A 49,864-nucleotide genomic window follows, 5' to 3' on the forward strand; every position below is an offset into this window, starting at 1 on the left:
CTTGCCGGGGCGGGCGTCCGGCGAGGCCTCGGCCGGGGTGCCCGAGGGCGTCGCGGAGGAGGACGGGGAGGCCGTGTTCCTGGCCGACGGGCTGCCGCTCGCGCCTCGCACGGAGCGCGCGTCGGCCTGCCCGGGGCGCCCGCCCGGCATCCGCACCCCGCCGTCCGGCTCCGGTCCCGCGTCGCGCTGCTTGCCCGCGCCCGGCGACGGAGCGGGCCGCTCCGGGTCGCTCACGCTCATGCACCCCCCGAGGGCCAGGGCCACGGCGGCGACGGCCGCGATCCGGGTGACGGCTGCGCGGGGTGAGATGGGAGGCATCGGGGACCGCCTTCGGGACGTGCCGGGACTGGCGCATGGGACAGGCCCCCTGCCCAACTGAGACCGCCCCGCCCAGGACACGCGCGGCACGCGGTCACCTGACCGGCTCTTTACCCCCGCTCACCCCCGCCCCGTCGCCCCGGCGAGCCCTCGCCCCGCCGCGCCGGCGCGCCCCGGACGCCCGCCGGTCAGCCGTAGCCGAGGGCGTGCAGGCGCTCGTCGTCGATGCCGAAGTGGTGTGCCACCTCGTGAACGACCGTCACTTCGGTCTCCTCCACCACCTCTTCCCGCGAGGTGCACAGGCGCAGCGTGGGGCCGCGGTAGATCGTGATCCGGTCGGGCAGGACGCCCGCGTACCACTCGCCGCGCTCGGTCAGCGGCGTTCCCTCGTAGAGGCCGAGCAGCTCCGGGTCCTCCGCCGGGGGCTCGTCCTCGACGAACACCGCGACGTTGTCCATCAGCCGCGTCAGCTCCGGCGGGATCCGGTCCAGGGCCTCGGCGACCAGTTCCTCGAACTCCTCGCGCGTCATCTCCAGCACGCTCGCCATTGTCCGGCACGCACCCCCGCGGGGCCCCTGCACGGCCCTCGTACGCCTCCCGCGCCGCGCCCGGGCCGGCCACTGAGGACCGTCCGCGGCGGCCTCCGGGAAACCGTTTTGGCGTTCCCTCCCTCCATCCCATATGCTTCTCACGTCCCCGAGGCGCTGCGAAGCGCCCAGGTGGGCCATCAGCCCTCATCGTCTAGTGGCCCAGGACGCCGCCCTTTCAAGGCGGTAGCACGGGTTCGAATCCCGTTGGGGGCACGCTGTACCGTGTGCGAGACTAGTGCTCGCACATAGCAAGGTCCTGTGGAGCAGTTTGGAGTGCTCGCCACCCTGTCAAGGTGGAGGCCGCGGGTTCAAATCCCGTCAGGACCGCTGCAGATATCTCTGATGTCTGCGTGGCTGGGTAGCTCAGTTGGTACGAGCGTCCGCCTGAAAAGCGGAAGGTCGCCGGTTCGACCCCGGCCCCAGCCACAGTGAGCCCCTCATCTCCGGATGGGGGGCTCAGTGCATTTCCGGGGAAATGCGTTCGCCGCTTCGCCGCGGCTGGTGCGATCCTGGACTCCGTATGTCTACGCAGCCTGCCGCCCCCGCCGCCTTCGCCGACCTCGCCGCCCGCCTCCCCGAGCTGACGCTGCGCGACGCGCAGCGCCTGGGGCGGCGGCTCGAGGGCGCGCGCCGCATCCGCAAGCCCGAGGCCCGTACGGCCGTCCTGGCCGAGATCACGGCAGAGGTCGACGCGGCCGAGCTGCGCGTCGCGAGCCGCCGGGCGGCCGCGCCGGCCGTCACCTATCCCGAGCAGCTCCCGGTCAGCCAGAAGAAGGACGAGATCCTGGCGGCGATCCGCGACCACCAAGTCGTGATCGTCGCGGGCGAGACCGGCTCCGGCAAGACCACGCAGATCCCCAAGATCTGCATGGAGCTCGGCCGCGGCGTCCGGGGTCTGATCGGGCACACCCAGCCGCGCCGGATCGCCGCCCGCACGGTCGCCGAGCGCGTTGCGGAGGAGCTGCGCACGCCGCTGGGCGAGACCGTCGGCTGGAAGGTCCGCTTCACCGATCAGGTCGGCGAGAACACGCAGGTCAAGCTGATGACGGACGGCATCCTGCTGGCCGAGATCCAGACGGACCGCGAGCTGCGCCAGTACGACACGATCATCATCGACGAGGCGCACGAGCGCAGCCTCAACATCGACTTCATCCTCGGCTATCTGGCCCAGCTGCTGCCGCGCCGCCCCGACCTGAAGGTCGTCATCACTTCGGCGACGATCGACCCGGAGCGCTTCTCGCGCCACTTCGGGGACGCGCCGATCATCGAGGTGAGCGGGCGGACGTATCCGGTGGAGGTGCGGTACCGGCCGCTGCTGGAGGAGGGCTCCGACGACGCGGACCGCGACCAGATCACGGCGATCTGTGACGCGGTGGAGGAGCTGCAGCGCGAGGGCGACGGCGACATATTGGTCTTCCTCTCCGGCGAGCGGGAGATCCGCGACACCGCGGACGCCCTGGAGAAGAAGAAACTCCGGTTCACCGAGATCCTGCCGCTGTACGCCCGTCTGTCGCACGCCGAGCAGCACCGCGTGTTCCAGCGCCACACGGGCCGCCGGATCGTCCTCGCGACGAACGTCGCGGAGACGTCCCTGACGGTCCCGGGCATCCGCTACGTGATCGACCCCGGTTTCGCGCGGATCTCGCGGTACAGCCACCGCACCAAGGTCCAGCGGCTGCCGATCGAGGCGATCTCGCAGGCGAGCGCGAACCAGCGCAAGGGCCGCTGCGGCCGTACGTCGGACGGCATCTGCATCCGCCTGTACTCGGAGGACGACTTCCTGGGCCGTCCGGAGTTCACGGACGCCGAGATCCTCCGTACGAACCTGGCCTCGGTCATCCTGCAGATGACGGCGGCCGGCCTCGGCGACATCGAGAAGTTCCCGTTCATCGACCCGCCGGACCGGCGCAACATCAAGGACGGCATCGACCTGCTGGTCGAGCTGGGCGCGCTCGACCCCGCGCAGAAGGATCCGAAGAAGCGGCTCACGCAGTCGGGGCGGAAGCTGGCGCAGCTGCCGGTGGACCCGCGGCTGGCCCGCATGGTCCTGGAGGCCGACCGCAACGGCTGCGTCCGCGAGGTCATGGTGATCGCGGCCGCGCTGTCGATCCAGGATCCGCGGGAGCGGCCCTCGGAGAAGCAGGCGCAGGCCGATCAGCAGCACGCCCGCTTCAAGGACGAGACGAGCGATTTCCTCGCGTTCCTGAACCTGTGGCGCTATGTGCGCGAGCAGCAGAAGGCGCTGTCGTCGTCGGCGTTCCGGCGCATGTGCAAGTCGGAGTTCCTGAACTACCTGCGGATACGCGAGTGGCAGGACATCTACTCGCAGCTGCGGACGGTCGCCAAGCAGATGGGCGTCCACATGGCGGAGGAGGACGCGGCCCCGGACCGCATCCACCAGTCGCTGCTGGCGGGTCTGCTGTCGCACATCGGCCTCAAGGACACCGAGAAGAACGAGTACCTGGGTGCCCGGAGCGCGAAGTTCGCGGTGTTCCCGGGCTCGGCGCTGTTCCGCAAGCAGCCGCGCTGGGTGATGTCGGCCGAGCTGGTGGAGACGTCGCGGCTGTGGGCGCGGGTCAACGCCAAGGTCGAGCCGGAGTGGATCGAGCCGCTCGCCGAGCATCTGGTGAAGCGCAATTACAGCGAGCCGCACTGGGAGCAGAAGCAGGCGGCCGTCATGGCGTACGAGCGGGTGACGCTGTACGGCGTGCCGATCGTCGCCCAGCGGAAGGTCAACTTCGGCCGGATCGATCCGGAGACCAGCCGTGAGCTGTTCATCCGCCACGCCCTGGTCGAGGGCGACTGGCGGACCCACCACCAGTTCTTCCACGACAACCGCAAGCTGCTGGGCGAGGTCGAGGAGCTGGAGCACCGCGCCCGCCGCCGGGACATCCTGGTGGACGACGAGACGCTCTTCGACTTCTACGACCAGCGGCTGCCCGAACACGTGGTGTCGGGCGCGCACTTCGACTCGTGGTGGAAGCACAAGCGGCGCGACGAGCCGGAGTTGCTGAACTTCGAGCAGTCGATGCTCATCAACGAGAACGCCGAGGCCGTCACCAAGGACGACTACCCGGACTCCTGGCGGCAGGGCCGGCTGAAGTTCAAGGTGACGTACCAGTTCGAGCCGGGGGCGGATGCGGACGGCGTGACCGTCCACATTCCGCTGCAGGTGCTGAACCAGGTCTCGGCCGAGGGCTTCGACTGGCAGATCCCGGGGCTGCGCGAGGACCTGGTGACGGAGCTCATCCGGTCGCTGCCCAAGCCGATCCGCAGGAACTACGTGCCGGCGCCGAACTTCGCCAAGGCGTTCCTGGACCGTGCGGTGCCCCTGCAGGAGTCCCTGACGGTCACGCTGACGCGCGAGCTGCACCGGATGACGGCCGTACGGCTGGAGCCGGGCGACTTCGACCCCGGCAAGGTCCCCGATCACCTGAAGATCACTTTCCGGGTCGTCGACGAGCGCCGCCGCAAGATCGCCGAGGACAAGGACCTGGAGGCGCTGCGGCTGCGGCTCAAGCCGAAGACGCAGGCGGCGATCTCCAAGGCCTTCGAGCAGGCCGCGGGGGCCGCCAAGGCCGGCGGCACCGGCGGCGGCGCCCCGGAGCAGCGCTCGGGGCTCACCTCCTGGACGGTGGGCACCCTGCCGCGCACCTTCGAGACGCGCCGGGCCGGCCAGCCGGTCAAGGCGTATCCGGCGCTGGTGGACGAGGGCTCGTCGGTCGCGGTGCGGCTCTTCGACACCGAGCCGGAGCAGCGCGAGGCGATGTGGCGGGGCACCCGCCGGCTGATCCTGCTGAACCTGCCCTCCAACCCGGCGAAGTTCGCCCAGGACAAGCTGGGCAACCAGCAGAAGCTCGCCCTGTCGCGCAATCCGCACGGCTCCGTCCAGGCGCTCTTCGAGGACTGCGTCGCGGGCGCGGCCGACAAGCTGATCGCGGCGCACGGCGGCCCCGTCTGGGACGAAGAATCCTTCCGCAAGCTGTTCGACGCGGTACGGGCGGACATCGTGGACGCCACGATGGACGCGATCCGGAAGGTGCAGGAGGTGCTGGCCGCCTGGCAGGCGTGCGAGCGCCGGCTGAAGGCCACCACGAGCCTGTCGCTGATGTCCTCCCTCTCGGACGTCAAGGAGCAGCTGGCGGGGCTGATCAAGCCGGGCTTCGTCACCGAGCACGGCGTGCGGCGCCTGCCGGACCTGCTGCGCTATCTGGTGGCGGTCGACCGGCGGCTCACCCAGCTGCCCGCCAACGCCGACCGGGACCGGGCCCGGATGGCGAAGGTGAAGGAAATGCAGGACGAGCACGCGTGGCTGCTGGAGCAGTTCCCGAAGGGGCGCCCGGTGCCGCGGGAGGCGCTCGACATCCGCTGGATGATCGAGGAGCTGAGGGTGAGCTACTTCGCCCACGCTCTGGGGACGGCGCACCCGGTCTCGGACAAGCGGATCGTGAAGGCCATCGATCAGCTGGTGCCCTAGGGGCGGGTGGTGCGGCCGGGCCGCGGCACGGTGCGGGGACCCGATCGGGGGCCCTTCCGTGATCGGGTTCGACCGCACCCCCTGACCTGCTGTAGAGTCTCTTTCGCAAGCCCGCGGGAGCGGGAAGCAAGCAAGGTCCTGTGGAGCAGTTTGGAGTGCTCGCCACCCTGTCAAGGTGGAGGCCGCGGGTTCAAATCCCGTCAGGACCGCAGTGATTGAAGGCCCGGATCCCCTTTCAGGGATCCGGGCCTTCTCGCGTTCGACCTTGACGGGGACACGTGCCAGGGGTACCCAGGCAGTGGAGGTGCTGCGCTCCATGACGACGACCACCACCCCGGCAGAGGCGAAGCGGCCCGGGACGCCCGGGCCCGGCAAGCTCAGGGCCGAGAGCATCCGGCACGAGACGCGGGCGCTGCTGCGCGCCCACCTGTCCGCCGCGTCGGGCGCTTCCGGTTACCGCCACCTGACCCGGCACTGCGCCGTGTGCCACCGGCTGCTTCGGCTCGCCCAGGAGGCGGCGGGCGCGGGCCCCGCAAGGCCGGCGGCCGGGCCGGAGGGCGCCGGGGAGGCGCGGACCGGCTCCGGGTGACCAACGGCGCCTGTACGGGCGGCAGTCGGCCGTGGTTCCGCTCGCCTCCGGCGCGCACCGGGCTCTTTACCGCAGCGGCACAATGAGTGACAAGCCCGTCGCGCTGTGATGGGAGTCACCGAAAGAGTTTCCCGGATGAGGGAACTTACCCCTGGCCTACAACGGGTCAATTTAATATGTGCAATTGCACTCGACCCGAAAGGGTGGGACCGGGGCTCCGTACGGAGGCCCCGCCGGCTCCCGCTGCCCAGGGCCGGGCAGGGCCGCCGGGGCCGCCCAGGGGTGTCCGGAGACGTCCGGGCATAAAAAAGATCGCGCTGGACCCGGCGGAGTCCAGCGCGATCGACGACTCGCCCAAGTCGGTGGGCTGCGGCGGTCCTGTTGGGGCAGGAGCCGGTCGTGTGGAGCCAGATGGTGCTTCAGGGTGCTTCAGCTGGAGCCGAAGCGGGGCGCGAGCCGGGTTGGGGGCCCCGGAAAACGCCCGGTCATGCGGTTGTTCAGGCCTCGCTGCGCTGCTGCGGGATGCCCGCCAGCAGGGCGCGGACCTCCGCTTCGCGGTAACGGCGGTGTCCTCCGAGCGTGCGGATGGACGTGAGCTTGCCAGCCTTGGCCCAACGGGTGACCGTCTTCGGGTCCACGCGGAACATCGTGGCAACCTCAGCCGGGGTCAGCAGCGGCTCGGCATCAGGGGTGCGAGCGGTCATGAGCGGCCTCCTCGGGAGAACCTGACGTGGAGTCGGTTCTTTCCTCTAAATTCTGCACCTTGACCCGCGTTGCCCGAAATGGCGGACGCGGGCCGAGTCGGTTATAGGACGAACGGCTTGTCCTCGGCACTACAACTACACCATCTGTCCAGCCACGTCGGCCAAACCGATGGAATTGCCCTCTCAGGTGTTCAACCTCGACGGAAGCCGATGGACCATGCCATAGCGGACAGTCACGCCACCGTGACGATCAGTCACAGCGGGATCAGGGGTCACCAGACCCGCCAAGGAGTGCAATACCGATCAATCCGCCCTTAGTTGGACGGAAGGAGCCCTTCCCGGACTCCTTGTCCTATTTTGCCACGCGGATGGGCGATGGGCGCAAGACCTGACGAAAGTGCGTTAGGTCACGGTTGCCGCAATGGCCCGGATCGGGACCTAGGTCCCGGGGCTTCTCCGACCAGGACATCAATTGGCGTACTGACGGTTGCGTACGGCACTCCAGCGCTCCGTCAACCGCTCGTACGCCCGCCCCGCGCGCACCCCGTCCCCCGCGCGCAACGCCGCGAGCCCCTCCGCCGTGTCCCCGGCGGAATGGTCCTCGGCGAGCTGCGCCTCGGGCACCATATGCACCAGACCGCCGTAGTCCAGCTCCACCAGGGAGCGCGGGTGGAACTCCTCCAGCCACCGCCCCACGTCCACCAGCCCGTCGATCAGCGGGCCCTCGTCGATCGCGTCCTTGAGCGTGCGCAGCCCCCGGGCCACCCGCCGCCTCGCCTGCACCATCGGCGTGCGGTAGCGGAGCACGAGCCCGTCCCGGCCCGGCTCCCCCTCGCCGGCGCACTCCCCCGGCTTGCCGTACTCGCGCTCCTCGTCGGAGAAGAGGACGAACCAGCGCAGGGGCACCTGCCAGGTCGCGGTGCGGATCCACGGCCGGGCGTCGGGGTTGCGCTCCTGCCAGCGCTCGTAGTCGGCCTCCGCCTGCCGGCGCACGACCGGCGGCAGGGCCGCGTCCAGGACCGGGGCGGGCAGGCTCTCGGACAGCTCCTCCAGCGCCAGCCAGCCGCGCAGCCGCGTCCGCCACGGGCAGACGCACAGGACGCCGTCCTGGAAGGTCACGAAGGCGTCGCCGCTCTCGTGCACCGGGACCGGCACCGGCGGGGTGGGCAGCAGGTCGGCGAGCGAGCGCCGGAGCTCGTCCTGGGCGCAGGGCAGGGCGGTGCGCCGGGCGTAGCGCTCCCAATGCGTGCGCTCCGGCTCCGGGAAGGCGCCCAGCGGCTCGTAGACCCGCAGGTACGCCGCGTACGGGACAGTCACCGATGACGCCGAGCCCACACGTGCTCCCCTCAAGACGCCGGACACCCCGGGGAGTTGCCGAACCCTCCCCGTACCGCGCAAATCGTCCCATGGCACCGCTCCCCGGAGGGGTGATCCTCCGCACGGGACCGGCCCGCCGGGCCGACAGGTCTTACCCTCTTGCCAACCGGCCCTCCACCACCCCCGGAGGGCGACCTCCGCGACATATGGAGTCACCACAGTGACTGACGTACGTCCCACCGATGAAGCTGACGGCGTGCTGCACACATTGTTCCGGTCGGACCAGGGCGGCCACGAACAGGTTGTGCTGTGCCAGGACCGCGAGAGCGGCCTCAAGGCAGTGATCGCCATCCACTCCACCGCCCTGGGCGACGCCCTCGGCGGCACCCGCTTCTACCCGTACGCCTCGGAGGAGGCGGCGGTGCGGGACGCCCTCAACCTCTCCCGCGGCATGTCCTACAAGAACGCGCTGGCGGGTCTGGATCACGGCGGCGGAAAGGCCGTGATCATCGGCGATCCCTCTCTGATCAAGACCGAACAACTTCTCCTGGCATACGGTCGCTTCGTGGCCTCCCTCGGCGGCCGGTACGTCACCGCCTGCGACGTCGGCACCTACGTCCAGGACATGGACGTCGTCGCCCGCGAGTGCCGCTGGACCACCGGCCGCTCCCCCGAGAACGGCGGCGCCGGCGACTCCTCCGTCCTCACCGCCTTCGGCGTCTTCCAGGGCATGCGCGCCGCCGCGCAGACCCAGTGGGGCGAGCCCACGCTGCGCGGCCGCAGAGTCGGCGTCGCGGGCGTCGGCAAGGTCGGCCACCACCTCGTCGAGCACCTGGTCGAGGACGGCGCGGAGGTCGTGATCACCGACGTCCGGGCGGAGGCCGTGGAGCGGATCCTGGCCCGCCACCCGCAGGTCACCGCCGTGACGGACGCCGAGGTCCTGGTCCGCACGCCGCTCGACGTCTACGCCCCCTGCGCCCTCGGCGGCGCGCTGGACGACGCCACGGTGGCCGCCCTGACCGCGAGCGTGGTCTGCGGCGCGGCCAACAACCAGCTCGCCCACCCGGGCGTCGAGAAGGACCTCGCGGACCGCGGCATCCTCTACGCCCCGGACTACGTGGTGAACGCCGGCGGAGTGATCCAGGTCGCCGACGAACTGCACGGTTTCGATTTCGATCGGGCGAAGGCCAAGGCGAACCAGATTTTCGATACGACTTTGGCCATATTTGATCGAGCCAAGGCCGACGGCATTCCGCCCGCCGCTGCCGCCGACCGGCTGGCCGAGCAGCGCATGGCCGAGGCGCGGGCGCGCGCCACGGGCGCGGCCGCCGCAAGCGTGGTTACCGCGCGGTAGAACCGTCCGGTAAGCCTGGTAAGGGCGCATTGCGCACCGTCCGTGTCCCGGCGGCGTGCGCAGCGTGGCCGCACCGGCCCTCGTGAGGCCGCCCGGAGCCGCCCCCTACCGGTCCCTACAGGCCCGTCCGATGAGGTGGTGAGCGAGACATCTCTCACCACCCATCGGCGGGTCGGGGCACGAGACACGTTAAAATCGCAGCTGACCAGCGGGGACGGGGCTCCCCTAGGGTTGTGCTGCGTGGCACGTCATGCGGGCGACGTACCGTATGGCCGCGGAAGCAGGTACCGTTGAAGCCCTACAGGCCGGATCCCTCCATGGGGGTCCGCTCTGACTCATGAACGTGAACGCGTGTCAAGACTCTGGGGCCGTCGAGCCCCGTCATTGAGGGGGTCGAGCCATGGGGCGCGGCCGGGCCAAGGCCAAGCAGACAAAGGTCGCCCGCCAGCTGAAGTACAACAGCGGCGGGACCGACCTCTCACGTCTGGCCAATGAGCTGGGCGCATCGCCGACGAAGCAGCCGCCGAACAGCGAGCCGCTCGACAAGGACGATGAGCTGGATGACGACCCGTACGCTCAGTACGCGAGTCGTTACAACGACGATGAGGACGAGGACGAGCAGGCTCCGTCCGACTCTCCTTACCGTCGCCGCGCTTGACGCTGTAACTCCCACTGACCCGGTTCGAGGCCCGACCTCGGACCGGGTTCTGTGCTGCCCGGGGTGCCGCGTGCGTGGAGCGGGCCGCCGTGCGTGCCGCACGGGGCCGGGCCCGGGACCTTCCGGTCCGGGCGGCGGCCCCCGTGCAGCATCGGCTCACGTCGGCTCCCGGCGGGCTCTCAGCCGGCGTAGTCGCCGGTCAGAGCCACGGCCTCGGTGTGGTCACCGCGGTCGGTGATGCCGCCGGCGACCCATGCGTCCACGCCACGGTCGGCAAGGGCCGTGAGGGCCACGTCCACGGACTCCTGCGGGACGACCGCGACCATGCCGACGCCCATGTTCAGCGTCTTCTCCAGCTCCAGCCGCTCGACGCCGCCGAGCCGGCCCACGGTGTCGAAGACCGCGCCCGGCGTCCACGTCGACCTGTCGACCGTCGCCCGGAGGTGGTCCGGGATCACCCGGGCCAGGTTGTTCGCCAGGCCGCCGCCCGTGATGTGCGAGAAGGCGTGCACCTCGGCCGTACGGGTGAGGGCCAGGCAGTCCAGCGAGTAGATCCGGGTGGGCTCCAGCAGCTCCTCGCCGAGGGTGCGGCCGAACTCCGGAACCTCCCGGTCCAGCTCCCAGCCGGCCCGGTCGAAGAGCACATGGCGGACCAGCGAGTACCCGTTCGAGTGAAGTCCGGACGAGGCCATCGCAATGACGGCGTCACCCGTACGGATGCGATCGGCGCCCAGCACGTGGTCGGCCTCGACCACGCCGGTGCCCGCACCGGCCACGTCGAACTCGTCCGCGCCGAGCAGGCCCGGGTGCTCGGCGGTCTCGCCGCCGACCAGCGCGCAGCCCGCGAGCACACAGCCCTCGGCGATGCCCTTGACGATCGCGGCGACCCGCTCGGGGTGGACCTTGCCGACGCAGATGTAGTCGGTCATGAACAGCGGCTCGGCGCCGCAGACGACCAGGTCGTCCACGACCATGCCGACGAGGTCGTGGCCGATGGTGTCGTAGACGCCCATGCGGCGGGCGATGTCGACCTTCGTGCCGACGCCGTCCGTGGCGGAGGCGAGCAGAGGCCGCTCGTACCGCTTGAGCGCACTGGCGTCGAAGAGCCCGGCGAAGCCGCCGAGGCCGCCGACGACCTCCGGACGGGTGGCCTTCTTCACCCACTTCTTCATGAGCTCGACGGCGTGGTCACCCGCCTCGATGTCGACGCCCGCGCTCGCGTAGCTGGCGCCGGTGCCCGCGTGCGGAGCACGCTCAGAAGACTCTGCAGACATGTGTTTGAGAGCTTTCGTGTCGTTCGGTACTGCGGAGGCGTGTCACGGACGACGGAGCGCGTCGGCGGCGTCCGCGCCACCGGCCAGCTCGGTCTCCAGGAGCTGCTTGCCGAGCAGCTCGGGGTCGGGGAGCGCCATCGGGTACTCGCCGTCGAAGCAGGCGCGGCACAGGTTCGGCTTGGCGATGGTGGTCGCCTCGATCATGCCGTCGAGCGAGATGTACGCGAGCGAGTCCGCGCCCAGCGAGCGGCCGATCTCCTCGACGCTCATGCCATTGGCGATGAGCTCGGCCCGGGTGGCGAAATCGATGCCGAAGAAACACGGCCATTTCACCGGCGGGGAGGAAATCCGCACGTGCACCTCGGCGGCGCCGGCCTCGCGGAGCATCCGGACGAGCGCGCGCTGGGTGTTGCCGCGGACGATGGAATCGTCGACGACGACCAGGCGCTTGCCCTTGATGACTTCCTTGAGCGGATTCAGCTTGAGCCGGATGCCGAGCTGGCGGATGGTCTGGCTCGGCTGGATGAACGTCCGGCCGACATAGGAATTCTTGACCAGGCCGGTGCCGTACGGAATGCCGCTGGCCTCCGCATAACCCACGGCGGCCGGAGTTCCGGATTCCGGGGTCGGTATCACCAGATCGGCTTCGACCGGGGCCTCGGCGGCGAGACGGCGGCCCATTTCCACGCGGGAAAGATAGACGTTCCGGCCCGCGATGTCGGTGTCGGGGCGGGCCAGGTACACGTACTCGAAGACGCAGCCCTTGGGGCGGGCCTCGGCGAAGCGGCTGGTGCGCACGCCGTGCTCGTCGATGGCGATGAGCTCGCCCGGCTCGATCTCGCGGACGAACGTGGCGCCGCAGATGTCCAGGGCGGCCGTCTCGGAGGCCACCACCCAGCCGCGCTCCAGGCGGCCGAGGACCAGCGGGCGGATGCCCTGCGGGTCACGGGCGGCGTAGAGCGTGTGCTCGTTCATGAAGACGAGACAGAAGGCGCCCTTGACGTCGGGAAGGACCTTGGCGGCCGCCTCCTCGATGGTCAGCGGCTTGCCGTCGGCGTCGGTCTGGCCCGCGAGGAGGGCCGTGACCAGGTCGGTGTCGTTGGTCGCCGCGACCTGGTTGGCCCGGCCGTTCTCCCGGGGGAGGGCGGCGACCATCTCGGCCAGCTCGGCCGTGTTGACCAGGTTGCCGTTGTGACCCAGCGCGATGGAGCCGTGCGCGGTCGCCCGGAACGTCGGCTGGGCGTTCTCCCACACCGAGGCTCCGGTGGTGGAGTAGCGGGCGTGACCGACCGCGATGTGGCCCTGGAGAGAGCCCAGGGAGGTTTCGTCGAAGACCTGGGAAACCAGTCCCATGTCCTTGAAGACGAGGATCTGGGAGCCGTTGCTCACTGCGATGCCCGCGGACTCCTGTCCACGGTGCTGCAGCGCATACAGCCCGAAATAGGTGAGTTTGGCGACCTCTTCACCCGGAGCCCAGACACCGAAGACGCCACAAGCGTCCTGGGGGCCCTTCTCACCGGGGAGCAGGTCGTGGCTGAGTCGTCCGTCACCACGAGGCACACCTTGAGTCTATGGCAGGGAGGAGGTTCATCCGAACCGGGGACGACCGGGGATGTCTCACACCACGCACAGCCACTCGGCGCGCACGGTGAATCACCTTTGAGGGATGGCGAATCGCCTTTCGGGGATCCTTTGTTCCTTCATACAAAGAGGGGTGTGCGGAGAGCGGTCGGAACAGGGTCATCCGAACATCGGAACAGAGTTCATCCGGACAGCGGGAGGTGCGCGGAGAGGTCCGCGCGCTCGCCGCTCGCACTGACCGCGGCGGCGTCCAGCGCGGTGGCCCAGTCCGTACGGCCGGTGGCCAGACGGAGCCAGGTGAGCGGGTCGGTCTCGACCACGTTGGGCGGCGTGCCGCGGGTGTGGCGGGGGCCCGCCACGCACTGGACGACCGCGAAGGGCGGGACGCGGACCTCCACGGAACCGCCCGGGGCCTTGGCGGCGAGCGCGTCGGCGAGCAGGCGGGTGGCATGGGCCAGGAGCTGCCGGTCGTAACGGATCTCGGTGCCGAGCGCCGCCGCGAGGTCGTCGGTGCGGACGGCCAGCTCCACGCATCGCGTGACCAGGAAGTCGTCCAGCCGCATGGCGCCCGCGGGGGTGGCGAGCAGGCGATCGGGCGGGGTGGCGGCGGCGAGGGCGGCGAAACGGTCCGCCGCGGTGTCCAGGAGGGCGGCGGGGGCGGAGTCCGCGTCGCCGCCGGTGGCCTCGGCGATCTCGCCGGGCGCGGCCGTGACCGGCCACTCCACGGCGGTGATCTCCCGCGCGGGCGGGGCCGGTTCCCCGATCAGGCGGGCCACGAGGCCGGCGTCCAGGGCGATGTGCGCGAGCAGATCGCGGACGGTACGGCCCCCGCACCGGGTGGGCAGCGCGAGCTGTGCCTCGTCCAGGCTCGCGGCGATGTCCCGTACGTGAGCGAGCTGCGCGGTGACGGCCGCGCGCAGCTTGGCGGGGTCGTAGCTGCGGGGACGGGGCTTGCGGTGGGCGGGAGGCATGGCTCCGACCCTATGCGGCGCCGCCCTCCGCGGGGCGGGCCGCACCGGCTCCAGCTCCGGCTCCGGCTCCGGCTCCGGCCGGGAGCGTCCCGTAGTCCCCGAGCCCGTGCTCGACCAGGGCGAAGGCGCGTTCGGCGAGGGCGACGGCGTCGGGAAGGACGTCATCCGCCGACTCGCCCGCGAACAACCGCCGGTGGTTGTGCTCGTGCACGGCGTAGCGGACGCTCATCAGCTGCGCGGCGACCACGGGGGCGAGCTCGGCTTCGGGGCCTTCCGTGGACGCGGCCAGCTCCTCGGCCAGGAGCATCTGGGACTGGCGGACGTATTCGTGGGCGCGGACGAGAAGGGCCGGCGTCTCCTGGACCAGCTGGCGCACCTGGAGCACGTAGGGGTGGTCGCTCATGCCGACGGAGGCGTCGTGGGCGTTGAGCGCGGCCATGAAGTGCCTGCGGAAGGCGGCGACGACGGACTCGCCGGGGCGCCTGTCGCGCACGGAGCGGGCGGCGTCGCCGATGTGCTCCTTCATGGGGCCGAGGACCAGGTCCTCCTTGGAGGACATGTAGTTGAAGACCGTCATCTTCGAGACCTCGGCGGCCAGGGCGACCTCGGCGACCGACACCTGGTCGTAGCCGCGCTCCAGGAACAGCTCCGCGGCGGTCCGCCAGAGGGTGCGGCGGGTCTGGATCTTCTTGCGCTCGCGCAGGCTCAGCTCTTCGGCCATGACCCGACTGTACCAGGATGAAGTTTTGACCGGAGCCACAAACTGACCTGATAGAAGAATTGACTCGGTACACGATCTCGGGGCATGGTGAAGGCGCGCCGCTTCCGTCGGCGTTGACGCGCGGCTTCCGTCGGCGTTCACGAACCGGCTCCGGAGGGGGAAGAAGGGTGCATTCACCCACAGCGGCGAGGCAGTTGGCTCCTGAACGGGGGCCCGCGGGAGGGACTGCCCAGGCACCCGCTCCGGCACATGCCGATCAGCCGGCCGGGCCTCGCATGACCGGCGGGCAGCGCAAGATCGCCCTCGTGGTCTGCTTGACCACGATGCTCCTGGCCGTCCTCGACCAGAACATCGTCTCGGCCGTCACCGTCCCGATCGTCCGGGACCTCGACCCCGCGCACGGCATCGACCGCGTGCCGTGGCTGATCAGCGCCTTCGCCCTCGCCTCGACCGCGGCCCTGCCGCTCTACGGCAAGCTGTGCGACACGCTCGGCGCCCGCAGGGTGTTCCTGAGCGCCGTCGCGGCCTTCCTCGTGGGATCGGCGCTGTGCGGAGCCGCGCAGTCCATGGAGCAGCTCATCGCGTTCCGCGCGCTCCAGGGCATCGGCGGCGGCGGGCTGATGAGCGTCACCATGGTCGTGATCGCCCAGCTCAAGGCGGCGGCGCCCGCGGAAGAGGGCGGCAAAAAGGGCGGCAAGGGCGGCAGCGGCATAGGCGGCCTCGTGGCGGGCGCGGGCATGGCCCTCGGGCCCGTGCTGGGCGGCGTCCTCGCCGATCACGCCGACTGGCGCTGGGTGTTCTACGTGAACCTGCCCGTCGGCCTCGCCGTGCTCGTCGCCGCGGCCGCCGTCCTCAAGCTCCCCCGGCACCACGGCACGCGCCACCGGATCGACTTCCTCGGCGCAGGCCTCGCCGCGGCCTTCTCCACGGCCGTGCTGCTCGTCACCGAGTGGGGCGGCAAGGAGTACGCGTGGGGCTCCCCCGTCGTCCTCGGGCTGATCGCGGCGAGCGTGCTGCTGCTCGGCCTGTTCCTGTGGCGGCAGGCGACGGCGGCCGAGCCCGTCCTGCCCCTGTCGCTGTTCAGGATCCCCGTGCTGCGCATCTCGTTCGCGCTGCAGGCCCTGATCGGGACGGCCCTGATGGGCTCGATGATCTACGTGATCATCTATCTGCAGCTCGTGCGCGGCATCGCCGCCACGAACGCCGGCCTGTTCCTGCTCCCGATGGCCGCGGGCATCTCCGTCATCGGCATCGTCACCGGCCGGCTGACGGCGCGCGGCTGGCCGCAGAAGACCTTCGTCGTCACCGGCACGGCCGTCAGCGCGGCGGCCATGGGAATCCTCGCGACCCTCAGCGCGGACACGGGACTGTGGGTCGTCAGCGCGGCGCTGCTGCTGCTCGGCCTGGGGTTCGGCCAGCTGCTGGGCCAGCTGATCCAGCTCACGCAGGAGTCGGCTCCGCCCCGCCAGCTGGGCGTGGCCACCACGGGAATCCGCTTCTTCCAGTCCCTGGGCGGCGCGCTGGGCGCCTCCCTCTTCGGCACGGTGCTGGCCCGGGTGTACGAGGCGAAGGGCCCCGGCGGTTCGGCGAGCCGCATAGCCGCGCTCAGCGGCGAGGCGCACGCCCAGGCGATACGGGCGTTCGTCTCCTCCGTCGACACGGTGTTCGCGTGTGCTGCCGGAGCGATGCTGTTGGCGCTGCTGCTGGCGCTGCGCCTGCGGGTGCCCCGCCCCTGACCAGGGGGCCGCGGGCAGGCGCTGTCCCGGTGGCGGGGCGGGCCCGGGAAAGAGCCCGCCCCGCCACCGTGGACGTCAGGCGGGAGCTATGCGATCAGCGCCGGAATCGTGGCCTCGTGCGCCTCGCGCAGCTCGGCCAGCGGGATGCTGAACTGCCCCTGGACGTCGATCGCTTCGCCGTCGACGACACCGATCCGGGCCGCGGGCAGGCCCCGCGCTCCGCACATGTCGGTGAACCGCAGCTCCTCGCTCCGCGGGACCGCCACGACCGCACGGCCGGCGGACTCGGAGAAGAGGAGGACGAAGGGGTCGATGCCGTCGGGCACGACGATCCGCGCGCCCTTGCCGCCGCGCAGGCACGACTCCGTGAGGGCCTGGATCAGACCGCCGTCGGAGAGGTCGTGCGCGGCGTCGACCATGCCGTCGCGCGAGGCGGAGATCAGGATCTCGCCCAGCAGCTTCTCGCGGTCCAGGTCCACGGCCGGCGGCAGGCCGCCGAGGTGGTCGTGGACGACCTGGGACCAGGCCGAGCCGCCCAGCTCTTCCTTGGTGTCACCCAGCAGGTAGAGCAGGTGGCCCTCGTCGGAGAAGGCGATCGGCGTACGGCGGTCGACGTCGTCGATGACGCCGAGCACCGCGACCACGGGGGTCGGGTGGATGGCGGTCTCGCCGGTCTGGTTGTACAGCGAGACGTTGCCGCCGGTGACCGGGGTGCCCAGGGCCAGGCAGCCGTCGGCCAGGCCGCGCGTGGCCTCAGCGAACTGCCACATGACCGCGGGGTCCTCGGGGGAGCCGAAGTTCAGGCAGTTCGAGATGGCCAGCGGACGGGCGCCCGACGCGGCCACGTTGCGGTAGGACTCGGCGAGCGCGAGCTGCGCGCCCGTGTACGGGTCGAGCTTGGCGTAGCGCCCGTTGCCGTCCGTGGCGACGGCGACACCGAGGTTGGTGTCCTCGTCGATGCGGACCATGCCGGAGTCCTCCGGCTGCGCGAGGACGGTGTTGCCCTGCACGAACCGGTCGTACTGGTCGGTAATCCAGGACTTGGACGCCTGGTTCGGCGAGGAGATCACCTTCAGGACCTGCTCGCGCAGCTCCTCGGCGGTCGCCGGCCGGGCCAGCTTGTTCGCGTCGTCGGCCTGGAGGGCGTCCTGCCAGTCCGGGCGGGCGTACGGACGCTCGTAGACCGGGCCCTCGTGGGCGACGGTGCGCGGCGGCACGTCCACGATCTGCTCGCCGTGCCAGAAGATCTCCAGCCGCTCGCCGTCGGTCACCTCACCGATGACGGTGGCGATGACGTCCCACTTCTCGCAGATCTCCAGGAAGCGGTCGACCTTGCCGGGCTCGACGATCGCGCACATGCGCTCCTGCGACTCGCTCATGAGGATCTCCTCGGGCGAGAGCGTCGCGTCGCGCAGGGGCACGCGGTCCAGCTCGACGCGCATGCCGCCGGAGCCGGCGCTGGCCAGCTCGCTGGTGGCGCAGGACAGGCCGGCGCCGCCGAGGTCCTGGATGCCGTCGACCAGGTCCTCGCGGAAGATCTCCAGGGTGCACTCGATGAGGAGCTTCTCCTGGAAGGGGTCGCCGACCTGGACGGCGGGGCGCTTGGCGGGCTTGCTGTCGTCGAAGGTCTCCGAGGCCAGCACCGAGACGCCGCCGATGCCGTCGCCACCGGTGCGGGCACCGTAGAGGATGACCTTGTTCCCGGCGCCCGAGGCCTTGGCGAGGTGGATGTCCTCGTGCTTCATCACGCCCACGCAGAGGGCGTTGACCAGCGGGTTGCCCTGGTAGCAGGGGTCGAAGACGACCTCGCCGCCGATGTTGGGCAGGCCCAGGCAGTTGCCGTAGCCGCCGATGCCCGCGACGACGCCCGGCAGGACGCGCTTGGTGTCGGGGTGGTCGGCGGCGCCGAAGCGCAGCGGGTCCATGACGGCGACCGGGCGGGCGCCCATCGCGAGGATGTCGCGGACGATGCCGCCGACGCCGGTGGCCGCGCCCTGGTAGGGCTCGATGTACGAGGGGTGGTTGTGCGACTCGACCTTGAAGGTGACCGCGTAGCCCTGGCCGACGTCGACGACGCCGGCGTTCTCGCCGATGCCGACGAGGAGGGCGCCCCCTCCCGGTGTATCAGCCTCGGGGGCCTTCTCGCCGAACTGGCGGAGGTGGACCTTGCTGCTCTTGTACGAGCAGTGCTCGGACCACATGACGGAGTACATCGCGAGCTCGGCGCCGGTGGGGCGGCGGCCCAGGATGGAGCGGATGCGCTCGTACTCGTCCTGCTTCAGGCCGAGTTCGGCCCAGGGCTGGTCGACGTCGGGCGTTTCGTTGGCGTGCTTGACGGTGTCGAGGGTCATGATGCGCTGACCAGCCTCTTGAGGATCGAGGTGAAGAATCCGAGCCCGTCCGTACGGCCCGTGCCGACGCCCGGCTCGACGGCGTGCTCGGGGTGCGGCATCAGGCCGACGACGTTGCCGGCGGCGTTGGTGATGCCCGCGATGTCGCGGAGCGAGCCGTTGGGGTTGCCGTCCAGGTAGCGGAAGGCGACGCGGCCCTCGGCCTCGAGCTCGTCGAGGGTGCGCTCGTCGGCCACGTAACGGCCGTCGATGTTCTTCAGCGGGACGGAGATCTCCTGGCCCGCCTCGTAGTCGGACGTCCAGGCGGTGTCCGCGTTCTCGACGCGGAGCTTCTGGTCGCGGCAGATGAAGTGCAGGTGGTTGTTGCGCAGCATCGCGCCGGGCAGCAGGTGGGTCTCGGTGAGCACCTGGAAGCCGTTGCAGATGCCGAGGACCGGCATGCCGCCCCGGGCCTGCTCGATGACGGTCTCCATGACCGGCGAGAAGCGGGAGATGGCGCCCGCCCGCAGATAGTCGCCGTAGGAGAAGCCGCCGGGCAGGACCACGGCGTCCACCTGCTTGAGGTCCTTGTCGCGGTGCCAGAGCGGCACGGGCTCGAGCCCGGCGATCCGGACGGCGCGCTGGGTGTCGCGGTCGTCCAGGGTGCCGGGGAAGGTGATGACTCCTACGCGTGCGGTCACGAGTCGACCCGCACGGTGAAGTTCTCGATCACGGTGTTGGCGAGAAACGTTTCCGCCATCTCGTGGATTCGGGCGAGGGCGGCGTCGTCGACCGGCCCCTCCACCTCGAGTTCAAAGCGCTTGCCCTGACGGACGTCGGCGATCCCCTCGAAACCCAGGCGAGGCAGCGCGCGCTGCACCGCCTGGCCCTGCGGGTCGAGGATCTCCGGCTTGAGCATGACGTCGACTACGACGCGTGCCACTGGCACTCCCGGTGTGTGGTGCGTGAGCTGAAGCGGTACGGCCAGAGTACAGTCCCGAAAAATCTACGCGCATAGATATGCTGGGCCTCCTGTCACGTTTACGCATCGACACCCAGGACGCCCTGGAAAAATCCCGGGAAAAACGTACGGTCCTGATTGCGAAGAGGCACCCGGACAGAATTAACTGGGCTTCACTTTGCAATGCGTCTCGTTGTACAAATGAATAACCATTGACCAGGAACGGATCCGGAACATCCGGAACCAGTGCATCTGCGCAGTTCACCGCGGAGATGCCCGCCGAAAGGACCGATATTCGTGGCACAGCGCGTAGTGGTCACACTCTCCGACGACATCGACGGCGGGGAAGCCGCGGAGACGGTTACCTTCGGCCTCGACGGCAAGTCGTACGAGATCGACCTGAACACTGCCAATGCGAAGAAACTGCGGGCGGTCCTCACGCCTTACCTGGAGGCCGGCCGCAAGCAGTCCCGCTCCGGCAAGGTCTACCGCCGCACCTCCGTGGCCCCCGACCCCGCGGCGGTCCGCGCCTGGGCCCGCTCGCACGGCATGGACGTGCCGCCGCGCGGCCGCATCCCCAAGCGCGTGTACGAGGCCTTCAACTCCGCCGACTGAGCCGCGCGCCGGCTGCCGCCGAGACGCCGGCCGAGGCGCCCGCCGGGGGACCGCCGGGCCGGCGCCGGGCCCTCCCCGGGACCGCCTGCCGGGCCGATTTGCCAAGCACCCCGGATGATCAGCTAGAGTCTGGATCACGCCGAGGGGCGAGGCCGGGAAACCGGGCGAAACCCCAGGTCACGCGGGTGTAGCTCAGTAGTAGAGCGCCCCCTTTCCAAGGGGGAGGCGCAGTGTGCGATTCCTGTCACCCGCTCTGAACGTCCTCCGGTCACATCTGTGACCGGCCGGGACGGATCATGCGGGTGTAGCTCAGTAGTAGAGCGCCCTCTTTCCAAGAGGGAGGCGCAGTGTGCGATTCCTGTCACCCGCTCTGATCGCTTGCCGGTCCACTCCTGTGGGCCGGACCGGCGATCCATGCGGGTGTAGCTCAGTAGTAGAGCGCCCCCTTTCCAAGGGGGAGGCGCAGTGTGCGATTCCTGTCACCCGCTCTCATCACGGTTACCGTCCACGGAAGTGGATCAGGTAGAGTGATGCACGCGCCGCCCGGTGAAAGCCGGTCGGAAGCATGCGGACGTAGCTCAGTTGGTAGAGCACCACCTTGCCAAGGTGGATGTCGCGAGTTCGAGTCTCGTCGTCCGCTCCAGCACGAAGGCCCCGGTCATCTCGACCGGGGCCTTCGGCGTTTCCCGGAGCTTCGGGCCTCGGTCCGGGTTCCGGCGCTGATGACATTCGTCATCCGAAGTCATGACAGGCCGCACTGACCTCCGCTCGGATCCGGCGCGAGGCTTGGGACATGGACATCGGGGACAGTGTGATCGACGTCTCGGGGCTGCGCCGCCGCTACGGCCCGGCCGGAGACGAAGGCTTCGAAGCGGTGCGGGACATCTCCTTCACCGTGGCGCGCGGCGAGTTGTTCGCCCTGCTCGGCACGAACGGCGCGGGCAAGACCTCCACGGTCGAGCTGCTGGAGGGGCTCGCGGAGCCGACCGCGGGCGAGGTGCGGGTGCTCGGGCACGATCCGTATGCGGAGCGGAGCGCCGTGCGGCCCCGGATCGGGGTGATGCTCCAGGAAGGCGGCTTCCCCGCGGACCTGACCGTCGCCGAGACGGTCCGCATGTGGGCAGGCTGCACCACCGGGGCCCGGCCCGTGGCGGAGGCCCTGGAGCTGGTCGACATGCTCCGCCGCAAGGACGTCCGCATCAAGCAGCTCTCCGGCGGCGAGCGCCGCCGCCTCGATCTCGCGCTCGCCCTCCTCGGCCGCCCCGAGGTCCTCTTCCTCGACGAGCCGACGACAGGCCTCGACCCCGAGGCCCGGCACAACACCTGGGAGCTGGTGCGCCGGCTCCGCGCCGAGGGCACCACGGTGCTGCTCACCACGCACTATCTGGAGGAGGCGGAAGCCCTCGCCGACCAGCTGGCGATCATGCGCGAGGGGCGGATCGTCTCGTCCGGGACGCCGGAGGAGGTCATCGGCAGCTATCCCGCGCGGATCCGCTTCGCGATGCCCGTGGGCTGGTTCGTGGGCGATCTCCCGCCGCTCGCCGAGCTGGGCGTCGTGCGGCACGAGGAGGAGCGCGGGCGCATAGAGCTGCAGACCCGCGAGCTGCAGCGGACGCTGACCGGGCTGCTGCTCTGGGCCCGGGAGAAGAACGTCGAGCTGGAGGGCCTCGACGCCCGGACCGCCTCGCTGGAGGAGGCGTTCCTGGCCATAGCGGGCGCGGGCCCCGCCGGTGAGCCCGCGGGGGCGGGTCCCGGTGCCGGCCTTGGTGTGGATTCTGTCGCGGGAAGGAACGCGTGATGGCGAAGGCCGTGTCGATATCGGTGCCGCGGATGACGGCGCTGGGCCGGGCGGAGTTCATCCTGCTCGGGCGGAACAAGATGGGCCTCTACGTGGCCCTGCTGTTGCCGGTGATGATGGTGTGGGGCGTGCGGCGCGCCATCGGTGAGGTCGATCTCGGCGAGGCCGGCATGTCGGTCAACGAGGTCGCCCTGACCGGCGCCTTCGGCTACATCCTCCTCTTCGCCGTCTACCAGCACCTGGTCAGCGCCTATGTGGCGCGCCGTGAGGAGCTGGTCCTCAAGCGGCTGCGGACCGGCGAGACCAGCGATGCCGAGATCCTCACCGGCACGGCGCTGCCTGCGGTGGCCGTGGCGCTGGCGCAGTGCGTCCTGCTGGTCGTGGCGGGCGTGCTCTGGCTGGACCTGCGGTCGGTCGCCCGCCCCGATCTGATGGCGATCGGGCTCCTGCTCGGGGTGGCGATGTCCATAGCCCTGGCCGCGGTGACCGCGAGCTGGGCGAAGACGGTGCAGGGCTCCCAGCTGGTGACCTCGCCGCTGATGCTGATATCCGTGGCGGGCTCGGGGCTCATGGTGCCGCTGGAGGCCATGCCGGACACCATGGCGGACATCTGCTCGCTGCTGCCGCTGACGCCGGTGATCCAGCTGGTGCGCGGCGGCTGGCTGGGCGGGATGAGCGCCCATGAGGCCGGGGGCGCGATCCTCACGGGCATTGCCTGGACAATAGTGGCCGCGTACGGCGCCAAGCGGTGGTTCCGGTGGGAGCCGCGGCGGTAGCCCTGGGGCGACGGCCGTAGGCCGCGGCCGTGAAGCAGTGACGAGGACGTGCAAGGGGGCGGGACCCATGGGCCTGTGGACACGGGTGCAGGAGTGGCGGGGCCGCAGCAGGGTCGCCAAGCTCGACATCTACATACGGTGGACGCTCTATGCGCTGCCCGTCCTCCTCCCCGGAGCCGGCACGGTCAATGTGCTCGCCGACTCCGGTCTCGGCCGGCCGTGGATGCTGGCGCTGGGCGGGATCTTCACCTTCCAGGGCCTCCTGGGCATCTCCGTCTTCCGCCGCTCCCTCGACCACTACCTCTGGAAGAAGCCCGCGCCCTGGCTGCTGGTGGCCGTGCAATGGGTGCTGTTCGCCGCGGCGGTCGTCTGCATGGTGATGTCGTTCGGTGCGTACGGCCAGGAGTACGGCTCCACGATCGGCCTGTTCCTGTGGAACGGCAGCCTTTCGGTCTTCGGCCCGCACACCCTGCTGGTCCGCAGGGTCCGCAGGTTCGTGATCCCGTGCGTCGTCGTGGCGCTGGCGCTGGGGCTCGGCATGCTGGCGCTCGGCGCCGGCTGGCAGGCCGCGGCCGCCCTGACGGTGGCCGTGCTCTTCCTCACGCTCTGGGTCGTGTACGTCGTGCGGATGTCGGGCTGGATGCTGCACGTCATGTGGGAGCTGGAGGAAGCGCGGGAAGCGCAGGCGCGGCTGGCGGTCGCGGAGGAGCGGCTGCGGTTCGGCCGGGATCTGCACGACGTCCTCGGGCGGAACCTCGCGGTGATCGCGCTCAAGAGCGAGCTGGCCGTGCAGCTGGCCCGGCGGGGCTCGCCCGCCGCGGTGGAGCAGATGACCGAGGTCCAGCGCATGGCCCAGGACTCCCAGCGCGAGGTCCGGGAGGTCGTGCGCGGCTACCGCGAGGCGGATCTGCACACCGAGCTGGTGGGGGCGCGGGGTGTGCTGTCCGCCGCGGACATCGAGTGCCGCATCGACGACACGGTGGGCAAGGCCCTGCCGCCGGCGGTGCAGTCGGTCCTGGCGTGGGTCGTCCGCGAGGGCACCACCAATGTGCTGCGGCACGCGGACGCCGGGCGGTGTGCCGTGCGGCTGCGGATCGTGGCGGGGACGACGGCCGTTCTGGTCATGGAGAACAACGGAGTGCGGGAGCCGGAGCGGGATCCGGGGTCCGGGAACGGCTCCGGGCTGGCCGGCCTGCGGGAGCGGCTCACCGTGCTGGGCGGCATGCTCACCTACGAGCACCGGGCGAACGCGACGTTCCGGCTGACGGCGGAGGTTCCCTTGGAGGGGGTGCTGCCGGCGGATGAGGACGGTGCGGAGGGCCCGGGGGACGCGGCCCCGGCGGGCAAGGAGGACCGGGCGGCGGCTCTGGTTCCGGTGAACGGGGGGACGGCATGAGCACCGGTGAGCGTACGGACATGGACGGCGTCAACATCACGCCGATCCGGGTCATGCTCGCGGATGACGAGCATTTGATCCGGGGCGCGCTGGCCGCGCTGCTGGGCCTGGAGGATGATCTTCAGGTGGTCGCCGAGGCGGCGTCGGGTCCGGAGGCGCTCGCGATGGCCCGGACGCACCGGCCGGACGTCGCGGTGCTGGATCTTCAAATGCCAGGGGCCGACGGTGTGATGGTGGCCACATCCCTGCGGGCCGAACTGCCCGCGTGCCGGACCATGATCGTGACGGGGCACGGCCGTCCCGGACACCTGAAGCGGGCGCTGGAAGCGGGGGTGCGGGGGTTCGTTCCGAAGACCGTCTCGGCGCAGAAGCTCGCCGAGATCATCCGGACCGTGCACCGCGGAAGTCGTTATGTGGACCCGGAGTTGGCGGCCGACGCGATCAGCGCGGGCGACTCCCCGCTGAGCGCGCGCGAGGCCGAGCTGCTCGAACTGGCGGAGGGTGGGGCGCCCGTCGCGGAGATCGCGGAGCGGGCCTCGCTGACGCCCGGGACGGTCCGCAATTACCTCTCCTCGGCCGCCACGAAGCTGGGCGCGGACAACCGGCACGCCGCCGCGCGCATTGCACGCTCCCAAGGTTGGCTATAGTTGTCCTCGCACCGCAGGGGAAACCCGCGGGGCATGCGGACGTAGCTCAGTTGGTAGAGCACCACCTTGCCAAGGTGGATGTCGCGAGTTCGAGTCTCGTCGTCCGCTCCAGCACGAAGGCCCCGGTCATCACGACCGGGGCCTTCGGCGTTCCCCGGGACCTTCGGCGTTCCCGGGGCCGTTTTCCCCCGCTCTCCCGCTCTCCCGCTCACCCCAAGGTCTCGGGGAAGCGGATCCGGAAGAGGGCGCCTCCCGTCGGTGCCTGTTCCGCGGACAGCTCGGCGCCGTGGGCGCGGGCGATCTGGCGGGCCATGGCGAGGCCCAGGCCGGAGCCGGGCAGGGCCCGGGCCTGCCGGGAGCGGTAGAAGCGGTCGAAGACGTAGGGCAGGTCCTCGGCGGAGATGCCGGGGCCGTGGTCGCGGACGGTCAGGTCGAGCGCCCCGCCTCCCGTGCGGGCCAGGCGCACCTCGACGACGCCGCCGGGCGGGCTGAACTTGGCGGCGTTGTCGAGCAGGTTGGACAGCAGCCGGGCGAGGCGGGCCGGGACGCCCGGGACGGTGACGCCCTCCGGGCCGGCCAGGTCCGCCGTGAAGACCGTGCCGGGCCAGTGGCCGCGCGCGTCGGCGACGCAGCGCTCCGCCAGCCGGTCGAGGCGCACGTCCTCCAGGAACTGCTGCGGCTCCTCGTCGCGGGCCAGCTCGATGAGGTCGTTGACCAGACCGGTGACCTCGCGGAGCTGGCGGCCGAGCGCGCCCGCGGCCCGCTCGCGCTGGGCCGGGGTGAGGCGTTCGGCGCGGGCGAGGAGCTCGGCGTTGGTGCGCAGCGCGGTCAGCGGGGTGCGCAGCTCGTGCGAGGCGTCGGCGACGAGGCGGCGCTGGGCGGCGACGGCCTCCTCCAGTTCGCCGAGCATGGTGTTGAAGCTGGTGGCGAGGCTGGTGATCTCGTCGTCGCGGCGGGCCTCGTAGGGGGCGAGCTCGATGCGGTGGGCGGGGTCGCGGGTGGCGGCGATGTGTTCGGCGGTGGCCGTGAGCCGGGTCACGGGGCGCAGGGAGGTGCGGGACGCGAAGTAGCCGAGTCCGGCGGCGAGGAGCACGCCCGCGCCGCCGACCGCGCCGAGCAGCAGGCCCGCCTGGCGCACCCCCTTGTCGACGGTGTCGGAGCGGACGGCGACCTGCAGGGCGCGGTGGTCCTTGAGCGGGGTGGTCAGCATCCGCATGGCGTGGCCGCCGACGGTGATGTCGCTGTAGTGCTCGCCGAGCGTGCCGGCCGCGACGCGGCGGGTGGCGCCGGTCACGGGCAGCACGAGGCCGTCCTGGTGCGGGGCGGCCGGATCGGCCCGGACGGTCTGGGCGCAGGCCGGGGCGGCGAGCCAGGTGCACTCCCCGTACAGGGGGCCCGTCGGCTCGCCGCGGCTCTGCTGGGAGATGAGGGTGGCCTGCTGCTTGAGCTGGAGGTCGAGCTGTCGGCCCAGTTCGTAGCGGATGACGACGTAGGCGGCGGCCAGGACGCCGAGGGCGACGACGGCGACGGCCACGGACGTCACGAGCGCGAGCCGGGCGCGGAGCGGCCTCCGGCCGAGGATCCTCCTGCGCAGGGCCGTCGCCCTCCCGGCGCGGCCCGCGTCCCCGGCGCGCCCCGCGTCCCCTGCGCTCACTGCTCCGCCAGGCGGTAGCCGACGCCGTGCACGGTGTGGACCAGGCGCGGGGCGCCGCCGGCCTCCAGCTTGCGCCGCAGGTAACCGATGTAGACGGCGAGGGAGTTGGAGTCCGGGCCGAAGTCGGTGCCCCACACGCGTTCCTGGATGACCTCGCGGGGCAGCACCTGGCCCGGGTGGCTCATCAGGACGTCCAGCAGGGCGAATTCGGTGCGCGTGAATTCGAGGGGGAGCCCGGCGCGCTCGCCGGTGCGGGTGGCGGGGTCGACGGTGAGGTCCGCGAAGGACAGGGTGCCGGCGTCCTGCCCGGCGGCCGGGCCCGTGGGCGCGGCGCGGCGCAGGAGGGCCCTGAGGCGGGCCAGGAGCTCGTCAAGGGCGAACGGTTTGACCAGGTAGTCGTCGGCTCCGGCGTCCAGGCCCGCGACGCGGTCGGCGACGGCGTCGCGGGCGGTGAGGACGAGCACGGGCGTGCGGTCGCCCAGGGCGCGCAGCCGCCGGCAGACCGCGAGGCCGTCGAGGACGGGCATGGCCAGGTCGAGGACGACTGCGCCGGGCGGCGCGGCCGCGACGGAGGAGAGCGCCGCCAGGCCGTCGGCCGCCTCCCGGACGTCGTAGCCCTCGACGGTCAGGGCGTCGGCGACGGCCGCCCGCACGTCGGGGTCGTCGTCGACGACCAGGACGGACGTCTCGGCCATGTCGCCTCCGGCGGGGTTCTGCGGCGTTCGGGGCCCCGGCGTTCCGGGGCGCCCCCAGCGGCTCGGGGTGCCCCCAGCCTGTCAGAGCTCTCTTAGAGGGCTCTTACTTCCGCCCGCACGACCGCGTGTGTTCCGTGGCGGAGGGATGGTGCCCGCCCCGGGCGCCCCGCTCAAGCCCAGGACAAACCCGTCAGGCGTTCGTACGCCTCGATGTACTTCGCGCGGGTGCGGTCCACGATCTCCTGCGGGAGCTCCGGCGGCGGCTGGTGGCCGTGGCGGTCCCAGCCCGAGGCCGGGGAGGTCAGCCAGTCGCGGACGAACTGCTTGTCGAAGGACGGCTGCGCCCGCCCCGGCTGCCACTCGTCCGCCGGCCAGAAGCGGGAGGAGTCGGGGGTGAGCACCTCGTCCGCGAGGACGAGCTCGCCGCCCGCGAAGCCGAACTCGAACTTGGTGTCCGCCAGGAGGATGCCCCGGTCGCGGGCGATGTCGCGGGCCCGCCCGTAGACGGCGAGCGTGGTCTGCCGCAGCAGGGCCGCCGTCTCGGCGCCGACCTGCCGGGCCACCTCCTCGTAGCTGACGTTCTCGTCGTGCTCGCCGACCTCGGCCTTCGTGGCGGGCGTGAAGATCGGGGACGGCAGCTCGGAACCGTCGGTGAGGCCCTCGGGGAGGGCGAGCCCGCACACCGTGCGGGTCTGCCGGTACTCGGCGAGCCCGGAGCCGGTCAGATAGCCGCGGGCCACGCACTCCACCGGCACCATGTCGAGCGCGCGGCACACGAGCGTGCGGCCCTCCCAGTCGGCGGGGGCGCCGGCGGGCAGGTCCGTGGAGATGACGTGGTTCGGGACGAGGTCGGTGAGGCGGTCGAACCACCACAGGGACAGCTGGGTGAGGACCCGGCCCTTGTCGGGGATGTCCGTGGGCAGCACCCAGTCGTAGGCGGACATGCGGTCGGAGGCGACCATGACCAGATTGCCGTCCGCGTCGCGGTAGAGGTCGCGGACCTTGCCGGTGTGCAGATGCACGAGACCGGGCACCTCGATCGGCTCGGGCTTCTCTACGAATCCGGACACGCGTCCTCCTGGTGGTTTGTCCAAGCACCACGATTCTGCCGTACGGGCCGGAACCCGGCGGAGGAGGGTCGGGCGGGGGTCAGCAGCGCTTGCAGATCCGGTCCAGGAGGTTGGCCGTGGCCCGCTGGATCCGGGTGTCGGTGTGGCCCGGCCGGTCCAGGGCCGGTGACCAGGCGAAGGTGCCCGCGGCGAAGACCAGGGCGCCGCTCGGGGCGCGGTAGAGGGACGTCTCCTGGTGGCGCTTGCTGCCCTCGCTGTCCAGGTACGGCGAGTGGGCCAGCAGGATGCGCCGGGTGTGCTCGGGCAGGGCCGTCCGGGGGTAGTAGCGGTCGGCCTCGCCGGCGACGAGGCCGGGGAGCTCGTCGCCCTCGCCGGCGCCGGTGGCGTCCCACAGCCAGTGGTCGGCGTTGCGGACGACCATGGGGGCGGGGTCGGGGACGCGGCCCGCGTACTGGATGCCCAGGAGCTGCTGCTCGGCGGGCGTGATGTCGCGCCAGAGCGCGGAGCGGCCGGGGCCGCGGTGCTTCCGGCAGGTCATGAGGTGGTCGGGGCCGGCCGGCGAGGGGGCGAGCTCGACCTGCCAGTACATGGTGTTGGCGGAGAGGAAGACCAGCGAGGTGCCGGAGTCGCGGGCGAGCTCGGCGGCCCTGCGCATGGCCGGCGACCAGTACTCGTCGTGGCCGGGGAAGACCAGGCCGCGGTAGCGGGAGGGGTCGACGCGGCCCGCGTGGAGGTCGCGGGTGTCGGCGTAGGCGAGGTCGTAGCCGTAGCGCTCGGCCCAGCGGATGAAGTCGTACGCGTGGCCCACGTGCAGCGGCAGGCCCGCGCCCGCGAAGGGGCGGTCGAAGGAGACGGTGGTGGCCGCGCCCTCCTCGCCGAGCAGCCGGCCGTGCTCGTCCCAGGCGTGGTAGAGGCTCGCGCCCGTGCGGCCGTCCTCGGGGTAGAGGTTGTAGGCCTGCCAGGTGATGTCGGGCAGGACGAGCAGCAGATCCGCCGGGTGGGTGTCGCGGACGAGGAAGGGGATGTGGCTGCGGTAGCCGTCGGCGGTGGTCAGGACGGCCACGTAGGCGCCGAGGCTCCAGTAGCTGGGGATCTGCAGGCGCCAGGAGAGCCACCAGTGGTGGCAGGAGACCGTGCGGTCGACGGTGAGCGGCGCGGGCTGGACGATGCCGGACAGCCGCGGACTCGTGGTGATCTTGGAGGCGCCGTCGCCCGCGTAGTGGCCGATGCGGTAGACGTCCACGCCGAACTGCTGCGGCGGATCGACGGTGATGCGGAAGTCTATGGCCTCGCCGGGGGCGACGGCGCTGTTGGACGCGAAGCCCTTGATCTGGAGGTGGACGTCGTCGGCGGTGCGCGGGCCGCCGCCGCGGGGGGCGGGGACGCGGCCGGCGCCGCGTCCCCCGCCGGCTCTGCCGGGGGGCGCTCCCGCTCCCCCGCCGCCCCGGTCCGGGACGGGGTTCACGTACCACGGGATGATCTGGCCCGTGTCGTCGAAGTAGTGCTCGCTGCCGCGCAGCCAGGGCAGCGGGCCCTGGCCGAAGGGGTCGGACACGGCGTGCGCGAGCGCCCCCGACTCCCAGCGGCGGATCTGGTCCATCCCCATGCGTGCTCCCTCCCCTACGTCCCCCGACGCCTGCCGTTTCCCTTGCTTTCCCCCGTACGGATCCCGGTGCCCCGGGCGTGGCTCACTGCGGTCACCGGCGCACAGCAGCCCCCAGCACATCACATACTGCGCCCGCCTCGTCACTGCTCGTCGTGAAATTCCCCGGTAAGTGACTGGGCGAAGGATCACCGAGTGTCACGGGGCTCACCGGGGCTCACACCAGGCGGACGGGCTTCTCGGGGCGGACCCCTACCTCGCCGAGCCAGGCGCGCAGCGGCGCGTCGTCGCCGTCCTCGATCAGGCTGAGGACCGTACGGGCCAGGTCGGGGCGGCGGGCGCCGCCGACCAGCAGGGCCGGGCCGTCGAGCCAGTCCAGGCCCGGGGCGGCGCCGGCGGTGTCCACGGCGGCGCAGCAGACCATCGCCGTCACGTGGTCGGCGAGCAGCTCGCGGCCGCTGCGGGGCGGCTGGAGCGGGAAGAGGGGCGCGAGGCCGTCCACCCAGGGCTCGGCCGTGGCCGCGGCGCCGAAGGCCCGCTGCTGCGCCGTGAGCGCCTCCTGGGCGGCCTCCCGGGCCACCTCGGCGCCGAGCCGGGCGCCCAGCTCCTCCGCTAGGCCGCCGGCGGCGGGGCCCGCCAGCCGCTCCAGGACGCGGGCCACGGTCGGAGCGGTGGCCATGCCCGCGGGGGCCGCGAGGACGGGGGTGAGGGGCGGCAGGGCGTCCACGACGTCGAGGACGCGGTGCAGGCGGGCGGCCTCCAGCCGCCACTTCCGGTCCACGACCTCCTCCGGATACTGGCTCCAGGCCACCGGCAGCCAGTCCGGGCCGGTGTCGGGCGGGGCGCCGTGGAAGAGGCGGGCCGCCAGCAGGGACGCGGCCTCGTCGATCGCGCCGGGCTCCTCCAGCAGATCGCAGGCCGGGCGCTCGCCCAGCCGGGAGGCGAAGCCCTCCGCGAGGCGGTCGCGGCGGGAGAGCTCGGTGAGCGCGGAGACGACGCCCGCGTCGAGGCGGGAGGGCCAGCGGCCCATGCGCCAGGCGGGCAGCGCGACCCTGTTGAGCAGCCGGTCCCAGCCGGCGTAGGCGAGGCCGACCTGCTCCTGGGCGACGATCCGCAGGCCGTAGTCCACGCTCTGGGCGCGCTCGGAGGCGGCCGCCGCGACCCCCCGCTCCATCTCGGCCGCGTGCCCCCGGCAGGAGTGCAGCAGCAGCCGGGCCACGCCGCCGACGAACGCCAGGGCGGGCCGGCCCGCCGCGACCGCCACGGCGGCGTCCAGCCCGCGGACGAAGCGGCGGGCGGCGGCTATGTCGGGGTGGGCCGAGGGGCCCGTGCCCGCGACGACCGGCGCCAGCAGGGCGCGCAGCTCGGCGACCCGCATCCACCACAGGAACGGCGAGCCGATCACCAGCACGGGAGCGGCCGTGGAGCGGCGGCGCGGGCGCCGGGCGCCCGGCGGGCCGTTCGCGGCGCCGTGCGGCGCGCCGTGGGCCGGGTGGGTGCGGTCCTCCAGCCAGCTGTCGCAGTCGGGAGTGAGGGCCAGCGCCGACGGGGCCGGGACCTCCAGCCGCTCCGCGAGGTCGCGGACGAGGCGGTAGAGGTCGGGGGCCTTCTCCTCGGCAATGGGGACCGTGGGGCTCAGGGCCGGTCTGGCCCGGACGACCACGGCGGCGACCGTGGCCGCGAGGGCCAGGGCGAGGACCGCGGCGCCGGTGAACGCCCAGCGGGCGGCGGACCAGGCGCCGCCGTCCGGGATGCGGCCCATGGCGATGCCCGCCGCCAGCACGGCGGCGGCTGCCGCGGGCAGCAGGGCGACGGCCAGCGCGGCGCTGCGGATGCGCAGCACCGCGAGGGCTTGGGCGCGTGCGACCAGCACGCCTGCTTCCGGACCTGCCACGAGACCGATCACCCCCTGTTGCCAGTTTGTGCTCCGTCGGAACGCGGACCGAGGAGTGCGACAGCGGACGCAACGCCGGGGGGCGTTGCCTTTCCCCCCACTGTGGCACCGGCCTCTGACATCGCAATGCCGGTGGGCCAGTTGCCTGATTCCGGCACGGCGGCACCGGCCTCTGCCCGGCACCGTGCTTGCGCCGCACCCTAGTTGGGGGTGGGGCGCGCGTCAGCTAGTTGGCCAACCGGTCACCCGATGGAATGGCTTTGGTCAAAGCCGGGGCCCTGGCCGGGCGGGCCCGACGTATAGGGCGCGCGCTGCCGGCGCCCCTGCCGGTAGGGCGCCCCTGCCGGTGGGGCGGTCCCGCCTGCCTCGGAGAGGCGTGACGCGCTCGGGCGGGCTCGGCACCGCCGGACAGGCCGTGGGGGCTGAGCGCCGTCGCGGCGGAGGATCCTTGCCGCAGGCAAGAAAATCCCGCCGCAGCGGCGCTCAGCCCCCGCCGGAGGTTGCCGGCGGTGCCGAACCCGCCCGGGTCCCCTACGAACCCTCCGCCGCCCGCGCAGCGATGTCCGTGCGGTGGTGGGAGCCGGCCAGGCGGATGCGGGACACCGCCTCGTACGCGTGCGTACGGGCGGACTCCAGGGACGGGCCCGTGGCCGTCACGGACAGGACGCGGCCGCCGGCGCTGACCACGCGCCCCTCCGCGTCCCGGGCCGTGCCCGCGTGGAGGACGTACGCGTCGCCGGTCGCCCCGGCCTCCTCCAGGCCCTCGATGACGTCGCCCGTGCGCGGCGTCCCCGGGTAGTTGTGCGAGGCGACGACGACCGTGACGGCGGCGCCGTCGCTCCACCGCAGCGGCGGCACGGACGCGAGCGTCCCCGTGGCGGCGGCGTGCAGCAGCCCGGCGAGGGGCGTCTTCAGGCGGGCGAGGACGACCTGCGTCTCGGGGTCGCCGAAGCGGGCGTTGAACTCGATCACGCGGACGCCGCGCGAGGTGATCGCGAGACCGGCGTAGAGCAGGCCGGAGAAGGGCGTGCCGCGGCGCCGCAGCTCGTCCACGGTGGGCTGCAGGACCGTCTGCAGGACCTCGTCGACCAGCTTGGGGTCGGCCCAGGGCAGCGGGGAGTACGCGCCCATGCCGCCCGTGTTCGGGCCCTCGTCGCCGTCGAGGGCGCGCTTGAAGTCCTGGGCGGGCTGGAGGGGGACGACGGTCTCGCCGTCGGTGACGGCGAAGAGGGAGACCTCGGGGCCGTCCAGGAACTCCTCGATCACGACGCGGCCGCAGGCCAGCGCGTGCTCGCGGGCGACGCCCAGGTCGCCGGTGACGACGACGCCCTTGCCGGCGGCCAGGCCGTCGTCCTTGACGACGTACGGCGCGCCGAAGGCGTCGAGCGCGGCGTCGATCTCCGCGGGGGTGGTGCACACGTAGGCGCGGGCCGTGGGCACGCCGGCCGCCGCCATGACGTCCTTGGCGAACGCCTTGGAGCCCTCCAGCTCCGCGGCCCGCGCCGAGGGGCCGAAGACGGCGAAGCCCCGCTCGCGCAGGACGTCGGAGACGCCTGCGACCAGCGGGGCCTCGGGGCCGACGACCACCAGGTCCGCGCCCAGGGACGCGGCGAGGCCGGCGACCGCCGCGCCGTCGAGGGCGTCGACCTGGTGCACCTCGGCGACCTCGGAGATCCCGGCATTGCCGGGGGCGCAGTGCAGCGCGGTGACGTCGGGATCGAGGGAGAGTGAGCGGCACAGGGCGTGTTCGCGGGCGCCGCCGCCGATGACGAGGACCTTCACACCGGTCACCCTATTGCCTCGTCGACTGATCGCTTTCCAGGGCCCGTACGACGATCCGTACGACAAGAGGCGAACACGGCACAGAAACGTCACTGCGTCGGCCCCGTACGGCCGGGCGGCGAGCCGGTGACAACAGCGCGACCGTACCTCCGCCCCCGCGACCCACTCTTTCGGGTGATGTCGATCCGCGGCTTATACCGGATTCCTCAGCGCTTACGGGCGGAAAAGCAGCGATCTTGTCCCCAAGACCGACCGTTCGGCGGTAGGAAGGTGGCTCGCGATCCGCATGCGGCAGAGGGAGTGCACGGGTGAGCCAGCCGGAGATGCAGCCCGAGGGGCTCCCCCGCGAGCAGAGTGGGAGGCACCGCGGCGACCTGCGCGGCCGCACCTTCCCGCTCGGTGACTGGGGGGAACCCGCGGAGCGTCTCGATGAGCTGTACCGCTGGGTGGAGAACGGCGCGCTGTATCTCGTCGACTGGTATCTGGCGGACCGCGCCTGGAAACGCCGGTGGGCGCGCGCGCTGCGCATCGGCGCAGCGGCCTGCGCGGTGGTGGGCTCGGCCCTGCCGTTGCTGCAGCTGACGAACGTCGTCAGCACCGGCTGCGCCTGGGGGTTCCTGGTGCTGCTCGGGTCGGTCGCCTGCGTCGCCTGCGACCGCTACTTCGGCCTGACGTCGGGCTGGATGCGGGCGGTCGCCACGGCGCAGGCCGTGCAGCGGCGGCTGGAGGCGCTGCAGTTCGACTGGGCGTCGGAGTGCGTCCGCGAGGTGCTCGGCCCCACGGAGGGCACGGCCAGCGAGGCGGCCGAGCGCTGCCTGAGCGTCCTGCGCCGCTTCTCCGAGGACGTCTCCGAGCTCGTCCGGGCGGAGACGGCCGACTGGATGGTGGAGTTCCGCGCGGGGCCGACGCCGCTGCTCACGCAGTCGCTGGTGTCGTGGGGCCCCCGGGGGGAGGGCGGCGGCCCGCTGCCGCGCTTCCCGCTGCCCCCGGGCACCCGGCCGAACATGCCGCGGCAGCGGCCGCCGGAGTCCCCGCGCTGATCGGCCCGCCCCGTCCCCCGTCCGCCCGGGGCGCGGCCTCCGGGTCAGCTGAAGACGGTCACCGGGGTCAGCTGAAGACGATCATCGACCCCTGGCCCAGACTGCGCGTCGCCGCGGCGTGCAGCCCCAGCCAGACGTGCCGCTCCCGCGCGAACGGGCTGTCGTCCTCGGGCCCGGGCGCCGCCCGCTCCTCCAGCCCCGTGGGCCGCTCCGGAGCGGCGGGCGCGGCAGGGGGGTTGTCGGGGTCGATGCCCAGCACCGGTGCCACCGCGTGCAGTTCGCGCAGCAGCCCCTGGCTGGACCCCAAGGGGCCCCCGCCCTCCAGGAGTTCGTCATTGGTCAGCGGGTGCGCGAAGTCCACCGGGACGTACGCGCCGGCGTGGTCGTAGTGCCACACCAGGTGCGACTGCTGCGCCGTGGCCTCGAACATCTCCAGCAACTGCTCGTAGTCCCCGCCCAGTTCGTCCACGGGCGTGACGGCGAGGCCGCAGAGGTTGAGCATGTGGGCGCGGCGCAGGAAGTGCAGCGCGTCGTAGTCGAAGCCCGCGACGGGCGCCACGTCCCCGGAGAGGCCGGGCATGTAGCCGAAGACCGGCACGGGCGGCAGCCCGGCCTCGCCGAGCGCCTTGTCGTACGCGGCGATCTCCTCGGCGAAGGGGTTGTCGGGGCTGTGGCACAGCACGTCGACGAGGGGGACCAGCCAGAGGTCACAGGCCACGTGAACTCGCTCTCGTTCGCGACGACACAACGTGATGCGATGGTCGGGCCAGAGTAGTGCCGCCGGGCCGGTTGTCATACCGGGCGGGAGGCCTCGATCAGTGCCAGGGAGTGCTGGTTGTACGCGGTGATGATCCGCTCCGCCTCGGCGGCGTTCTGCTGGGCCACGGCCTCGACGAGTTCGCTGTGGGCGCTCCACAGGCGGCCCCGGAGGGTGGGCATGCGGCGCAGCAGCGGGACGGTGAAGACCCAGCCCTGCACCCGGACCGTATTGAGGAAGTCGGATATGTACGGGTTGCCCACGATGGCCGCGAGCTCGCGCCAGAAGCGGAGGTCGTAGCCGATGAGGATGTCCAGGTCGCCCGCGGCGGCGGCCCGCGCGGCCTCCTCGGCGCGGCGGCGCACGGAGGCCAGCGCGGCCGGGGTGACGGCGCCCAGCGCGCGGTCCGGAGAGCGGCGGAAGATTCCCTCGACGATCAGCGAACGGGCCTCGACCATCTCGCGGAAATCGGCGTACGTGAATTCGCGCACGCGATAGCCCTTGTGCATCTCCACGTCGAGCAGGCCTTGCGCGCACAGGTCGAGCAGCGCTTCGCGCACGGGTGTGGCCGAGACGCCGTACTGCTCGGCGATCTCCTTGACCGTGAACTGGCGGCCCGCGGAAAGCCGCCCCGCTATGACCTCGTCACGCAAGGCATCGGCGATCTGCTCGCGCAGCGTCGTGCGTCTGACAGCCTCGCTGCCCGGCATCTGTCTCCGTCTCCCCTTCCCCAGCCGCGCGCCATTCTGCGCCGGCCCTCGCAAACGATATGCGAGGGCCGTCTTGGGCAATATGGCCGTGCGCACAGGAACGGGGCACGGTACCCCATGGGGTTTGTGCCGTTACGAGCGGGCCTGGGTGGTGCGGGCGGGGAGCCGGGCCGTCCGCCGCCTCGGACGGCGAACCCGTCCCCGTCTCAGACGGCGAACCCGTCCGCCACCGTGAGCGCCGCGTCCAGGGCCGCCAGGCCCTCCTTGGCCTCTTCCTCCGTGATCGTGCACGGCGGCACCACGTGGGTGCGGTTCATGTTCACGAACGGCCACAGGCCGTTCTGCTTGCAGGCGGCGGTGAACGCCGTCATCGCCTCGCCCGCCGCCGCGTACGGCACCAGCGGCTCGCGCGTGGCCCGGTCCCGGACCAGTTCCACGGCCCAGAAGGCGCCCAGGCCGCGCACCTCGCCGACGCTCGGGTGCCGCTCGGCGAGCTCGCGCAGGCCGGGGCCGAGGACCTGCTCGCCGATCCGGGCGGCGTTCTCCACGATGCCCTCCTCGGCCATGGCGTTGATCGTCGCCACGGCGGAGGCGCAGGCCAGGGGGTGCCCGGAGTAGGTGAGCCCGCCGGGGTAGGGGCGCTCGTCGAAGGTGGCGGCGATCTCCGCGGAGATCGCGACGCCGCCGAGCGGCACGTAGCCGGAGTTGACGCCCTTGGCGAAGGTCAGCAGGTCGGGGACGACGCCGAAGTGGTCGGCGGCGAACCAGCGGCCCGTGCGGCCGAAGCCCGCCATGACCTCGTCGAGGACGAACACGATGCCGTGCCGGTCGCAGATCTCCCGCACGCCGGGCAGGTAGCCGGGCGGCGGGACCATGATCCCGGCCGTGCCGGGGATCGTCTCCAGGACGATCGCGGCAATCGTGCCCGGGCCCTCGAAGACGATCGTGTCCTCCAGGTGCCGCAGCGCCCGCTCGCACTCCTGCTGCTCGCCGTCGGAGTGGAACGGCGAGCGGTAGAGGAACGGCGCCCAGAAGTGCACCACGCCCGCCGAGGCGGTGTCGGAGGGCCAGCGGCGCGGGTCGCCGGTGAGGTTGATGGCCGCGGCGGTCGCGCCGTGGTACGAGCGGTAGGCGCTCAGGACCTTGGGCCGGCCCGTGTGCAGGCGGGCCATCCGCACGGCGTTCTCGACCGCCTCCGCACCGCCGTTGGTGAAGAAGATCTTGTCGAGGTCGCCGGGGGTGCGCTCGGCGATCAGCCGCGCCGCCTCGGACCGCACGTCCACCGCGAAGCCCGGCGCGATCGTGCACAGCCGCGCCGCCTGCTCCTGGATCGCGGCGACCACCTTGGGGTGCTGGTGACCGATGTTGGTGTTGACGAGCTGGGACGAGAAGTCGAGGTAGCGGTTGCCGTCGTAGTCCCAGAACCAGGAGCCCTCGGCGCCCGCGACGGCCAGCGGGTCGATGAGGCCCTGCGCGGACCAGGAGTGGAAGACGTGCGCTCGGTCGGTGGCCTTGACGGCGGCGCCGGCGGCGGGGTCGGCGGCGGGGTGCGGGGTGCTCACGGTCGGCTCCCTGGTGCTCTGGCTGGGCTCTGGGACGGGCTGTGCGACGGGCTGCTGTGCAACGGGCCCTGCTACGGGCTCTGCTACAGGCTGTGCGACGGGCTCTGCTACGGGCAACGGCCAGCGTAGGCAGGCCCGGAGCGGCCCGACACCGGCACTGTGTACGGCTCTTGCCGCGCCCGGCGACACAGTGCCGGGCCGCGCGGCACGCCACGTCGACCGGCGAAATTCGCAAATTCCGCGAACGGGACGAGCCGCGTGCTACGGTCATTTTCCGTTGCAGTTATGGACCCGGTCATATGCGCGCCTGAAGGTCTGCGACCTTCAGGCGCTGCTTGTTTGGCTGCTGCGTCTTTTGGGCTGCCGCGTTTTTACGTGCCCGGAATTCCGGCACCACCGCCATCGAGGAGATCATCTTGGCTACCGGCACCGTGAAGTGGTTCAACTCCGAAAAGGGATTCGGCTTCATCGCCCAGGACGGCGGCGGCGCCGACGTCTTCGCGCACTACTCGAACATCGCTACCCAGGGGTTCCGGGAACTGCAGGAGGGCCAGAAGGTCACCTTCGACGTCACCCAGGGCCAGAAGGGCCCCCAGGCGGAGAACATCATTCCCGCCTGACCCCGCTCCCCCGGCCCGTACCGGGGGTCACCGGCGGTCCGGACCGGGGCCACGTACTTTCCGAGTGCGGGGTCCCGGTTCTTTGTGCTCCCGCTATTCTCCGCAAGGAAACACGGGGGACACGGAGGACCTGCTCATGGACGGCCTGAGGCCAGACGATCCACGCACACTCGGCGCGTACCGGCTGCTCGGGCGGCTCGGGGCGGGCGGCATGGGCCGCGTCTACCTGGCCCGCTCCGACCGGGGCCGCACGGTGGCCGTCAAGCTCGTCCACCGCGAGCTGGCCGGCCAGGAGGAGTTCCGGCGGCGCTTCCGCCAGGAGGTGCGCAGCGCCCGCCAGGTGGGCGGCGAGTGGACCGCCCCGGTCCTCGACGCGGACACCGAGGCCGAGGTCCCCTGGGTCGCCACCGGCTACATCGCCGGTCCGTCCCTGCGGCAGGTCGTGGACCGGGACTTCGGGCCGCTGCCCGAGCGCTCCGTGCGCATCCTCGGCGCCGGTCTCGCGCGCGCCCTGCAGGCCGTCCACGCCGCGGGCATCGTCCACCGCGACCTCAAGCCGTCCAACGTGCTCGTCACCCTCGACGGCCCGCGCGTCATCGACTTCGGCATCGCCCGCGCCCTGGAGACCGTCGCCGAGGGCGACGGCCTGACCCGCACCGGCGCGGCCGTCGGCTCCCCCGGCTTCATGTCGCCCGAGCAGGTGCGCGGCGGCGCGGTCACGCCCGCCAGCGACGTCTTCTGCCTCGGCTCGGTGCTGGCCTACGCGGCCTCCGGCCGGATGCCGTTCGGCACGACCGACAGCGGCGTGCACGCCCTCATGTACCGGATCGCGGAGGAGCAGCCGGACCTGACCGGGGTGCCGGCCGGACTGCGCCCGCTCATCACGTCGTTCCTCGCCAAGGACCCGCAGGAGCGGCCGACGCCCGCGCAGGTCCTGGAGGTCACCGGCGTCGAGGAGGTGCTCGGCGACCTGCGCTCCGCGGAGCCCTGGCTGCCGGCCGGCCTCGTCGCCCAGCTCGGGCGGCACGCAGTCCAGTTGCTGGACGTGGAGGAGCCCGTGGGGAACCCCCGGCCGGCGGGTGACGGGCACGCGCCGACGGCGATATCCCCGGCGGCGGCGCCCCTGCCTCCGGCGCAGCCGCAACCGCTGCCGCCCGTGCGGCAGGATCCGCCGACCGTCACCGCGGGAAGCACGCCGCCCCCGGCGTCGCACCCGGCGCATCCCCTGCCGCCGCACGCGCCCGCCCCGGCCGCTTACGGATATCCGCAGCAGAACCCCTACGGCCACGCCCCCGGCCCGCACGACTCGGGCAGCACGTACGTCACCGGTTACGTGCCCTACGGGCCTCCTGCGCCGCGCCGTTCGCGGACGCCGGTCATCCTCGCCGCCGTGGTGGCCGCCGGTCTGATCGCAGGAGGAGGAACGGTCTTCCTGTTCAAGCAGAACGGCGCCAAGGACGAGGCTTCCGGGCCCGTGAGTTCGTCCTCGCAGGCCGCCTCCCCCGGCACGCCGCCCCCGTCCTCCGCCCCGGCCACCGGGCCGGTGCCCGCGCCCGCCACGAGCCCGGGCACCGGCACGGACGGCGGCACCACCGGGCCGCAGGCGTTCGCCGGGACCTGGCAGTCCGCCTTCGGCAGCGGCACGCGCTCCAACAACCGGGCCATCACCATCTCCCGGGGCACGGACGCCGCCGTCACGATCGACGGGAGCGGCGTCCTCGACGACGGCACCCCGTACACCTGCCAGTGGCAGACCACGGCGACCGGCGGCGGCACCGCGGGCGCCCCGCTGCACCTGGGCCCGTCCCGGGTCACCCGCGCGAACCCCGCCTCGGCCTGCCAGCCCGGCTCCGCCTCGGACCTCGTCCTGCTCCCGGACGGCCGGATGCGGCGCGACTTCGTCGACTCCGGCACGAAAGACGCCTCACTGGTCTACCGGAAAACCGGCTGATACCCGAAGATCGCCTGAACGCGACGGCGCCCCGGTGGCCGAAAGCCACCGGGGCGCCGTGCATCCGCAGCGTGCCTGCGCGCGGTGCGCCCGCGCGCCCTGCGCCTACGAAAGGAACGAGTTGATCTCGATCGTCTCGTCGCGGCCCGGGCCCACGCCGATCGCGGAGATCGGCGCGCCCGACATCTCCTCCAGCGCCTTCACGTACGCCTGCGCGTTCTTCGGCAGGTCCGAGAAGGTCTTCGCCTTGGAGATGTCCTCGCTCCAGCCCGGCAGCATCTCGTAGACCGGCTTCGCGTGGTGGAAGTCGGTCTGGCTGTAGGGCAGCTCCTCGACGCGCTTGCCGTCGATCTCGTACGCGACGCAGACCGGGATCTGCTCCCAGCCGGTGAGCACGTCGAGCTTGGTGAGGAAGAAGTCCGTCAGGCCGTTGACGCGGGTGGCGTAGCGGGCGATGACCGCGTCGAACCAGCCGCAGCGGCGGTCACGGCCGGTGGTCACACCGCGCTCGCCGCCGATGGTGCGCAGCGCCTCGCCGTCCTTGTCGAACAGCTCCGTCGGGAACGGGCCGGCGCCGACGCGCGTGGTGTAGGCCTTGAGGATGCCGATCACGCGGTTGATCTTCGTCGGGCCCACGCCCGTACCCGTGCAGGCGCCGCCCGCGGTCGGGTTCGAGGAGGTGACGAAGGGGTACGTGCCGTGGTCGACGTCGAGCAGCGTGCCCTGGCCGCCCTCGAAGAGGACGACCTTGCCGTCGTCGATGGCGTTGTTCAGGATCAGCGTGGTGTCCGCGACGAACGGCTTGATCTGCTCGGCGTAGCCCAGCAGCTCGTCGACGATCTGGGCGGCGTCGATCGCGCGGCGGTTGTAGAGCTTCGCCAGGATCTGGTTCTTGAAGTCGAGGGCAGCCTCGACCTTCTGCGTCAGGATCGACTCGTCGTAGAGGTCCTGGACGCGGATGCCGACGCGGTTGATCTTGTCCGCGTAGGTCGGGCCGATGCCGCGGCCGGTGGTGCCGATCTTCCGCTTGCCGAGGAAGCGTTCCGTCACCTTGTCGACCGTCGTGTGGTACGGCGTGATCAGGTGCGCGTTACCGCTGAGCAGCAGCTTCGACGTGTCGACGCCGCGCTCGTTCAGCCCGCTCAGCTCGGAGAGCAGGACCGCCGGGTCGACGACCACACCGTTGCCGATGACCGGGGTGCACCCCGGCGAGAGGATCCCGGAAGGGAGGAGGTGCAGCGCGTATTTCTGGTCGCCGACGACCACCGTGTGGCCGGCGTTGTTGCCACCTTGGTAGCGCACCACATAGTCCACGGATCCACCGAGGAGGTCGGTGGCCTTTCCCTTGCCCTCGTCACCCCACTGAGCACCGAGCAGCACAAGTGCGGGCACAGGCGTACACCCCTTCCGGGCGGGGCATGTCCAACGTGCGTGGTGGTGTCACCCCGCTTGCTCAGGGCGTACACCACCGCTAGAGCCGTCGAACCGGTGCCCCGGATAGACGAAGCCCCTGGCGCAACAGCGACAGGGGCTCTTGCACCGAGAGATTACCGAATATTTCGCTCGGGGGACGAACAGAAAGACCCAGGGCCCCGGGTCGCGACCGGGGGTCCGGGGGTCGTGCCCCGGGAAAAACAGCACCTGAGGAAGGACCGAGGTGTCGGCTCCAGACCCTGGCGAGCAGGCTCTGCTCGTGGTCATCGACCCGGTCGCCCGCCGCGTGGACGGCGAGTCCGTACGGATCGCGAGGGACGTGCTCCGCGGCGGCGCAGCGACCAAGATCTGTCTGCCGGAAGGGCCGGAGGAGGTCGAGCGCGCCCTGGCCCGGCGCGGCCGGCGGCGGCCGGTGGTGATCGGCGACGACCGGGCCCTGCTGCACGTGGTGACCGTCCTGTACCGCCGCCGCGAGCTGGCGGAGGTGCCCGTGTCCGTCGTGCCCGTGGGGCCCCTGACGGCCGTCTCCCTGGCCCGGACGCTGGGGGTGCCCCTGGGGCCCGTCGCGGCCGCCCGGGCCGTCCTGGACGGCGTGGAGCGCCCTCTGGACCTGCTCGTGGACGACAGCGGCGGTGTGGTCCTCGGCGGGCTGTGGATCCCGGGCGGCGGCGAAGGGCCCGGCGGCGGGGCGGACGCCCCGGCGGGACCGGCGGGACCGGCTGGGCCGAACGGGTCTGCGGAGGCGGGTGAGGGCGGTGCGGAGGCCGTGGATCCCGCAGGCGCGGGCCCCGGCCCGGGTTGCGCGACCGCCGAAGGCGTGCCCGGCGGAGGTGGCGAAGGTCACCAGCCGTGGTGGTCCCCGGCCGCGCGCACGGCCCGCTCCGCGCTCACCCTGCTGACCGGTCCCGCGGCCGGAGGCCGCGCTCCCGTGCCCGGCTGCACCCGGCTGCGCGTCGAGGCCGACGGGGAGCTGGTCACCGACCTCGACCGGCCGGTCACCCGCGTCTCCCTGACCGCCGCGGACAGCGGCCTCGCGGAGCTCGCCGTCCACACCCACGACGCCGGCCACCCGCTGCGCTCCCGCGCCCGGCGCGTCACCGTCTCCGGGCCCGCCTTCCGCTACCGCGCGGACAACGTGCTCGCGGGGCCGGTGCGGCGGCGCACGTGGACGGCCGCGCCGGCGGGGTGGCGGCTCACGCTGCCGCGGTAGCCGTCCCGGCGGGGCAGCCCGGCGGCCTCAGCCGCCGGGTGTCACCAGACCCGCCTCGTACGCGAAGACCGCCGCCTGCGTCCGGTCGCGCAGGCCGAGCTTCACCAGGATGCGGCTGACGTGCGTCTTGACCGTGGACTCGGCGACCACGAGGTGCGCGGCGATCTCCGAGTTGGAGCGGCCCTGCGCGACCAGCACCAGCACCTCCGTCTCCCGCTCGGTCAGCTCGCCGACGCGCTCCTGTGCGGGCGGCTTGGGCGCGCCCAGCCGGGAGAACTCCTGGATGAGGCGCTTGGTGACCGTCGGCGCCAGCAGCGCCTCGCCGGCGGCGACCACGCGCACGCCGTCCGCGAGCTGCCGCGCCGAGGCGTCCTTGAGCAGGAAGCCGCTCGCCCCGGCCCGCAGCGCCTGGTAGACGTACTCGTCCAGGTCGAAGGTCGTCAGGACCAGCACCTTCGCGTCGGCGTCGGCGGCGACGATCTCCCGGGTGGCCTCCAGGCCGTTGAGCACGGGCATCCGGATGTCCATCAGGACGACGTCGGGGCGCAGGGTGGCGACCTTTTCCACAGCCTCCCTGCCGTCGACGGCCTCGCCCACGACCTCGATGTCGGGCATGGCGTTCAGCAGGACGGAGAAGCCCTCGCGGACCATCATCTGATCGTCGACGATCATCACGCGGATGGTCATGCGGCGGCCTCGCCCGGCTCCACGGGGAGGAACGCGGTGACCTCGTAGCCGCCGTCCGCCGTCGCCTCGGCCGTCATCGCGCCGCCGAGCATCGCCACGCGCTCGCGCATGCCGAGGACTCCGTGGCCGGCGCCGGGCGAGGGCTTCGCCAGCCGGTTCGGCGCGCCGTTGACCACGCGCAGGCCGAGCCCGCCCAGCACGTAGCTGATCTCGACGCGGGCCTCCGCGCCCGGGGCGTGCCGCAGGACGTTGCTGAGCGCCTCCTGGACGATCCTGTACGCCGACAGCTCGACGCCCTGCGGCAGCGGCCGCACGGCGCCCGTCGTCACGTGCTCGACGGCCAGCCCGGCCGAGCGGATGTTGCCGAGCAGCGCGGGAAGGGCCTCCAGGGTGGGCTGCGGGGCCTCCGGGTCGGCGAACGCGTCGGGGTTCTCCGACCGCACGACGCCGAGGATCCTGCGCAGCTCGGTCAGGGCCGCCACGGCGTTCTCCCGGATCGTCTGGAACGCGGCCGCGAGCTCGGGCGGTGTGTCCTGGACGCGGTACGGGGCGGCCTCCGCCTGGATGGCGACGACCGACATGTGGTGCGCGACGACGTCGTGCAGCTCCCGGGCGATGGTCGTGCGCTCCTCCAGCACGGTGCGGCGGGAGCGCTCGACCTCCGTGACGGCCGTCTGCACGGCGACCTGCTGCTTGGACTCGCGCAGCCCGCGCACGGAGAGCACCGCGACCATCACGACCGTGAACAGGACGAGCATCTCGAAGAACGCGCCGTCCAGGTAGACCGAGCCGTACGGGCGGAAGGCCCGGAGGAAGAACGTCAGGAAGACGGCGGACGCGACGGTGAGCACCAGCATCTCGACCGCCACGCGCGTGCGGGTGCGCAGGGCCACCAGCAGCACGACGATCAGGTGCGTGGCGAAGTTGGCCGGAGAGTCGCCGACCGCTCCGTAACCGCCGAGGAACACCCCCGAGAACAGGAGCCCGGCGAGCGACAGCCACCAGGCGCCGACCGGCCGGAACATCGTCATGAGCAGCGTCGCCCCGATGAACAGGGAGGCTCCGGGCCCGAAGATGCCGCCCACGCGGGAGAGGGTCTCCAGCATGACGAAGCACGAGAACAGGGTGAGGAGGGCGTGCGGGAACCACCGTGCGTACCGGCGGGTGGGCAACGGCAGCCGGCTCACCCACCCGTGCTCGGTGGGGAGCGGCAGCAGCGGCCGGAACGCGAAGGCGTCGGTGAAGAGGTCCTCGCGGAGCCTGGCGAGGGCGCTCTTCGCCAGGCGCAGCTCATTGCGCCGGCCGGTCTCATAGGTGTCGGTCACACCATCAACCGTAGGCAACCGGAATTCGTGGGGCGTCCCCATGAATGGGGATCTCCGGGCGTCCTCCTTAAGACGGACAGGGGGAGGCCGAGGGGCGTCCCAGCGCGGCCAGCAGGGCCTCGTACGCCGCCGTGCCCGGTGTGACGGCGGCGTAGTGGCCGGTGTCCTGGAGGACCCGCAGCGTCACGTTGCTCCCCGCTGCCGCCGCGTAGGAGCGGGACAGCTCCAGGGGGACGTCCGGGTCGGCGGTGCCGTGGAGGATCGTGACCGGGACGCGGGCGGGGCCCCGGAGGACGGGGTCCGCCTCCGGGTGGTGCCCGCCGCCCAGGAACTCCTCCACCGCTCCCCCGCTCAGCCCCAGCGTCCGCGCCCGGGCGAGGTCGGCCACAGGTGCCACGGCGATGACGGCGTCGACGCCGACGCCCCCGCTCGCCGCGCACAGCGCGAGGTGCCCGCCCGCAGAGTGGCCCACCAGCACGTGCCGGGCCGGGCCGCTGCCGCGGACCTCCGTGGCGCGGACGGCGTCCTCGTACGTCTGCGGCCAGCCCCCGCCGCCGCCCGCGCCGACGCGGCGGTACTCGGCCAGCGCCACCTCGATGCCCCGCGCGGCCAGTGCCGCCGCGAGGGGCGCGAGGTGGCGGCGGTCGTACGCCTCGCGCCAGAACCCGCCGTGCAGCAAGGTCACCCGGATCCCGGCGGGCGGCCCGGCCGGGAGGTGGAGGTCGATCACCTGGCTGGGGTGAGGGCCGTAGGGCACGGTCGCGTCGGGCGGTGCGCAGGGCAGGCCGAACAGGGCGTCCTCCTCGGCCGTCACCGCCGGGCCGCCTCTCTGGCCTCGATGACCTCGCCGAGCACGCGCGCGGCCCGTTCCGCGTCCGCGAAGCGCGTGTAGAGCGGCGTGAAACCGAACCGGAGGACGTCCGGGCGGCGGTGATCCCCGACGACGCCGCGGCGGATGAGCTCCGCCATGACCTCACCGGCCCCGGCGCCGTACCGCAGGGAGACCTGGCTGCCCCGCTCCGCGTGCGCCTCCGGCGTCACGGACGCGACGCGGCCCTCCGGCACGTACGCCTCGACGCAGCGCAGGAAGAAGTCGGTGAGGGCGAGGCTCTTGGCGCGGACGGCCGCGAGGCCGACGCCGTCCCAGACGTCGAGCGCGGCGTCGAGGGCGAGGAGGGAGAGGATCTCCGGGGTGCCGACGCGGCCGCGGACCGCGCCGGCGGCGGGGGCGTAGGCGGGGTCCATGGCGAACGGGTCGGCGTGGGAGTTCCAGCCGGGGAGCGGCGAGTCGAAGCGGTCCTGCAGGGCGCGGCGCACGTAGAGGAAGGCGGGCGCGCCGGGGCCGCCGTTCAAGTACTTGTACGTGCAGCCGACCGCGAAGTCCGCCCCGTCGGCGTCGAGCCGGACGGGCAGGGCGCCCGCGCTGTGGCACAGGTCCCACACGGTGTGGGCGCCGGCGGCGCGGAGGGCGGCCGTGGTGCCGGGGAGGTCGTGGAGGCGGCCGGTGCGGTAGTCGACGTGGTTGACGAGGGCGACGGCCGTGCGGGGGCCGGCCTCGCGGGCCATGTCCGCCGCGTCGACGGCGCGGATCCGGCAGCCGGTCATACGGGCCGCGGAGCGGGCGATGTAGCCGTCGGTGGGGAAGGTGGCGGCGTCGACGAGCACTTCGTCCCGCGACCCGGTGTCCGTGAGGCGGACCGCCGCCACCACGGCCTTGAAGACGTTGACGCTCGTGGAGTCGCCGGCGACGACCTGTCCGGGGGCGGCTCCGATCAGGCGGCCGATGCGGTCGCCGACGCGCTCCGGGGCCGTCCACCAGCCGGATTCTTCCCAGGACCGGATGCCCAGCCGCCCCCACTCGCGCCCGACGACGTCGGAGAGCCGTCCGGCGACGCCGCGCGGCAGGGCCCCGAGGGAGTTCCCGTCGAGGTAGACGACTTCGTCGTCCAGGTCGAACTCGGCGCGCTTGGCGGCCAGTCCGTCGGCGGCGTCGAGCGCCGCGGCTTCCTCGGCCAGGGCCGCCTCAGACACGGCTGCGCGCCGTCCACAGCTCGGGGAACACGTTCTTCGTGGCCCGCTTCTCCAGCCAGGCCACGCCCGGCGAGCCGCCGGTGCCCACCTTCGCGCCCATGGCCCGGCGCGTGGCCACCAGGTGATCGTTGCGCCAGCGCCAGACGAGCTCCGCGACCTCCGTCAGCGCCTCCCCCAGCCGGCACTCCTCGCTGCCCTGGTCCCCGGCGTAGATCCGCTCCCAGACCGTCTCGACCGCCGGATCGGCCGCGTACCGCTCGGAGACGTCGCGGCCGAGGACGGCCTCGGGTATCTCATGGCCGCGGCGCGCGAGATGGCGCAGCACCTCGTCGTACAGGCTGGGCGCGTACAGGGCCTTCTCCAGCTCGGCGTGGATCTGCGGCGCGCCCTGGTGCGGCACGAGCATGGCCGCGGACTTGTCGCCGAGGAGGAACTCCAGCCGCCGGTGCATGGCCGACTGGAAGCCGGACGCGTCCCCCAGGGCGGAGCGGAAGGCGTTGAACTGGGCCGGGGTGAGGTGGGCCAGCGGCTCCCAACTGGCGTTGAGGGACTGCAGTTCGTACGTGGACCGCTTGAGGGCGGCCATCGCCACCGGCAGGTCGTCCTCGCGCAGGGCGCGCGCGGCGGTCTCCCATTCGTGCACGATGACTCTGAACCAGAGCTCCATCACCTGCGTGGTGACGAGGAAGGACATCTCCCCGGGATCCTCGGAGAGCGGCTCCTGGAGGCTGCTGAGCACGGACGCCCGCACATAGTCCTCGTACGGGGTGGTGCCGGTGAAGTGAAGGTTGGCTGCTGCGTCTTGCGGGTCGGAAGAAGTCACGTCGTCTCCCCTGCCGTCGCTCCCGGGATCGCCGGGCCACTGCCGCGATCATGCGGGCCGGGGGCCGGTCACGGCAAGGGCTGTGGAAAACCCGCCGGACAGCCGGAACGCCCCGCGCGGGGCAGGGCGTTCCGGCCGTGCTCACAGGTCAGCCCAGGGTGTTGGCCGCCGTGGGCGAGCTGTCGCGCAGGAAGGTGCTGCAGCGCTCGTACTCCTCCTGCTCGCCGATGGCCTGCGCGGCACGCGCGAGGGCGTGCAGGGCGCGCAGGAAGCCGCGGTTCGGCTCGTGCTCGAAGGGCACGGGGCCGTGGCCCTTCCAGCCGCTGCGGCGCAGCGCGTCGAGGCCCCGGTGGTAGCCGGTGCGGGCGTAGGCGTAGGACTCGACGACCCGGCCGCCCTCGAACGCCTCGTCGGCGAGCTGGGCCCAGGCGAGCGACGACGCGGGGTACTTCGCGGCGACCTCGGCGGGGGCCGCTCCGGAGGCGAGCAGCTCGCGCGGCTCCGGGTCGTCGGGCAGGTGGGTCGGGGGCGGTCCCCCGAGCAGGTTCTCGTGAATGGACATGAGCTCCAGTTTGCCTTGTCGCCCCGCCGCCCGGGCAGGTGCGGGAACCGTCCGTCACCGATTCCGGGCGGGCGGGTGCCCGGCGCGCGGGGGCTCAGGCGTCGCCCGGGTCCAGCGGCGGGGACGCCATCCCGCAGTGGTACGTGGTCTCGGGGTGGCTGGGCTCCTCGCCCGTGGGCTTGCGCGCGCGCAGGCACGTCACCCCGACCGTGAACCAGGCCAGGAGCGCGCCCAGCACCAGGGAGCCCGCGCACCAGTACATCGCGCTGCGGAAGGACCGCGAGAAGGCCGCGGGGTCGCGGTAGGCGTCCGGGCCCATGCCGACCAGCAGCGGCAGCGCGGCCACCGCGACCAGGCCGGCGGCGCGGGCCGCCGCGTTGTTGATGCCGCTGGCCAGGCCGGCGCGGGCGACGTCCACGGAGGCGAGGACGGTCGCGGTGAGCGGGGCGACGAGGGCCGTCATGCCCAGCCCCAGGACCACGAGCGCGGGCAGCACGTCCACCCAGTACGAGGCGCCGCGGCCGACGCGGACCATCAGCAGCATGCCCGCGGCGCACAGCAGCGGCCCGATCGTCAGCGGCAGGCGGGGGCCGATCCGCTGGGCGATGTCCCCGGAGCGGGCCGACAGCAGCAGCATCAGCACAGTCGTGGGCAGCAGGGCCGTGCCGGCCACGAGCGCCGACCAGCCCACCACGACCTGCAGCTGCAGCACGGAGAGGAAGAAGAAGCCGCTGAAGGCCGCGTAGACGCACACCGTCACCGCGTTGATCGACGAGAACAGGCGGTTGGAGAAGATCTGCAGCGGCAGCATCGGGTCGGGGCGGCGGGCCTCCACGCGGCAGAAGGCGATGCCCAGGAGGACGCCCGCGACGGCGGGGCCGATCACCCACGGCGAGACGCCCTTGTCGGGGGCGGCGATCAGGGCGTACGTCACCGCGCCCAGGGCGAGCGCGCCCAGGGCCGCGCCGAGGACGTCGAACCGCCCGCCCGCGCCGGGGTCGCGCGTCTCCGGCACGTACTTCAGGGCCACCGGGACGCACACCGCCGCCAGCGGCAGGTTGATCAGGAACACCCAGCGCCAGCCGGGGCCGTCCACCAGCCAGCCGCCCACGAACGGCCCGACGGCCGTGGCCACCCCGCCCAGGCCGGACCAGGCGCCGACGGCGGCGGCCCGGTCCTCCTCGCGGAAGACGGCCTGGATGAGGGCGAGCGAGCCGGGCGTGAGGAGGGCCCCGCCGATGCCCTGGAGGGCGCGGGCGGCGATGAGCACGCCGGCGCTCGGGGCGATCCCGCAGAGCAGCGAGGCGAGCGCGAACCACACCACGCCGATCACGAAGATCCGCAGCCGGCCGTAGCGGTCGCCGAGCGCGCCGCCCAGCAGGATCAGGCCCGCGAGGGTGAGCATGTACGCGTTGACGGTCCACTGGAGGACCGCCAGGTCGGCGTTGAGGTCCCGGCCGATGTGCGGCAGGGCGACGTTGACGACGGTGCTGTCGAGCATCGCCATGCCCGAGCCGAGCACGGCGGTCAGCAGCACCGCGCGCCCCGTGGCGGTGCCCATGCGCACCGCGGGCCCGCTGCCGGCGGCCGCCCGCCCCGCCTCCGCGGTCCGCGCCGGCGGGGGCGGCTCGGGGCCGGGCC

Annotated in this window: 41 protein-coding genes, 9 tRNA genes and 1 pseudogene; 23 read left to right on the forward strand and 28 right to left on the reverse strand. The window is 72.4% G+C overall.

What is annotated here, in order from left to right; genetic code table 11:
* Window positions 1-318, reverse strand: a pseudogene (locus tag B7P34_RS37520) (hypothetical protein); the annotation flags it as partial.
* A gap of 188 nt (window positions 319-506) precedes the next feature.
* Entirely contained in the window at window positions 507-866 is a 360-nt protein-coding gene (locus B7P34_RS17330) for a metallopeptidase family protein (protein ID WP_223267941.1), read from the reverse strand.
* 182 nt (window positions 867-1,048) lie between these two features.
* Between B7P34_RS17330 and B7P34_RS17335 the strand changes: the two genes are divergently transcribed.
* The 6 genes from B7P34_RS17335 (at window position 1,049) to B7P34_RS17360 (ending at window position 5,974) form a co-directional block, all read left to right on the forward strand.
* Window positions 1,049-1,121 (forward strand) — tRNA-Glu (locus B7P34_RS17335).
* A gap of 39 nt (window positions 1,122-1,160) precedes the next feature.
* Window positions 1,161-1,235, forward strand: a tRNA-Asp gene (locus B7P34_RS17340).
* Between the two features lie 25 nt (window positions 1,236-1,260).
* A tRNA-Phe gene (locus tag B7P34_RS17345) sits at window positions 1,261-1,334 on the forward strand.
* Window positions 1,335-1,428: 94 nt separating this feature from the next.
* Window positions 1,429-5,385, forward strand: a complete 3,957-nt coding sequence (gene hrpA / locus B7P34_RS17350; protein ID WP_106677544.1) for an ATP-dependent RNA helicase HrpA — start codon at window positions 1,429-1,431, stop codon at window positions 5,383-5,385.
* A 134-nt stretch (window positions 5,386-5,519) separates the two neighbouring features.
* Window positions 5,520-5,594 (forward strand) — tRNA-Asp (locus B7P34_RS17355).
* Between the two features lie 107 nt (window positions 5,595-5,701).
* The gene (locus B7P34_RS17360; protein WP_223267942.1) at window positions 5,702-5,974 is read left to right on the forward strand and encodes a DUF6274 family protein; all 273 of its coding nucleotides are present in this window, start codon (window positions 5,702-5,704) and stop codon (window positions 5,972-5,974) included.
* 497 nt (window positions 5,975-6,471) lie between these two features.
* On the opposite strand, the gene bldC is transcribed toward B7P34_RS17360, so the two are convergent.
* The gene (gene bldC / locus B7P34_RS17365; RefSeq protein ID WP_003949541.1) at window positions 6,472-6,678 is read right to left on the reverse strand and encodes a developmental transcriptional regulator BldC; all 207 of its coding nucleotides are present in this window, start codon (window positions 6,676-6,678) and stop codon (window positions 6,472-6,474) included.
* 468 nt (window positions 6,679-7,146) lie between these two features.
* Entirely contained in the window at window positions 7,147-7,995 is an 849-nt protein-coding gene (locus B7P34_RS17370; RefSeq protein WP_223267943.1) for a hypothetical protein, read from the reverse strand.
* A gap of 220 nt (window positions 7,996-8,215) precedes the next feature.
* Between B7P34_RS17370 and B7P34_RS17375 the strand changes: the two genes are divergently transcribed.
* Both B7P34_RS17375 and B7P34_RS17380 read left to right on the forward strand, forming a co-directional pair.
* Entirely contained in the window at window positions 8,216-9,349 is a 1,134-nt protein-coding gene (locus B7P34_RS17375) for a Leu/Phe/Val dehydrogenase (RefSeq protein WP_106677548.1), read from the forward strand.
* A gap of 400 nt (window positions 9,350-9,749) precedes the next feature.
* Window positions 9,750-10,007 carry a DUF3073 domain-containing protein gene (locus B7P34_RS17380; protein WP_106677550.1) on the forward strand — a complete coding sequence of 86 codons (258 nt, stop codon included), beginning with the start codon at window positions 9,750-9,752 and terminating at the stop codon, window positions 10,005-10,007.
* Between the two features lie 179 nt (window positions 10,008-10,186).
* Here B7P34_RS17380 and purM read toward each other — a convergent pair whose 3' ends face one another.
* The 4 genes from purM to B7P34_RS39400 all read right to left on the reverse strand — a co-directional run bounded on the left by purM (window position 10,187) and on the right by B7P34_RS39400 (window position 14,554).
* Window positions 10,187-11,281: a phosphoribosylformylglycinamidine cyclo-ligase gene (purM, locus tag B7P34_RS17385; RefSeq protein ID WP_106677553.1), complete on the reverse strand. Its 1,095-nt coding sequence runs from the start codon at window positions 11,279-11,281 to the stop codon at window positions 10,187-10,189.
* 42 nt (window positions 11,282-11,323) lie between these two features.
* Window positions 11,324-12,841, reverse strand: a complete 1,518-nt coding sequence (gene purF / locus B7P34_RS17390; RefSeq protein ID WP_106677555.1) for an amidophosphoribosyltransferase — start codon at window positions 12,839-12,841, stop codon at window positions 11,324-11,326.
* Between the two features lie 203 nt (window positions 12,842-13,044).
* Window positions 13,045-13,833, reverse strand: coding sequence for a maleylpyruvate isomerase family mycothiol-dependent enzyme (locus tag B7P34_RS17395; protein ID WP_106677557.1), 789 nt, complete (start codon window positions 13,831-13,833; stop codon window positions 13,045-13,047).
* 10 nt (window positions 13,834-13,843) lie between these two features.
* Window positions 13,844-14,554, reverse strand: a complete 711-nt coding sequence (locus B7P34_RS39400) for a TetR/AcrR family transcriptional regulator (RefSeq protein WP_106677559.1) — start codon at window positions 14,552-14,554, stop codon at window positions 13,844-13,846.
* Between the two features lie 275 nt (window positions 14,555-14,829).
* On the opposite strand from B7P34_RS39400, the gene B7P34_RS17405 reads away from it, so the two are divergent.
* The gene (locus tag B7P34_RS17405; RefSeq protein ID WP_106677561.1) at window positions 14,830-16,290 is read left to right on the forward strand and encodes an MFS transporter; all 1,461 of its coding nucleotides are present in this window, start codon (window positions 14,830-14,832) and stop codon (window positions 16,288-16,290) included.
* Between the two features lie 86 nt (window positions 16,291-16,376).
* On the opposite strand, the gene purL is transcribed toward B7P34_RS17405, so the two are convergent.
* Genes purL through purS form a run of 3 tightly spaced genes read right to left on the reverse strand, consistent with a single transcriptional unit; the run spans window position 16,377 to window position 19,563 of the window.
* Window positions 16,377-18,641: a phosphoribosylformylglycinamidine synthase subunit PurL gene (purL, locus tag B7P34_RS17410; RefSeq protein WP_106677563.1), complete on the reverse strand. Its 2,265-nt coding sequence runs from the start codon at window positions 18,639-18,641 to the stop codon at window positions 16,377-16,379.
* The gene (purQ, locus tag B7P34_RS17415) at window positions 18,638-19,321 is read right to left on the reverse strand and encodes a phosphoribosylformylglycinamidine synthase subunit PurQ (RefSeq protein WP_106677565.1); all 684 of its coding nucleotides are present in this window, start codon (window positions 19,319-19,321) and stop codon (window positions 18,638-18,640) included. Before purQ ends, purL begins: the two co-directional genes overlap by 4 nt.
* On the reverse strand, window positions 19,318-19,563 hold the full coding sequence (purS, locus tag B7P34_RS17420) for a phosphoribosylformylglycinamidine synthase subunit PurS (protein WP_030367046.1): 246 nt from the start codon (window positions 19,561-19,563) through the stop codon (window positions 19,318-19,320). Before purS ends, purQ begins: the two co-directional genes overlap by 4 nt.
* Before the next feature lie 315 nt (window positions 19,564-19,878).
* On the opposite strand from purS, the gene B7P34_RS17425 reads away from it, so the two are divergent.
* The 10 genes from B7P34_RS17425 (at window position 19,879) to B7P34_RS17470 (ending at window position 24,924) form a co-directional block, all read left to right on the forward strand.
* Window positions 19,879-20,196, forward strand: coding sequence for a histone-like nucleoid-structuring protein Lsr2 (locus B7P34_RS17425; RefSeq protein ID WP_030367045.1), 318 nt, complete (start codon window positions 19,879-19,881; stop codon window positions 20,194-20,196).
* 181 nt (window positions 20,197-20,377) lie between these two features.
* A tRNA-Gly gene (locus tag B7P34_RS17430) sits at window positions 20,378-20,449 on the forward strand.
* A 45-nt stretch (window positions 20,450-20,494) separates the two neighbouring features.
* A tRNA-Gly gene (locus B7P34_RS17435) sits at window positions 20,495-20,566 on the forward strand.
* A 46-nt stretch (window positions 20,567-20,612) separates the two neighbouring features.
* Window positions 20,613-20,684: transfer RNA gene (locus tag B7P34_RS17440), tRNA-Gly, on the forward strand.
* A gap of 79 nt (window positions 20,685-20,763) precedes the next feature.
* Window positions 20,764-20,839: transfer RNA gene (locus B7P34_RS17445), tRNA-Gly, on the forward strand.
* A 150-nt stretch (window positions 20,840-20,989) separates the two neighbouring features.
* Window positions 20,990-21,994: an ABC transporter ATP-binding protein gene (locus tag B7P34_RS17450; RefSeq protein ID WP_106677567.1), complete on the forward strand. Its 1,005-nt coding sequence runs from the start codon at window positions 20,990-20,992 to the stop codon at window positions 21,992-21,994.
* Entirely contained in the window at window positions 21,994-22,770 is a 777-nt protein-coding gene (locus B7P34_RS17455; protein WP_106677569.1) for an ABC transporter permease, read from the forward strand. Before B7P34_RS17450 ends, B7P34_RS17455 begins: the two co-directional genes overlap by 1 nt.
* Before the next feature lie 67 nt (window positions 22,771-22,837).
* Window positions 22,838-24,166 carry a sensor histidine kinase gene (locus tag B7P34_RS17460; protein WP_106677571.1) on the forward strand — a complete coding sequence of 443 codons (1,329 nt, stop codon included), beginning with the start codon at window positions 22,838-22,840 and terminating at the stop codon, window positions 24,164-24,166.
* Window positions 24,167-24,186: 20 nt separating this feature from the next.
* Window positions 24,187-24,813 carry a response regulator transcription factor gene (locus tag B7P34_RS17465; RefSeq protein ID WP_106677610.1) on the forward strand — a complete coding sequence of 209 codons (627 nt, stop codon included), beginning with the start codon at window positions 24,187-24,189 and terminating at the stop codon, window positions 24,811-24,813.
* A 35-nt stretch (window positions 24,814-24,848) separates the two neighbouring features.
* A tRNA-Gly gene (locus B7P34_RS17470) sits at window positions 24,849-24,924 on the forward strand.
* 97 nt (window positions 24,925-25,021) lie between these two features.
* Here B7P34_RS17470 and B7P34_RS17475 read toward each other — a convergent pair.
* The 6 genes from B7P34_RS17475 to purD form a co-directional block, all read right to left on the reverse strand.
* Window positions 25,022-26,467 carry a sensor histidine kinase gene (locus B7P34_RS17475; RefSeq protein ID WP_223267944.1) on the reverse strand — a complete coding sequence of 482 codons (1,446 nt, stop codon included), beginning with the start codon at window positions 26,465-26,467 and terminating at the stop codon, window positions 25,022-25,024.
* Window positions 26,464-27,162, reverse strand: a complete 699-nt coding sequence (locus tag B7P34_RS17480) for a response regulator transcription factor (protein WP_106677573.1) — start codon at window positions 27,160-27,162, stop codon at window positions 26,464-26,466. The genes B7P34_RS17475 and B7P34_RS17480 overlap by 4 nt, the downstream gene beginning before the upstream one ends.
* Window positions 27,163-27,332: 170 nt before the next feature.
* Window positions 27,333-28,232, reverse strand: coding sequence for a phosphoribosylaminoimidazolesuccinocarboxamide synthase (locus B7P34_RS17485; RefSeq protein ID WP_106677576.1), 900 nt, complete (start codon window positions 28,230-28,232; stop codon window positions 27,333-27,335).
* 79 nt (window positions 28,233-28,311) lie between these two features.
* Window positions 28,312-29,838 carry a N,N-dimethylformamidase beta subunit family domain-containing protein gene (locus tag B7P34_RS17490; RefSeq protein WP_106677578.1) on the reverse strand — a complete coding sequence of 509 codons (1,527 nt, stop codon included), beginning with the start codon at window positions 29,836-29,838 and terminating at the stop codon, window positions 28,312-28,314.
* A 214-nt stretch (window positions 29,839-30,052) separates the two neighbouring features.
* The gene (locus B7P34_RS17495; RefSeq protein WP_223267945.1) at window positions 30,053-31,708 is read right to left on the reverse strand and encodes a hypothetical protein; all 1,656 of its coding nucleotides are present in this window, start codon (window positions 31,706-31,708) and stop codon (window positions 30,053-30,055) included.
* 552 nt (window positions 31,709-32,260) lie between these two features.
* The gene (gene purD / locus B7P34_RS17500; protein WP_106677612.1) at window positions 32,261-33,511 is read right to left on the reverse strand and encodes a phosphoribosylamine--glycine ligase; all 1,251 of its coding nucleotides are present in this window, start codon (window positions 33,509-33,511) and stop codon (window positions 32,261-32,263) included.
* Between the two features lie 308 nt (window positions 33,512-33,819).
* On the opposite strand from purD, the gene B7P34_RS17505 reads away from it, so the two are divergent.
* Window positions 33,820-34,551 (forward strand): SLATT domain-containing protein, encoded by a 732-nt coding sequence (locus tag B7P34_RS17505; RefSeq protein WP_223267946.1) that lies wholly within the window; start codon window positions 33,820-33,822, stop codon window positions 34,549-34,551.
* A 67-nt stretch (window positions 34,552-34,618) separates the two neighbouring features.
* Here B7P34_RS17505 and B7P34_RS17510 read toward each other — a convergent pair whose 3' ends face one another.
* The 3 genes from B7P34_RS17510 to B7P34_RS17520 all read right to left on the reverse strand — a co-directional run bounded on the left by B7P34_RS17510 (window position 34,619) and on the right by B7P34_RS17520 (window position 37,580).
* Window positions 34,619-35,269, reverse strand: coding sequence for a hypothetical protein (locus B7P34_RS17510; RefSeq protein ID WP_106677582.1), 651 nt, complete (start codon window positions 35,267-35,269; stop codon window positions 34,619-34,621).
* A gap of 74 nt (window positions 35,270-35,343) precedes the next feature.
* The gene (locus B7P34_RS17515; RefSeq protein ID WP_106677584.1) at window positions 35,344-36,018 is read right to left on the reverse strand and encodes a GntR family transcriptional regulator; all 675 of its coding nucleotides are present in this window, start codon (window positions 36,016-36,018) and stop codon (window positions 35,344-35,346) included.
* 206 nt (window positions 36,019-36,224) lie between these two features.
* Window positions 36,225-37,580, reverse strand: coding sequence for an aspartate aminotransferase family protein (locus tag B7P34_RS17520; RefSeq protein ID WP_106677586.1), 1,356 nt, complete (start codon window positions 37,578-37,580; stop codon window positions 36,225-36,227).
* Between the two features lie 416 nt (window positions 37,581-37,996).
* On the opposite strand from B7P34_RS17520, the gene B7P34_RS17525 reads away from it, so the two are divergent.
* Together B7P34_RS17525 and B7P34_RS17530 are read left to right on the forward strand one after the other, a co-directional pair.
* The gene (locus B7P34_RS17525; protein WP_106677588.1) at window positions 37,997-38,200 is read left to right on the forward strand and encodes a cold-shock protein; all 204 of its coding nucleotides are present in this window, start codon (window positions 37,997-37,999) and stop codon (window positions 38,198-38,200) included.
* A gap of 136 nt (window positions 38,201-38,336) precedes the next feature.
* Window positions 38,337-40,151 (forward strand): serine/threonine-protein kinase, encoded by a 1,815-nt coding sequence (locus B7P34_RS17530; protein WP_106677590.1) that lies wholly within the window; start codon window positions 38,337-38,339, stop codon window positions 40,149-40,151.
* A 105-nt stretch (window positions 40,152-40,256) separates the two neighbouring features.
* On the opposite strand, the gene B7P34_RS17535 is transcribed toward B7P34_RS17530, so the two are convergent.
* Window positions 40,257-41,543 (reverse strand): adenylosuccinate synthase, encoded by a 1,287-nt coding sequence (locus B7P34_RS17535; RefSeq protein WP_106677592.1) that lies wholly within the window; start codon window positions 41,541-41,543, stop codon window positions 40,257-40,259.
* Window positions 41,544-41,808: 265 nt separating this feature from the next.
* On the opposite strand from B7P34_RS17535, the gene B7P34_RS17540 reads away from it, so the two are divergent.
* Window positions 41,809-42,795, forward strand: a complete 987-nt coding sequence (locus tag B7P34_RS17540; RefSeq protein WP_223267947.1) for a hypothetical protein — start codon at window positions 41,809-41,811, stop codon at window positions 42,793-42,795.
* A gap of 27 nt (window positions 42,796-42,822) precedes the next feature.
* Here the strand turns inward: B7P34_RS17540 and B7P34_RS17545 are convergent, their stop codons facing one another.
* The 7 genes from B7P34_RS17545 to B7P34_RS17575 form a co-directional block, all read right to left on the reverse strand.
* Window positions 42,823-43,482: a response regulator gene (locus B7P34_RS17545; protein ID WP_106677596.1), complete on the reverse strand. Its 660-nt coding sequence runs from the start codon at window positions 43,480-43,482 to the stop codon at window positions 42,823-42,825.
* Window positions 43,479-44,807, reverse strand: a complete 1,329-nt coding sequence (locus B7P34_RS17550) for a sensor histidine kinase (protein ID WP_223267948.1) — start codon at window positions 44,805-44,807, stop codon at window positions 43,479-43,481. The genes B7P34_RS17545 and B7P34_RS17550 overlap by 4 nt, the downstream gene beginning before the upstream one ends.
* 67 nt (window positions 44,808-44,874) lie before the next feature.
* Complete coding sequence (locus B7P34_RS17555) at window positions 44,875-45,621, reverse strand: alpha/beta hydrolase (RefSeq protein WP_106677600.1); 747 nt, start codon at window positions 45,619-45,621, stop codon at window positions 44,875-44,877.
* Window positions 45,618-46,838, reverse strand: a complete 1,221-nt coding sequence (gene kynU / locus B7P34_RS17560) for a kynureninase (RefSeq protein ID WP_106677602.1) — start codon at window positions 46,836-46,838, stop codon at window positions 45,618-45,620. The genes B7P34_RS17555 and kynU overlap by 4 nt, the downstream gene beginning before the upstream one ends.
* Window positions 46,831-47,661 (reverse strand): tryptophan 2,3-dioxygenase family protein, encoded by an 831-nt coding sequence (locus B7P34_RS17565; RefSeq protein WP_106677604.1) that lies wholly within the window; start codon window positions 47,659-47,661, stop codon window positions 46,831-46,833. Before B7P34_RS17565 ends, kynU begins: the two co-directional genes overlap by 8 nt.
* A gap of 148 nt (window positions 47,662-47,809) precedes the next feature.
* Complete coding sequence (locus tag B7P34_RS17570) at window positions 47,810-48,223, reverse strand: DUF3151 domain-containing protein (protein WP_106677606.1); 414 nt, start codon at window positions 48,221-48,223, stop codon at window positions 47,810-47,812.
* Window positions 48,224-48,317: 94 nt separating this feature from the next.
* Window positions 48,318-49,784, reverse strand: a complete 1,467-nt coding sequence (locus B7P34_RS17575; RefSeq protein ID WP_106677616.1) for an MFS transporter — start codon at window positions 49,782-49,784, stop codon at window positions 48,318-48,320.
* Window positions 49,785-49,864: the final 80 nt, after the last annotated feature.

The sequence above is a fragment of the Streptosporangium nondiastaticum genome (genome assembly GCF_003011965.1).
GTDB lineage: Bacteria > Actinomycetota > Actinomycetes > Streptomycetales > Streptomycetaceae > Streptomyces > Streptomyces nondiastaticus.

Excerpts from the sequence above, each read along its gene's own strand:
- B7P34_RS17330 (WP_223267941.1), bottom strand. The coding sequence starts at position 866 with ATGGCGAGCGTGCTGGAGATGACGCGCGAGGAGTTCGAGGAACTGGTC.
- hrpA (WP_106677544.1), top strand. The coding sequence starts at position 1,429 with ATGTCTACGCAGCCTGCCGCCCCCGCCGCCTTCGCCGACCTCGCCGCC.
- B7P34_RS17360 (WP_223267942.1), top strand. The coding sequence starts at position 5,702 with ATGACGACGACCACCACCCCGGCAGAGGCGAAGCGGCCCGGGACGCCC.
- bldC (WP_003949541.1), bottom strand. The coding sequence starts at position 6,678 with ATGACCGCTCGCACCCCTGATGCCGAGCCGCTGCTGACCCCGGCTGAG.
- B7P34_RS17380 (WP_106677550.1), top strand. The coding sequence starts at position 9,750 with ATGGGGCGCGGCCGGGCCAAGGCCAAGCAGACAAAGGTCGCCCGCCAG.
- purM (WP_106677553.1), bottom strand. The coding sequence starts at position 11,281 with ATGTCTGCAGAGTCTTCTGAGCGTGCTCCGCACGCGGGCACCGGCGCC.
- B7P34_RS17395 (WP_106677557.1), bottom strand. The coding sequence starts at position 13,833 with ATGCCTCCCGCCCACCGCAAGCCCCGTCCCCGCAGCTACGACCCCGCC.
- B7P34_RS39400 (WP_106677559.1), bottom strand. The coding sequence starts at position 14,554 with ATGGCCGAAGAGCTGAGCCTGCGCGAGCGCAAGAAGATCCAGACCCGC.
- B7P34_RS17405 (WP_106677561.1), top strand. The coding sequence starts at position 14,830 with ATGACCGGCGGGCAGCGCAAGATCGCCCTCGTGGTCTGCTTGACCACG.
- purL (WP_106677563.1), bottom strand. The coding sequence starts at position 18,641 with ATGACCCTCGACACCGTCAAGCACGCCAACGAAACGCCCGACGTCGAC.
- B7P34_RS17450 (WP_106677567.1), top strand. The coding sequence starts at position 20,990 with ATGGACATCGGGGACAGTGTGATCGACGTCTCGGGGCTGCGCCGCCGC.
- B7P34_RS17455 (WP_106677569.1), top strand. The coding sequence starts at position 21,994 with ATGGCGAAGGCCGTGTCGATATCGGTGCCGCGGATGACGGCGCTGGGC.
- B7P34_RS17460 (WP_106677571.1), top strand. The coding sequence starts at position 22,838 with ATGGGCCTGTGGACACGGGTGCAGGAGTGGCGGGGCCGCAGCAGGGTC.
- B7P34_RS17465 (WP_106677610.1), top strand. The coding sequence starts at position 24,187 with ATGGACGGCGTCAACATCACGCCGATCCGGGTCATGCTCGCGGATGAC.
- B7P34_RS17480 (WP_106677573.1), bottom strand. The coding sequence starts at position 27,162 with ATGGCCGAGACGTCCGTCCTGGTCGTCGACGACGACCCCGACGTGCGG.
- B7P34_RS17490 (WP_106677578.1), bottom strand. The coding sequence starts at position 29,838 with ATGGGGATGGACCAGATCCGCCGCTGGGAGTCGGGGGCGCTCGCGCAC.
- B7P34_RS17515 (WP_106677584.1), bottom strand. The coding sequence starts at position 36,018 with ATGCCGGGCAGCGAGGCTGTCAGACGCACGACGCTGCGCGAGCAGATC.
- B7P34_RS17530 (WP_106677590.1), top strand. The coding sequence starts at position 38,337 with ATGGACGGCCTGAGGCCAGACGATCCACGCACACTCGGCGCGTACCGG.
- B7P34_RS17545 (WP_106677596.1), bottom strand. The coding sequence starts at position 43,482 with ATGACCATCCGCGTGATGATCGTCGACGATCAGATGATGGTCCGCGAG.
- B7P34_RS17570 (WP_106677606.1), bottom strand. The coding sequence starts at position 48,223 with ATGTCCATTCACGAGAACCTGCTCGGGGGACCGCCCCCGACCCACCTG.
- B7P34_RS17575 (WP_106677616.1), bottom strand. The coding sequence starts at position 49,784 with ATGGGCACCGCCACGGGGCGCGCGGTGCTGCTGACCGCCGTGCTCGGC.